Here is a 56,876-nt window from a genome sequence, read left to right as displayed (position 1 = left end):
AGCGCGTGCCACAGCGCCTCCCCGAAGGACTCGCCCGCCGTGAGGAAGCGCGGCAGCAGCACCGCGGTGAGGACGCCGGAGACGGTGACGGACGTGAGGAAGACCGTCCGGACGAGGAGGGCGACGTCGCCGAGCCGCAGCGCCTTGGTCTCGTTCGCCGCGACGAGGCGCTGCGTGAGGCCGAGGTGCCGCGACACGAGCAGGCCCAGGAGGCTCGCGAGGACGAGGACGCCGAACCCGCCGACGAAGATGCCGAGGAGGATGACGGCCTCGCCGAAGTGGGACCAGTACGTCGCCGTGTCGACGACGGTCAGCCCCGTGACGCAGACGGCCGAGACGGCCGTGAAGACGGCGTCGACGAAGGGGGCCCGGGTCCCCGAGGCCGTCGCGAAGGGCAGGCTCAGCAGGGCCGCGAAGACGGCGATGACCGCGACGAAGACGACGACGGCGAGCCGGGCGGGGGAGCGGCGGGCGGCCTCGGCCAGGCGGCCCTTGACCCCGTGCGCGCGTGGGCGCACGACGCCGACGGGAGGCCGCTCGACGTCCACGCGTCCTCCGCTGGCTGCTGGGCCGGACGGGCCCCCGTGGCCCGCACCGCGCCGCCCGCCGCGGCGGGCCGGTCGTCGGCGGGGGTGACGCTAGCGTCGCTCCATGCCCCCGAGCACCCGGGTCGTGTGGGACCCCGTCTTCACGGCCTACGACTTCGGCCCGGACCACCCGATGAGCCCCGTCCGGCTGGAGCTCACGGCCCGCCTGCTCGAGGACCTCGGCGTCCTGCGGTCCCCCGGCGTGCAGGTGCGGGGGGCCGAGGTGGCGCCGGACGCGCTGCTGCACACCGTCCACCTGCCCGAGTACGTCGAGGCCGTGCGCCGGGTCTCGGCCGACCCCCGCCGCTCGGACGAGGCCCGCGGCCTGGGCACCGAGGACGACCCCGCCTTCGCCGGCATGCACGAGGCGAGCGCGCGCATCCTCCAGGCGAGCGTCGACTGCGCCGACGAGCTGTGGCGCGGCGACGTCGCGCACGCCGTCAACTTCACCGGCGGGATGCACCACGCGATGCGCGGCCGCGCCGCCGGCTTCTGCGTCTACAACGACGTCGCGGCGGCGGTGCAGCGGCTGCTCGACGCGGGCGCGCGGCGGGTGGCGTACGTCGACGTCGACGTCCACCACGGCGACGGCGTCCAGGCGGCCTTCTGGGACGACCCCCGCGTCCTCACCGTCTCGGTCCACCAGAGCGGCCGGACCCTGTTCCCCGGCACCGGCTTCCCGGAGGAGACCGGCGGCCCCGGGGCGGAGGGCACGGCCGCCAACGTGGCCCTGCCGCGCGGGACCGGCGACGCCGCCTGGCTGCGGGCCATCCACGCGGTGGCGCACCCCCTCGTGCGTGCCTTCGAGCCGGACGTGCTCGTCACCCAGCACGGCTGTGACAGCCACCAGCTCGACCCGCTGGCCGACCTCGCGACGTCCGTCGACGCCCAGCGCGCGGCGGCCGACTCCCTCCACGACCTCGCCCACGAGGTCTGCGACGGACGGTGGCTCGCCACCGGCGGCGGCGGCTACGCCGTCGTCGACGTCGTCCCGCGCACGTGGGCCCACGTCGTCGGCATCGCCGCGCACGCGCCCGTGCGGCCGACGACGCCGACGCCCGAGCCGTGGCGGGAGCACGTGCGCCGCACCCACCGCCGCGAGGCGCCGCTGCTCATGGGCGACCCCGACCTCTGCGGCGCCGGGCAGGGCGACGCCGCCCCGTGGTTCCGCCCGTGGGAGCAGGGCCACGACCCCGAGGACGCCGTCGACCGCGCCGTCCTCGCCACCCGCAGCGCGGTCTTCCCCTCCCAGGGGCTCGACCCCTGGTTCTGACCCGTCCGCGGCGGCGGCCCGGGCGTCCCGGCCCGCGGGACGGGCGGGACGGCTGTGACGGACGGTGAGGGTGATCGGCCCGCCGTGACGGTGCCGCGGAGGCCCCGCGTCCCCTAGGGTCGTGCCTCCGGCGGTGCCCACGAGGGCCCGCCGCCCACGACAGCGACGAGCAGGGGGCCCCGTGGTGGCGACGGACGGGCGAGCAGCGGACGACGCGCGCGGGCCCGGGGGCCTCACGGACGGCCGTCTCATGACGGTCGCCGAGGTCGCCGAGGTCATGCGCGTGTCCCGGATGACCGTCTACCGCCTCGTGCACGCCGGCGAGCTGCCGGCCGTGCGCGTCGGCCGCTCCTACCGCGTGCCCGAGGGGGCCGCCGCGGCCTTCCTCGAGGCCGCGCGCACCGCCCCCGCCCAGCGCCACGCCTGAAACCCGCCCGGCGTCGGCCGGGCAGGGGTCCGGGCGCCCCCGCCGACCCGGGTAGGCTGCCCGCAGGTCGGGCAGCGCCGTCCTCGTGCGGGCGGCCCCGGCCGCCCCCGCGGGGGCCACGGTCCGGCGTCCGACGTCAGCGAGACCGAGAGAGCAGGTGGTCCCCCGTGGGCTCCGTCATCAAGAAGCGTCGCAAGCGCATGGCGAAGAAGAAGCACCGCAAGCTGCTGCGCCGCACGCGCCACCAGCGCCGCAACAAGAAGTGACCCGCCCGGGAGCCGTCCCGGCCGCCCTGCGCGGCCCCGGCCCGCTCCCGGTGCTGCCGTGACCGACGCCCGTCCCGCCGCCCGCGGGGCGGGCGTCGTGCGTCCGGGGACCCCCGGGACCTCGGGGACGCCGGCGGCCGCCGGCGGGGACGGCCCCCTCGCGCTCACCGGCGCCGCCCACCCGCTCGTCGCCGCGCTGGCCCGCCGGCTCGCCGCCGGGGGCCGGACGGTGCTCGCCCTCGACGAGCGCGACCCCGCCGAGGACGTCGGCGGCGCGCGCCGGGTGCGGGTGGACCTGCGCGGGCCGTCGCTCGGCCGGGTCCTCGACCGCGAGGGGGTGACGTGCCTCCTCGACGCGACCGCGCTGCCCGGCGGCGCCGCCCCCCGCGCCCGCGAGCCGGGACCGCCCGTCGGCGCGGCCGTCCTGGCCGCCGCGCAGCGCACCGCGTCCGTCCGCCGCGTCGTCCTCGTCTCGACGACCGGGGTGTACGGCGCCGGGCCGCGCGCCCCCTCGGTCCGCACCGAGGACGCCGAGCCGCCCGCCCCGCGCTCGGGGCCGGAGCGCGGCGCCGCGGAGGCCGAGGCGGCCCTGCGCGGCCTCGCCCGGCGGCGGCCCGACGTCGCCACCGCGGTCCTGCGCCTCGCCGACCTCGTGGGCCCCGGGCTGCCGACACCGCTCGGCGACTGGCTCGAGCTGCCCGCCGTCCCGGCCGTCGTCGGCCACGACCCGCGCCTGCAGGTGCTGCACGCCGACGACGCCCTGGAGGCGCTCGCGCTGGCCGCCACGGGCACGGTGACGGGCGTCGTCAACGTCGCGGGCGAGGGGGTCGTCACGCTGCAGCAGGCGGCGGCGCTCTGCGGGCGCGTCGTCGTGCCGGTGCCCGGACGCCTCGTCGTCGCCACCGCGCGCGGCCTCGCGGGCGCCCCCGGCGGGCCGGGCGCCGTCACGGCCCCGTGGGGGGACGTCGAGCGCGTCCTGCGCGCGGGCCGGGTCGTCGACACCCGGCGCATGCGGGAGGACCTCGGGCTGCACCCGCGGCGCACGAGCCGGGAGGCCGTCGAGGACCTCGCCCGCGGGCGCGGTCTCGTCGGCCCGTTGTCGCCGGGGGTGCGGACCGCGGCGGTCGCGCCGCTCGCCGCCCTCGCGGGAGCCGCCCGTGGTGCCCTCCGTCGTGCGGCCGCCGCCGGGACGGCCCGGCCGGGTGACGCGCCGTGAGGGGCGCGACGGGCCGCGACGGCGTGCCGCCGGGCAGACTGGGCGGCACGGACGGCCGAGGAGGGCACGTGGGCGCTGCGGCAGCGGCAGGGCGGGCGTCGACGCGCGCCCCCGGCCGCGCGCCCGACGACGACGGCGTCGTCGTCCCCCTGCACCGCGGCCGGCGCCGACCGGCCGGTGCCCCGGACCCGTGGGCCGCCGCGACCGCACCCGCGTCCCCCGGCGGGGACGCCCGCGGTCACGTGCCGCCCCCCGACCCGCCCCGGTCCGACCCGCCCTCGGCTGACCCGCCCCCGGCCGACCCCCCGCCGTCCGACGACCCCGCCGACGACCTCGGCGCGCTCGCCGGTGCCGCGGCGCGGGCGGCGGCCACGGCGGGCCGGGCCGCGGGCGCCGCCGGGGTGCGCGCCGCCCGCGCCGCGGCCTCGGCGGGCGCCCGGGCGGCCACCTCGCCCCGGGCCGTCGCGGCGGGGGAGCGGGCCGCGGCCGCCGCCTCCGTCGTCGGGCGCCGCGTCACCGGCGACTACGAGGTCGACGAGATGGGCTTCGACCGCGAGCTCACCGACGCCGTCCTCCTCGACGTGCTGCGGCCCCTGTACCGCCGGTGGTTCCGCGTCGAGGTGCGCGGGGCCGAGCACGTGCCGGCGACGGGCGGCGCCCTGCTCGTGTCCAACCACTCGGGCACGGTCGGCATCGACGCGCTCATGACGATGGTCGCCGTCCACGACGACGTGCCCGGCGGCCGCCACCTGCGGGTCCTCGCGGCCGACCTGGTCCTCGCGGCGCCGGTGCTCGGCGACCTCGCCCGGCGCTCCGGCGCGACGCTGGCGACCCCCGCCGACGCCGACCGCCTCCTCGCCGCCGGCGAGCTCGTGGGCGTGTGGCCGGAGGGCTACAAGGGCGTGGGCAAGCACTTCCGGGACCGCTACCGCCTCCAGCGCTTCGGCCGCGGCGGGTTCGTCGCGTCCGCGCTGCGCGCCGGCGTCCCCATCGTCCCCGTCTCCGTCGTGGGCGCCGAGGAGGTCTACCCCCGCGTGGGCGACCTGCCCGCCCTCGCCCGGCTGCTCGGCGTCCCCTACGTGCCGGTCACGCCCTTCTTCCCGCTGCTCGGGCCGCTCGGGCTCGTCCCGCTGCCCACGCGCTGGACGATCGAGCTGGGCGAGCCGGTGCGCACGGACCTGGCGCCGCCCGGCACGGCGGACGACCCGGCGGCGGTCCTCGAGATCGCCGACGAGGTGCGCGAGACGATCCAGCGGACGCTGCACGCGATGCTGCTGCGGCGCCGGTCGGTGTTCCGGTGACCGCCCCGCGCGGGGCGGCGGGACGGGCGGCGGGGGACGGCCCCCCGGACCGCGGTGGGCAGGGACGACGGGGAGGTCCGGTGCGGGAGCAGGTCAGCGGCAGGGTCGGCGCGGCGGTCGACGCGGTGCGGCAGCGGCTCGGCGGGGAGGCGCCGTCGACGGGCCCCCGCGTCGTCCTGCTGGGGCGCAAGGGGTGCCACCTGTGCGCCGCCGCGCGGGAGGTCGTCGTCGACGTCGCCGCCCGGACGGGCACGGCGTGGCGCGAGGTCGACGTCGACGCCCCCGACCCGCGCGACGAGCGGCTGGCCGGCGGGGCGGGCGCCCCGGGCGCGCTCGTCGCGCGGTGGGGCGAGCTCGTGCCGGTCGTCCTCGTCGACGGCGTCCAGCACGCCGTGCTGCGGGTCGACGCGGACGCCCTCGAGCGCACGCTGGGCCGCGCGCCCGGGCGCCGCCGCCGGGGCTGACCCCCCGGCGTCGCGCCGGCGGTCGGGCTCCCGGTGGCCGACGACGCGGTCCGGGCGGCCCCGCAGCCGCCCCGCCGGGCACCCCGGTCGCGGAGGTCGGCGGGGCCTCTGCTAGCACGTCGCCGCCGACTTTGTGCAGGGCTTCACAAGTGCCTACAGTGGGTGCAGCCCACCGCGCCCTGCACCAGCGCGAGGCGTCCGGCACGCGCGAAGGAGCAGGCAGCCGCCGTGAGCACCGAGCACCCCGCCGAGGGCCCCTGGGCCGACGACGCCCCGGGCGCCCCCGCCGCGCAGGTCGACGGCGCCGTCGACCGGCCCGGCCGCCGCGCCCCCTCCGCCGCCGGCCGCGGCCCCGAGCGCCTCGCCGCGCGCGGCATCCCCGAGGCCACCGTGGCCCGCCTCCCCGTCTACCTGCGGGCGCTGACGGCCCTCGTCGAGCGGGGCGTCCCCAGCGTCTCCTCCGAGGAGCTCGCCGTGGCCGCGGGCGTCGGCTCCGCCAAGCTGCGCAAGGACCTCAGCCACCTCGGCTCCTACGGCGTCCGCGGCGTGGGCTACGAGGTCAGCCCCCTCGTCGCGCACATCAGCCGCGAGCTCGGCCTCACGCAGGAGTGGCGCGTCGTCATCGTCGGCATCGGCAACCTCGGCCGGGCGCTCGCCAGCCACGGCGGCTTCGCCGAGCGGGGCATGTGCGTCACCGCCCTCTTCGACAACGACCCGGCCGTCGTCGGCCGCGAGGTCGCCGGGCTGACCGTGCTGCCGATGACCGAGCTCGCCGCGGTCGTGCGCCGCGACGGCGTGTCCATCGGCGTCCTCGCGACGCCGGGCCCCGGGGCGCAGCCCGCCTGCGACCACCTCGTCGCCGCCGGCGTCACGGGCGTCCTCACCTTCGCCCCGGCCGTGCTGCAGGTGCCCGAGGGCGTCGACGTCCGCAAGGTCGACCTCGCCAGCGAGCTGCAGATCCTCGCCTTCCACGAGCAGCGCAAGTCCGCCGGCGAGGCCGTGCGCGCGGCCTCCCTCGCCGTCGCCGCGCCCGCCGCCCCGGCGGACGCCGCCGCCGTGCCCGCCGGCGCCGTGGCGGCCGCCCCCGGCCGCCGCGCCGCCCGACCCGTGGGGGTGACCCGGTGACCGCGATGGTCGTGGGCCTGTCCCACCGCACCGCCCCGCTCGAGGTCCTCGAGCGGGCCTCGCTCGACGGTGCCGCCGCCCGGGCGATGGCCCAGTCCGCCTGCGCGGGCGAGGACGTCACCGAGGCCGTCGTCCTGTCGACGTGCAACCGGCTCGAGGTCTACAGCGAGGTGGCCAGCTTCCACGGCGGGCTCGCCGACCTCGGCGCCGCGCTCGTCGCCGCCACGGGCGTGCCGCTCGTCGACCTCACCGACCATCTCTACGTGCACTACGCCGACGGCGCGGTCGAGCACCTCTTCACCGTCGTGTGCGGGCTCGACTCCATGGCCGTGGGGGAGTCGCAGGTCCTCGGCCAGGTGCGCTCGGCCCTGCGTCGCGGCCAGGAGGACGGCAGCGTCGGCAGCCACCTCCACGGGCTGCTCCAGCGCGCCCTGCGCGTCGGCAAGCGGGCCCACTCCGAGACGGGCCTCGACCACGCGGGCCACTCCCTCGTCGAGGCGGGCCTCGCGCACGCCGACGAGGTCGTCGGGGGCCTGCCCAGCGCGCGTGTCCTCGTCGTCGGCGCCGGCGCGATGAGCGCCCTCGCCGTGACGACGGCGCACCGCCTCGGCGCGCGCGACATCACCGTCGTCAACCGGACGCCGGCCCGCGCCCAGCGCCTCGCCGAGGCCGTCGGCGGCCGGTGGCTCGCCCTCGACGACGGCACGAGCCTCGAGCGCGCCCTCGCGTCGGCCGACGTCGTCCTGTCCTGCACGGGCGCCGTCGGGCACGTGGTCGACGCCGCCACGGTCGGCGCCGCCCGGGCGCTCCGCGGGGGCGGCGGCGGGTCCGCCTCCGCCGCACCGCAGCTCGTCGTCGACCTGGCCCTGCCGCGCGACGTGGCGCCCGAGGTCGGCCGGATCCCCGGCGTCGTCGTCCTCGGCCTCGCCGAGCTCGGGGCCCAGCTGGCCGACGAGGCGGCGTCCGCGGCCGCGGGCGGCGTCGCCGACGACCTGCGCGACGCCCGCGCGATCGTCGCCGAGGAGGCCGCCGGCTACCTCGCCGAGCAGCGCGCCGCGGCCGTCGCGCCCACGGTCGTGGCCCTGCGCACCCACGCTCGCGAGGTCGCCGACGCCGAGCTCGCGCGCCTGCGCCAGCGGCTCGGCCCGGCGCTCGACGAGCGGCTCGAGGCGGAGGTGCAGCAGACGCTGCACCGTGTCGTCGCGACGCTGCTGCACACCCCGACGGTCCGGATGAAGTCGCTCGCGGCCGACGCCGCGGTCGGCCCGTCCTACGTCGAGGCGCTGCGGCGCCTGTTCGACCTCGACCCCGCGGGGACGCGCGAGCCCCTCTCGGCCGGCGAGGCCCTGCGCGCCCGCCCCGAGGTCCGCACCGCGGCCGCGGGGCACGCCCCGGCGGCGGTGCCCGTCCACGCCATGCGCGACCTGCTGGCCGGCGTGCCGCGCGGCCGCGGCGCGGCCGGGGACGCCCCGTGACCGCCGCGGAGGTCGGCGGCGCCGGCGCCGCGGGCGGCCCCCTGCGCCTGGGGACCCGCCGGAGCCCGCTCGCCCGCGCGCAGTCGGAGATGGTCGCCGAGCGCCTGCGGGCGACGAGCGGCCGCGCCGTCGTGCTCGTCGAGGTGACGACGCAAGGCGACGTCGACCGGGCGCCGCTGCGCCAGATCGGCGGCACCGGCGTCTTCGTCGCCGCGCTGCGGGAGGCCCTGCTGGAGGGGCGGGTGGACCTCGCCGTCCACTCCTTCAAGGACCTGCCGACCGCGCCGGCGCCCGGGCTCGTGCTCGCGGCCGTGCCGCCGCGGGAGGACCCGCGCGACGTGCTCGTCGGCGCGGGCGGCGCGGGGCTCGGCGACCTGCCCGTCGGCGCGCGCGTCGGCACGGGCTCCCCGCGCCGGGCCGCGCAGCTGCGGGCCCTCGGGCTCGGCCTCGACGTCGTCGACGTCCGCGGCAACGTGGACACCCGCGTCGGCTTCGTCACCTCCGGCCGTCTCGACGCCGTCGTCCTCGCCAGCGCCGGGCTGCGACGCCTCGGCCGCCACGACGAGGTGACCGACGTGCTCGACGTCGACCAGGTCCTCCCGGCGCCGGCCCAGGGCGCCCTCGCGCTCGAGTGCCGTGCGGACGACGACGCCACGGCGCAGGCCTGCGCGGCGCTCGACGACCCCGCGGCGCGCGCCGCCACGACCGCCGAGCGCGCCCTGCTCGCCGCCCTCGAGGCGGGGTGCTCGGCGCCCGTCGGCGCCCTCGCCCGCCCGGCCGCGGGGGAGGGCGGCGGGCTCCTCGAGCTCGTCGCCGTCGTGGCCGCCACCGACGGCTCGCGCGTCCTGCGCCGCTCCGTGCGCGGCGACGAGGCAGAGGCCGCGGAGCTGGGCCGCCGCCTGGCGGCCGAGCTCCTCGCGGACGGCGCCGCCGACCTCGTGGCCGACGGCGCCCCGGCGGGCTCTGCCGCCGCCGGCGCTGGCGGGGGCTCCCTCGGGGGCCTGCCCGCCGGCGGCGCGCTCGACGTGGCCCCGGACGCCGTCGCCGGCCCCGACCACGGCGGCGCGGCCGCCGCGCCCCCGGTGGAGCCCCCGCCGACCCGCCCGCCCGTCGACACCCCCGTCGCGCCCGTCCTCCCCGACGAGGCCGGCACGCCCCCGCTCCCGATCCACCCGTCCTCCCCGGCCCTGCGCCCTGCCGGCACCCCGCCCCCGGGCAGCCAGCCGCCGCCCGGCGGTACCAGCAGCACCCGCAGGACCCCCGGAACCGCACAGACTCCTCCCGCCGACGCGCGGGGGAGCAGCTCCCAGGAGAGTGAAGCGTGACCGCGCGCACCGGCCTCCAGCTCGACCAGCGCCCCGCCACCGGCGGGGCCCCCGCCAGCGCCCCGTCCTCGGGCGTCGTCGCCCCCGTCGACGCCGTGCTCGCCCCGGCCGCCCCCGTGGCGACCGGCGACGCCGCACCGACCGCCCCCGCCGCCGGCTCGTCGGCCACGGGCGGGCGACGGACCGCACCCCTCGGGCAGGTCTCCTTCGTGGGCGCCGGCCCGGGCGACCCGGGCCTGCTCACCGTCCGTGCCGCGGACCTGCTGGCCCGGGCCGAGGTCGTCGTCGTCGACGGGCCCGTCGGCGCGACGCTCGCGTCCCGCTCCGCGCCGGAGGGCGTCGAGGTCCTCGACGCCCGCCAGGTCGCCGACGCCGGCGAGGCCGGCCCGGACGGCACGGTCGTGGCGCCCACCCCGACGGCGCGCGCCCGCGCCGTCACCCGGCTCGTCACCCGCGCGGCGAAGGCCGGGCGTCGGGTCGTGCGGCTGCTGCCGGGCGACGCGGCGACCTTCGAGGGCCTCGCGGAGGAGCTCCTCGCGTGCCACCGCGCGGGCGTGCCCTTCTCCGTCGTCCCGGGCGTCTCGCCCGCCGTGGCCGTCCCCGTCTACGCCGGCGTCCCCGTGACGACGGCGGGCGTGGGCCAGGTGCACGTCGTCGACACCGACCGCGAGGCCGTCGAGGCGGCGGGCCTCACGGCCGCCCGCGAGACGGTCGTGCTCCTCGGCTCCCGCGAGGGCGTCGCCGGCGCGGCGCTCGCCCTCGTCGCGGCGGGCCGCTCGGCGTCGTCGGCCGTCAGCGTGACGACCGGCGGCACGACGACCGCCCAGCACACGACGTCGACGACCCTCGCCGAGCTGCCCTCGGTCCTCGACGCCGGCGACGGCGCCTGGCCCGGCCCGCTCGTGGCCGTCACCGGTCCCGGCGTGGCGCTGCGCGAGCGGGCGTCCTGGTACGAGAACCGGCCGCTGTTCGGGTGGCGGGTCCTCGTGCCGCGCACCCAGGCGCAGGCGGGCCCGCTCACGACGCTGCTCGCGGAGGCGGGCGCCGTCGGCGAGGTCGTCCCGACGATCTCCGTCGAGCCGCCGCGCACGCCGCACCAGATGGAGAAGGCCGTCACCGGCCTCGTCACCGGCCGGTACGAGTGGGTGGGGTTCACGTCGGTCAACGCCGTGCGGGCCATCCGCGAGAAGTTCGGCGAGTACGGGCTGGACGCCCGCGCCTTCGCCGGCCTCAAGGTGGCCGCGGTCGGCGGGACGACGGCGCAGGCGCTGCGCGAGTGGGGCATCGAGCCCGACCTGCTGCCCACGGGCGAGCAGTCGGCCTCGGGCCTCCTCGAGAGCTGGCCCGCGTACGACGAGGACCTCGACCCCATCGACCGGGTCCTCCTGCCGCGCGCCGACATCGCCACGGACACCCTCGTGGCCGGCCTCGCCGAGCTGGGCTGGGAGGTCGACGACGTCACGGCGTACCGCACCGTCCGCGCCGCGCCGCCGGCCGCCCCGGTGCGCGACGCCATCAAGAACGGCGCCTTCGACGCGGTCGTCTTCACGTCGTCCTCGACGGTCCGCAACCTCGTCGGGATCGCCGGGAAGCCGAACCCCAGCACGGTCGTCGCGTGCATCGGCCCGGCGACGGCGCAGACCGCCGTCGAGCACGGCCTGCGCGTCGACGTCATGGCGCCCGAGCCCAGCGCGCCCGCCCTCGTGGCGGCGCTGGCCGACCACGGGGCCGCGCTGGCCGCGGCCGCGGCGGTCGCCGGCGAGCCGCTGCAGCGCCCCAGCGAGCGACGGGTGCCGGCGCGCCGCCGCGCGCGCTGACCCGACCGCCCTGCCCCCGGCGCCGTCCGCCCGCCCCCGCGGGCGGGCGGCGCCGTCCCGGGCGGCCCCGGCCCCGGCGGCCGCCCCTCCGTACCGCCGCGTACCCCGCGCACCCCAGCGAGACCTCCTCGGGAGACCGCCGTGCCCTTCCCCCTCGAACGCCCCCGGCGCCTGCGCGCGACGCCCGCCCTGCGCGGGCTCGTCGCCGAGCGGCACCTCGACCCGCAGCAGCTCGTCCTGCCGGTCTTCGTCAAGGAGGGCCTCGACGCCCCCCGGCCCGTCGCGAGCCTGCCGGGCGTCGTCCAGCACTCGCTCGCCTCCGTCGTCGACGCCGCCTCCGAGGCGGTCGAGGCCGGCGTCGGCGGGATCATGCTCTTCGGCGTCCCCGCGGTCCGCGACGCCCGCGGCAGCGCGGCCGACGACGAGGACGGCGTCCTCAACGTCGCCCTGCGCGCCGTGGCCGACGCCGTCGGCGACCGCACCGTCGTCATGGCGGACCTCTGCCTCGACGAGTTCACCGACCACGGCCACTGCGGCGTCCTCGTCCAGGACGGCCCACGGGCCGGCGAGGTCGACAACGACGCCACCCTCGAGCGGTACACGGCGACGGCGCTGGCGCAGGCCGCGGCGGGCGCCGGCCTCCTGGGCCTCTCCGGGATGATGGACGGCCAGGTCGGCGCGGTGCGACGGGCGCTCGACGACGCCGGCCGCCAGGACGTCGTCCTCCTCGCCTACGCCGCCAAGTACGCGTCCGCCTTCTACGGCCCCTTCCGCGACGCCGTCGAGTCGACGCTCGTCGGCGACCGCCGGACCTACCAGCAGGACCCGGCCAACCGTCGCGAGGCGCTGCGCGAGGTGCGCCTCGACGTCGCGGAGGGCGCCGACGTCGTCATGGTCAAGCCGGCGCTGCCGTACCTCGACGTCCTGTCCGACGTCGCCGCGTCCGTCGACGTGCCGGTGTGGGCCTACCAGGTGTCCGGCGAGCTGGCGATGGTCGAGGCCGCCGCGGCGAACGGCTGGGTCGACCGGGAGCGGACCATCCTCGAGACGCTGACGAGCATCCACCGCGCCGGCGCCGGGGCGGTCCTCACCTACTGGGCGGTCGAGGCCGCCCGCTGGCTCCGCCGGGGCTGACGACCGCGGACCGCCGCGGCGCCGCGCCCGGCGGCGATGTGCGGTGGCCGACGGTGCCCGGCGGCTACGGTGCGCTCATGCCTCCCGCCGCGGCGGTACCGCCCCGAGACGCCCCGGACCCCTCCGTGACGGCCCCCGGGACCCCCGGCGACGGCGCCACCCGCTGGCTCGACCCGCGCGAGCAGGGCGTCTGGCGCAGCTACCTCGAGGGCACCCAGCGGCTCTGGGACCACCTCGGGGCCGTGCACGAGGCGGCCGCGGAGGTCTCCCTCCAGGAGTACGAGGTGCTCGTGCGGCTGTCCGAGGCCGACGACGGCGGCCTCCGGATGTCGCAGCTGGCCTACGTCCTCGTCCACTCCCGCTCGCGCCTCACGCACACCGTGGGCCGGATGGAGATCCGCGGCCTCGTGGAGCGACGCGCGTCGCCCGACGACGGCCGCGGCGTCCTCTGCGTCATCACCGACGAGGGCCGGGCCGCGCTCGAGCGGACGGCGCCGCTGCACGTCACCGGCGTGCGCGAGGTGCTCGTGGACGTCCTGCGGCCCGACGAGCTCGACGCCCTCGGCGCCGCGCTCGAGAAGGTCGCCGCGCGCCTGCGCGGCTGACCCCGCCTCCTCCCTCACCGCGACGTGCGGCACACGTCGCGGGAGGGGAGGGCGAGGGGCGGGGGAGCGGGGCCCGGCGGCAGGATGGGGACCATGCCCTCCCCCGACCGCCCCTACCCCGCGACGGCCCCGACCTCGGAGGCGCTGTTCGACCGCGCCCGGCAGGTGACGCCCGGCGGGGTCAACTCGCCGGTGCGGGCCTTCGGCGCCGTCGGCGGCACGCCCCGCTTCATGGCCTCGGCCCGCGGCCCGTACCTGCGCGACGTCGACGGCCGCGAGTACGTCGACCTCGTCTGCTCGTGGGGGCCGATGATCCTCGGCCACGCGCACCCGGAGGTCGTCGCCGCGGTGCAGGAGGCCGTGGGGCTCGGGACGTCGTTCGGCACGCCGACGCAGCGCGAGGTGGAGCTGGCCGAGGAGATCGTCGGCCGCGTCGCCCCCGTGGAGATGGTCCGCCTCACGAGCTCGGGCACCGAGGCCGTCATGAGCGCCGTCCGGCTCGCCCGCGGCTTCACGGGCCGCTCCGTCGTCGTGAAGTTCGCCGGGCACTACCACGGCCACGTCGACACGCTGCTGGCCGCGGCGGGCTCCGGCGTCGCGACGCTCGGCCTCCCGGACAGCCCCGGCGTCACCGGGGCGACGGCCGCCGACACCGTCGTCGTCCCGTGGAACGACCCCGAGGCGCTCGAGGCGGCCTTCGCCGAGCACGGGCCCCGCGTCGCGGCGCTCGTCACCGAGGCCGCCGCGGGCAACATGGGCGTCGTCCCGCCCCGGCCCGGCTTCACGGCGCTCATGCGCCGGCTCACGCGCGAGCACGGCGCCCTCCTCGTCAGCGACGAGGTGATGACCGGCTTCCGCGTCTCGGCGTCGGGCTGGTACGGCCTCGAGGGCCCGCAGGGCGCGGGCGACGACGGCGAGGCCGGTGCCCCCGACCTCATGACCTTCGGCAAGGTGATGGGCGGCGGGCTGCCCGCCGCGGCCCTCGGCGGGCGGGCCGACGTCATGTCCTCGCTCGCCCCTGCGGGCCCCGTCTACCAGGCGGGCACGCTGTCGGGGAACCCGCTGGCCACCGCCGCGGGCCTCACCACGCTGCGGCTGTGCACGCCCGAGGTGTACGCCCACCTCGACCGGACGGCGGCGACGCTCTCCGCGGCCGCCTCCGCCGCCCTCTCCGACGCCGGTGTGCCGCACACCGTCTCGGCCGCCGGCAACATGTTCACGGTCTTCTTTACGGGCGACGAGGTGCACGACTACGCCGGCGCCCGCCGCCAGGACCTCCAGGCCTACGCCGCCTTCTTCCAGTCGATGCTCGCCGACGGCGTCCACCTGCCGCCCAGCGCCTTCGAGGCGTGGTTCCTCTCGGCGTCGCACGACGACGAGGCCGTCGGCCGCGTCCTCGAGGCGCTCCCGCGGGCGGCGCAGGCCGCCGCCCGCTCGCAGAGCAGCGTCGCGGGCCAGACGGGCACCTGAGCGGGGCACAGCTGCCGGTGACGTCGGCGTCTTCTTCACGTTCCCGGGGCCCCCGAGGGTGAAGTCGGCGTCTACTTCACGCCTGCGAGGGTCCTGAGAGGGAAGTCGGCGTCTACTTCACGGGCGGGGGAGGGGCGGGATGGACGACGACGTCACGATCGACTGGGGCCTGCCCGTCCGTCGGGTCGAGGAGCAGCCGAAGGAGCCGCTGCGCCGCGACACGTGGCCCGGGACGATCGCGGCGGTGCGCCAGGTCGTCGACGAGGGGCTCGACCTCGGGCCGGCCACGGTGCTCGTGGGGGCCAACGGGGCGGGCAAGTCGACGCTCGTCGAGGGGATCGCGACGGCGTTCGGCCTGCCCGGCGGCGGCGGCACGGGCAACACCCGGCACTGGGAGGACCGCTCCGCCGACCTGTCCCCGCTCGCCGGCTCGCTCCGGCTGGTGCGCGGCGCGGGCGCCTCGCGGTGGGGCTACTTCCTGCGCGCCGAGACGATGCACACGCTCTTCGGCGACCTCGTCGAGCGGTCGGCGGCGCGGACCGACCGCCGCCTCATGAGCCACGGCGAGTCCTTCCTCGACGTCCTCGAGGACCACTTCGACGACAGCGGCCTCTTCCTCCTCGACGAGCCGGAGTCGGCGCTCTCCTTCGAGAGCCAGCTGGCGCTCGTCGGCGTGCTGGCGGCGCAGGTGGCCACCGGCCGGGCGCAGGTCGTCGTCGCCACCCACTCGCCGCTCGTCGCGGCCCTGCCGGGCGCCCGGCTGCTCGAGGTCTCGGAGCGGGGTCTCGAGGAGGTCGCCTGGGAGGACCTCGACGTCGTCCGGCACTGGCGCTCGTTCCTCGACGCCCCGGAGCGCTACCTGCGGCACGTCCGGCCCGGCGCCTGAGCGGCGCCCGGGCGGCGCGTGCGGGGCGCCCCGACCCGACGGACCGCGTCCGGCAGGATGCGCCCATGCCTGCCGACGCTCCCGCGCCGCTGCCCGACCCGACGGCGCGCACCGTCGTCCACCTCCTGCGCCACGGCGAGGTCCACAACCCCGAGGGCGTGCTCTACGGGCGCCTCCCCGGCTTCCGGCTCTCCGAGCGCGGCCTCGCGATGGCCGACCGGGTGGCCGAGCACCTCGTGGCGACGGGCGCCGACCTCGCGCTCGTCGTCGCCTCGCCGCTGGAGCGCGCGCAGCAGACCGCGCGGCCGACGGCGGCGGCGCTGGGCCTCGAGGTCGGCACGGACGAGCGGCTCATCGAGGCGGGCAACCAGTTCCAGGGGCTGACGGTCGGCGTCGGCGACGGCGCCCTCGGCAAGCCGCGGCACTGGTGGAAGCTCCGCAACCCGGTGGTGCCGAGCTGGGGCGAGCCCTACGTCGAGCAGGCGGCCCGCATGCACGCGGCCGCGGACGAGGCGCGCGTGCGGGCGGAGGGGCGCGAGGCGCTCCTCGTCAGCCACCAGCTGCCCATCTGGGTGGCCCGGCTCGCGGCCGAGGGGCGGCGCTACGTGCACGACCCGCGCAAGCGGCAGTGCAGCCTCGCCAGCCTCACCTCGCTGCACTACGTCGGGCACCGCCTCGTCGGCGTCACCTACCGCGAGCCGGCCGCCGACCTCCTGCCCGGCGCGAACCCCGTCCCCGGCGCCTGACCCTCACGTCCGGCCCCGCCGCCGGGCGGCCGGCGGCGCCCTGCTCCCAGGGGACTGCCAGGTTCCGTGTGGGACCCTCGAGGTCGTGGGCACCCGAGCAGCGCAGCGCACCGTCGGCCGTCCCCTCGTCGTCGCCGCCGCCCTCGGGGCCGCCCTCGTCGCGGGCGGCTGCTCGACGAGCGAGGCGGGCGCGGACGGCGCCGTCGACCAGGGGTACGTCTCCGGCGACGGCAGCCTCGTCCAGCTGGCTCCCGACGACCGCGGCGACCCGGTCGAGCTCGTCGGCACCACGCTGAAGGGCGAGACCGTCGACGTGACGGAGTGGCGCGGGGCGCCCGTCGTCCTCAACACGTGGTTCGCCGCCTGCGGCCCCTGCCGGGTCGAGGCGCCCGACCTCGTCGCCGTCGCCGAGGAGACCGCGGCCGACGGCGTGCAGTTCCTCGGCATCAACACGCGGGACGGGGCCGCCCAGGCCGAGGCCTTCGAGGAGGAGTTCGGCGTGGGCTACCCCTCGCTGCTCGACCGCGACGGCGAGGGCGTGCTGGCGCTGCGGGGCGAGCTCCCGCCGTCGGCGACCCCCACGACCCTCGTGCTCGACGCCGAGGGCCGCGTGGCCGCCCGCTTCCTCGGCATCGCCGACCCCGCCACCCTGCGCACCGTCATCGGCGACGCCGTCGCGGAGGCCAGGTGACGGCGGTGCTCGCCACCGCCGGGGCCCCGGACGCCCTCGGCGCGGTCGCCTTCTCGGGGCCCGTCCTCCTCGCGCTGCCCGTCGCGGCGCTCGCGGGCCTCGTCTCCTTCGTGTCGCCCTGCGTGCTGCCGCTCGTCCCGGGGTACCTCGGCTACGTCACCGGCCTCACGGGCGTCGACCTCGAGCGGCAGCGTCGCGGCCGGCTCGTCCTCGGGGCGCTCCTCTTCGTCCTCGGCTTCAGCGTCGTCTTCGTCGTCCTCGGCTTCACCGCGGGGGCGCTCGGCGGTCTCCTCCAGGAGTGGGGCACCGAGATCGCCCGCGTGCTGGGTGTGGTCGTCGTGCTCCTCGGGCTGTCCTTCGCGGGCGTCCTGCCGGCGCTGCCCGTGCTCGGCCGGGAGGTCGCGGTGCGCCGCCGGCCGCGGCCGGGCCTCGCCGGGGCACCGCTGCTCGGCGTCGTCTTCGGCCTCGGCTGGACGCCGTGCATGGGCCCGACGCTCGCGGCCATCACGTCGCTGTCCTTCGTCTCCGGCTCCGGCTCCCGCAGCGTCCTGCTCGCCGTCGCCTACTGCGTCGGCCTCGGGGTGCCCTTCCTCCTCGTCGCGCTCGCCGCGAGCCGCGGCGCCCGGGGCGTCGAGGTGCTGCGCCGCCACCGCCTCGCCCTGACGCGCCTCGGCGGCGCCGTCCTCGTCGTCGTCGGGGTCCTGCTCGTCACGGGCGTGTGGGCGAGCTGGACGAGCGCCCTCGGCACCCGCTTCTACGACTGGGCGCTGCTGTGAGCGCGGACCAGGGCGCGGACCAGGGCGCGGACCGGTCCACGGACCGGGACGGGCGCGGCAGCGACGTCGGCGCGGCGGCCGCCCGCGGCGACCGCACCTCCGACGGCTCGGGCCCGCCCGTCCAGCCGCGCCTCGGCGTCGTCGGCACCCTCCGCTTCGTCTGGCGGCAGCTGACGAGCATGCGCGTCGCCCTCCTGCTGCTCCTCCTGCTCGCCGTGGCGGCGGTGCCCGGCTCGGTCGTCCCGCAGACGCCCATCGACCCGGCGGCCGTCGTCGCCTACACCGAGGAGCACCCCGTCCTCGCGCCGTGGCTCGAGCGGGTGGGCGCCTTCGACGTCTACAGCTCGCCGTGGTTCTCGGCCATCTACCTCCTGCTCTTCGTCTCGCTCGTGGGGTGCGTCCTGCCCCGCAGCCGCCGGCAGTGGACGGCGTGGCGCTCGCGCCCGCCGCGGACGCCGTCCCGGCTCGAGCGCCTGCCCGAGCACCGCGTCGTCGTGCCGGCGGCCGGCACGACGGCGGAGGCCACGCTCGAGGCGGCCGCCGCCGAGCTGCGCCGGCGCCGCTACCGGGTCGACGTCCGCACGCCCCGGGAGGGCGCCGCGGCCCGCGGCGGCTCGGTGTCCGCCGAGAAGGGGCACCTGCGCGAGACCGGCAACCTCGTCTTCCACCTGTCGCTCGTAGGGCTGCTCCTCGCCCTCGCGGCGTCCAGCCTCCTCAGCTACCGCGCGCAGGTCGTCGTGCCCGTGGGGCAGGGCTTCTCCAACACGGTCGCCCGCTACGACACCTTCACGCCCGGCGTCTGGGTGCAGCCGGACGACCTCGCGCCCTTCACGGTCGCCCTCGACGGCCTGACGGTCGACTTCGAGGAGGCGCTCGGTGGTCAGTACGGCGCTCCCCGTGATTTCGAGGCCCAGGTCGAGGTCGACCGCGGCGACGGCGACGTCGAGAGCGACGTCATCCGCGTCAACGAGCCGCTCCACGCGGGCGGCGCGGAGATCTACCTCGCCGGCAACGGGTACGCGCCCGTCATCACCGTCACGGACTCCGAGGACCGCGTCGTCTACTCGGAGCCGACGCCCTTCCTCGCCCAGGACGACTTCTACAGCTCCGTCGGCGTCGTGAAGGTGCTCGGCTCCCGCCCCGAGCAGATGGGCTTCACCGGGGCATTCCTGCCGACCGCCGTCGTCGACGACCTCGGCCCGCGGTCGATCTACCCCGACGCCCGCGACCCCCTCCTGGTGCTCACCGGCTTCGTCGGCGACCTCGGCGCGGTCAACGACGGGCGGCCGGTCAACGTCTACGAGCTCGACACCCAGGGCATGGAGCAGATGACGCGCGACGACGGCACTCCGTGGTCGGTGGCGATGACCCCCGGCCGGTCCGTGGAGCTGCCGGGCGGCCGCGGCACCCTCACGTTCGGCTACCCCGACGCCACGGAGGCCGAGTCCGTCGCCGGGGGCACGCTCGACGCGCTGCCGCGCTTCGCGGGACTGACCGTCCGCGCCGACCCGGGCCGCCTGCCGGCCCTCGGCTTCTCCGTCCTCGCCATCGCCGGCCTCACCGCCTCGCTGTTCACCCCCCGCCGCCGGGTCTTCGTCCGGGTCCGGGGCGACCGCGTCGAGGTCGCGGGTCTGGCCCGCGGCGAGGACGCGGGCCTCGCGGCGGAGGTCGGCACGCTCGCCCGTACCCTGGGGACGTCCCCGCGGTCGGACGCCCCCGCCCCCGGCGGTCCCGCGGGCACCACCCCGACCGGACGCGAGTCCGGCCCCACCGGCACCACCTCCGGGAGCTGACATGGACGCGTCCCTCGCCGCGACGAGCAACCTCCTCGTCTACTCGGCCATGAGCGTCTACGTGCTGGCGTTCGTCGCCTTCGCGCTGGACCTCTCCGGCCGCGGCCGCACCCGCGAGGTCGTCGCGGGCGCCACGGCGCGCAGCCGCACGCTCGTCGGCGCCGGCGGCGCGGGCGAGGACACCGCCACGGCGACGGAGGGCGGCGACGTCGTCCGCGTCCGCCGCGGCGCCGCCGCGGTCGGCGTGACGACGACGTGGCTCGCCCTCCTGCTCCACGGCGCCGCCGTCGTCACCCGCGGGCTCTCGGCGCACCGGGTGCCGTGGGGCAACATGTACGAGTTCTCGCTGACGGGCTCGGCCGTCGTCACGGCGGTCTTCTGCGTCGTGCTCCTGCGCCGCGACCTGCGCTACCTCGGCGTCTTCGTCGTCGGGCCCGTGCTGCTCAGCCTCGGCGTGGCGCTGGCCGTCCTCTACACGGAGTCGGCGCAGCTCGTCCCCGCCCTCCAGAGCTACTGGCTCGTCATCCACGTGTCGGTGGCGGCGGTGAGCTCGGCGCTCTTCGTCATCGCCTTCTCGGCCAACGTCCTGCAGCTCGTCCAGGACCGCCGCGAGCGGATGGCCGCCGCCGGCCGCCCCGCGCGCCGCGGCGCCTTCATGGAGCGCCTGCCGGGCTCGGTCGAGCTCGAGCGGGCCGCCTACCGCCTCATCGCGGTGTCCTTCCCGCTGTGGTCCTTCACCCTCGTCGCCGGTGCCATCTGGGCCGAGCGGGCGTGGGGCCGGTACTGGGGCTGGGACCCCAAGGAGGTGTGGACCTTCGTCATCTGGGTCGTCTACGCCGCCTACCTCCACGCCCGCGCCACGCGGGGGTGGGACGGCCGCCGCTCGGCCTACCTGGCCATCGCCGGCTTCGCCTGCATCCTCGTCAACTACGGCGTCGTCAACGTCTTCTTCCCGGGCGAGCACAGCTACGCCGGGATCGGCTGACCCACCCGCCGCCCGGGCCCCGGGCGGCGGACGACGAGAGGGCCCCCGCCACGTGGCGGGGGCCCTCTCGTCGTCGGGGCTGCGGACCGGGCGGGGTCAGGTGCGCGTGCCGTCCCCGGGCCGGCCGTCGAGGTCGCGCAGGTCGCGCAGGAACGTGGGGTCGTCGTCCGGGCCGAGCGGGCCACGGGGCGGACGGCCGCCCCCGCCCCCGCCGCCGCCCTCGGCGCGCTGGCGGCCGACGGTCAGCCACAGCACCGGGCCGAGCACGGGCAGGACGATGCAGAGGACCACCCAGGCGGTGCGGGGGAGGACGGCGATCTCCTCGTCCCGGCTCCGCAGGACGTCGAGCACGGTGTAGACCGCCAGCCCGAGGGCGACGAGGACGAGCACGGCGCGCAGCATCACCCGATGGTACGGACGGCCCCGCGGCGCCGCCCGTCCCGGGGCGCCCGTCCGGGTGCGACGTCGACCACGTCGCCGGGGCGCCGCGGCCCCGGAGGGCGTGCGACCGCCGCGGGCCCGGCGCCTACCCTGGGACGGTGCTGCTGCGCTACTCGCTCCTCCGGCTGACCGTCCTCGCCGCCGTCGGCGCGGCCGCGTGGGCGGCGGGGCTGCGGGACGTGTGGTGGCTGCTGGCCACGGCGGTCGGCTCGCTGCTCGTGTCGCTGGTCGTCCTGCGCGGGCCGCGCGACCAGGTGGTCCGCCACCTCGAGGAGCGCCAGGAGCGCCGGGCGGCCGACCTGCCGCGGCGGCCCCGGCGGCGCGGCCTCGACGACACCGAGGCCGAGGACGCGGCGGACGACGCCGCCCGCGGCCGCGACGCCTGAGGCGTCAGCCCGCCAGGAGCGCCTGCACGCGGGCCCGCACGTCGGGCCGCTCGGCGAGCACGTCGCCCACGGCGACCTCGGCCGGGAGCCGTCGCCACGAGCCGTCCTCCGCGAGCACGTCGGCCAGGGTCCGCACGAGCTGGGGGGCGTCCTCGTCGAGCAGGTCGAGCCCCACGAGCACGTCCTCGGTGACGACGAGCCGCACGCGCGCGTCGCCGGCCCCCTCCTCGCCCGGCTCGGCGAGCGCGTCGACCTCGCCGGCGCCTGCCGCCACCACCACGAGGTAGGCGTCCGCCCCGTCCGCCCGCACGTCCACCGCTGCCACGCGGGGATCGTCGCAGCCCCCGGCCCCGACGGCGTGCGCGCCAGGTCCCCGGCGTGTCAGCGCGCCGGCGCTCAGGCGGCGAGGGCCAGCCCGAGCGCGAGCAGCGCGGCGTGGACGAGCTCGAGCCGTCCCGTGGCGGCCAGCACCGGGACCAGCGCCCGCCCCTGCGCCCCGCCCAGCACGGTGCGGGCCGGCGGCACGGCGGGTACGAGGGCGAGGAGCGCGAGCAGCGGCCAGGCGGAGCCGAGGACCGCGGCGGCCGGCAGGGCCAGCAGCGGCGGCACGAGCACCAGCGCGGCGAAGAGGGTCCGGGTGCGCGGCGCGCCCAGCCGCACGGCGAGGGTGCGCTTGCCGGCGACGGCGTCGGTCGGCACGTCGCGGAGGTTGTTGGCGACGAGGATCGCGCAGGCGTGCAGCCCGACGCCGACGGCCGCGAGGACGGCGACGACGCCGACCCGGTCGACCTGGACGTACGTCGTCCCGAGCACCGCCACGAGGCCGAAGAAGACGAAGACGAAGACCTCGCCGAGGCCCAGGTACCCGTACGGGCGGCGTCCGCCGGTGTACGTCCACGCGGCGGCGACGCAGGCGGCGCCGACGAGGAGGAACCACCAGTGGCCCGTCAGCACGACGAGGAGGAGCCCCGCGAGGGCGGCGACGCCGAAGGCGGCGAAGGCCGCGCGCCGGACGGCGCCCGGGGCGGCGACGCCCGAGCCGACGAGCCGCAGCGGGCCGACGCGGTCGCGGTCGGTGCCGCGGACGCCGTCGGAGTAGTCGTTGGCGTAGTTGACGGCGACCTGGAGGGCGAGGGCCACGACGAGGGCGAGCAGCGCCCGTCCGAGGTGGGCGTCGCCCAGGGCCGCCGCGGCGCCCGTGCCCGCGAGGACGGGGGAGACCGCCGCCGGGAGGGTCCTCGGCCGCGCGCCCTGCACCCACTGACCCGCCGTCGCCACGGCGGGAGAACCTACCCGCCGCCCGGGGGCGGGCCGTCCGCCGCCGCCGCGAGCGCCGCGGCCGCCCGGCGGTCCGGCTTGCCCAGAGCCCGGCGCGGCAGGTCGTCGACGAGGACGAGCCGCCGCGGCGCGGCGGCCCGCCCCAGCGCGGCGGCCGCGGCGGCCCGCAGCGCCGCGAGGTCCGGCGCGGGCCCCCCGGGGGCGGGGACGACGACGGCGACGACCGCCTGCCCCCAGCGCTCGTCGGGGACGCCGACGACGAGGACCTCGCGCACGCCGGGGGCTCCCGCGAGGACCGCCTCCACGGCGGCGGGCGCGACCTTCTCCCCGCCGGTGACGAGCACGTCGTCGAGCCGGCCGAGCACCTCGAGCCGGCGGCCGCCCCGTGCGGCGGGGTCGTCGACCCAGCGGCCGGCGTCGGCGGTCCGGGTCCAGCGCGTCCCGGCGCGCACGGGCTGGTCGAGGGCCAGGACGTCGCCGCCGAGCAGCACCCGCCCGTCGTCCTCGAGCGCGACCTCGACGCCGGGCAGGGGGACGCCGTCGTAGACGCAGCCGCCGCACGTCTCGGTGGCGCCGTAGGTGCGCACGACGCGGGCGCCGGCGTCCGCGGCGGCGGCGAGCAGGGAGGGCGGGGCGGCCGCGCCGCCGAGGAGCACCGCGTCGAGCGCGGCGAGCACCCGCCGGCCCCCGGGGTCCTCGAGCAGGCGCACGAGCTGGGTGGGGACGAGCGACGTCCGCACCGGCCCCGGGGCGCGCGCGAGCAGGCGCTCCGCCGCCGCGACGAAGGCGTCGGCGGTGAAGGGCGTGCCCGGGGGCAGGGCGGCGGGCACGGTCCCGGCGACGGCGCCCCGCGCGAGGACGTTCCACCCCGCGACGTGCGCCAAGGGCAGGCACAGCAGCCACGACGCCGGACCGCCGAGGACGGCCTCGCCGCCCCGCGCACCCGCCCGGACCGCGTCCGCGCCGAGCGGCACGAGCCGGGGCGCCCCCGTGCTGCCCGAGGTCGGCAGGAGGAGCACCGCGCCCGCCGCGGCGGGGCCGGCGTCGCGGGCGGCGGCGCGCAGGGCGTCGTCGCCCGGGCCGCCGGGCAGCGGCAGCAGGGACGGTGCGACGGGCGCGCCCGCGCGCAGGCGGCGGGCGAGGAGCTCCTGCGCCCCGGCCGCCCAGCCGTCGGGGTCGTCGGCGCCCGCGGCGGCGGCGTCGACCGGGACCTCGAGGACGCCGGGGGCCTGCGGGCTCATCCCGGCAGGGTAGGCAGCGGGCGGCCGCGCGGGCCGTCGGCCGCGGTGCCGGCGGGGCCGCGCGCGGCTCGTCCCGCCCGCCCGGGCCGGGTTACCGTGGGGGCGACGGGTCCGGCGGACGGGCTCCAGGGACTGCGCGAGGCCTGTGGTGGGGAGGCTCGCCCGCTGGAGCGCACCTGCATGAGCACGACCCCTCCGTCCCGCACCGCCGACGGCGCCCCCTCGGGCCCCGCCGACGCCGACGTCCCCCGCACGACCCTCACCCCGGCCGACGCCGCGGACGCCCCCGCCGCGCACACGCCGGCGCCCGCCCCCTCGGCCGGCCCGGCCGCGGCGGCGCCCCCGGGCCGCGGCCGCTGGCAGGCCTTCGTCGGCTCCTTCGCGCAGTACCGCGAGCTGCCGCCGGTCGCGGGCCGCTCCTACCTCGTCATGGCCTTCCTCGCCCGGCTGCCCATCACGATGGTCCCCGTCGGCGTCCTCACGCTCGCGACGGCGGCCACGGGCTCCGCCGCCGCCGCCGGGCTCGCCGCCGCGGCCGCGGCGGTCGGCGAGGCCGTGGGGGCCCCGGTGAGCGGCGCCGTCGCCGACCGGCGCGGCCAGCGCCCGGTCCTGCTCGTCGTCGCGGGCCTGCACGCCCTCGCGCTCGTGGCGCTGCTCACCGCCGCCGCCTCGGGCGACCCGACGGCGCTCGCCGCCGGCGCCGCGCTCGTCGGCCTCACCGTCCCCCAGGTCGGGCCCATGTCCCGCGCCCGCTGGCTCGTCATGTCGCCCAGGAACGTCCGGACGGCGTTCGCCTTCGAGGGGACGGCCGACGAGGTCGGCTTCGCCCTCGGCCCGGCCCTCGTCGGCCTCTCGGCGGTCCTCCTCGGCGCGACGGCGCCGGTCGTGCTCGCGGCGGTGCTCGTCGTCGGCCTCGTCACCGCCTTCGCCCTGCACCCCAGCGCGGCCGCGGTGCCGGCCCGCTCGGCCGCCGACCGCGCCGCGCTGAAGGAGCGCCGGCGGGCCGAGGCGGCCGGACGCGGGTTCGAGCCCCTCGTCCTCGTGCCGCTCGTCGGCATGCTCGCCATCGGCGTCTTCTTCGGCGCGAGCAACGTCTCGCTCGTCGCGTCGGCGGACGACGCCGGCGTCCCCGAGGTCGGCGGCCTCCTCGCCGCCGCCATGGCCGTCGGCTCCGCCGTGACGGCGCTCGCCGTCGTCGCCCTGCCCGCCTCGCTCGGCCCGTGGCGCCGGTGGGCCGGGTCGGCGGTGCTCCTCGTCGTCGGCGCCGCCGTCATGCACCTCGCGTCGCCGTCGCTGCTGCCGCTCGTCCTGGCCACGGTGCTCGCGGGCCTCGCCGTCGGCCCGCTGCTCGTCACCATCACCGACGTCGCCGGCCGCCTCGCGCCCGAGGGCGGCGCGGGCCTCGCCTTCACGCTCCTGACGAGCGGCATCGTCCTCGGCGTCGCCGGCGGCTCGGCCCTCGCCGGCCTCGTGGGGGAGCGGGTCGGCACGACGGCGGCCTTCTGGGTCGGCGTCGGCGCCGCGGTCGTCCTCGTCCTGCTCGTTCTCGTCGCGGCGGCCACGCGCCGCCCGCTGCCGCCCCACGCGGGCTGACGTCGAGGTCGGTGCGTCGATCCGACGGACCGCCGTCACATCGACGCACCGCCCTCCAGCCCGTGCGCTCCGGACGCGGTGCACCGCGTCCTGAGCGCACCGGCTTGGTCGCCCGGACGGTGCGCCGCGCTGTTGACGAGGTTCACGACGAGCACGCCGGCGTCTCGGCGAGGGAGGAGCGGCCTGATCGTCGGGCCCGCCAGCGCTCGCTCCTGAGGGTTGCCGAGATTTCTCTCGAGAGGCTGCTGGCAATGCCGGCCGATGTCGGCCCTCCGCCACCCGCTCCTGCGTGAGCCCTTGGGTTCGCGCAGCTCCGGATCGGGGCGCCAGTCGCTCCGCCGGCGTTTGCTCGGGCGGAGAGGCGTGTGGCACACCGACGGCCGTGCCGCCCGGCTCGTCTAGTGTCAGCCGCCTGTAGACGGCTTCCGGCACTGCTGGCGGTCGGGAGGTCGAGACGCGGGGGCGTGAGATGTCGGCGACGGACAACCCCATCCTGGGGAGCCCCTACGACATCCCGTCGAGGCACTGGCGCCTCGACGACCGCGGTGGCATCCAGGACGACGTCGTCCAGGGCCGGCGGCGCAGCGAGTCGTGGGTGCCCGTCCCGCGCCCGCGCAAGCGCAAGGTGTCGGGGCAGACCGAGCTCGAGCTGCACCGCACCGACGAGCGTCGCGAGCGCAACGACCAGGTCGACCGGATCCGGCAGGTCGTCGACCTCTGGCGTCGCCGCGACTACCCGCACGTCACCGAGACGACGGGGCGGCTCCTGCGGTACTGGGCCGACCCCGAGCGCAGCAACCGCGTCCTTTTCGCCCAGCGGGAGGCCGCGGAGACGGCGATCTACATCGCCGAGGCGGCAGCCCGTGACGGCAACGACTGGGTGCGCCAGGAGCTGCAGCGCCTCAACGGCGAGTTCAACCGGGGCCTGCCCCGCGTCGCGCTGAAGATGGCGACGGGCTCGGGCAAGACGGTCGTCATGGCCATGCTCATCGCCTGGCAGACCCTCAACAAGGTGGCCCGTCCCAAGGACCCGCGCTTCTCGACGCGCTTCCTCGTGGTCGCCCCGGGCATCACCATCCGGGACCGCCTGCGGGTCCTCGTGCCCACCGACAAGGGCAGCTACTACGCCGAGCGCGACCTCGTGCCCGCGGACCTCTGGCCGCACATGCGCCGTGCCTCCCTGACGGTCACCAACTTCCACAGCTTCCTGCTGCGCTCGACGCAGGAGGGCCGCGGCATCAGCGCCGACACTCGGCGCCTCGTCACCGCGCGGGTCGACGGGGACCCGTTCACCGAGACGCCGCCGATGATGGTCGCCCGGGTCCTGCGGGGGATGGCTTCGCGGCGTCCCGGCGACGGCGGCCCGCTGGTCGTCCTCAACGACGAGGCGCACCACTGCTACGCGACGGCGGCCGCTGCGGTCCTGGGCGCGAGCCGGGCGGAGGACCTCAAGGGCGCCGACAAGAAGGAGGCGCTCGCCCGCAACGACGAGGCCGGGGTGTGGTTCTCCGGGATCCGGGCGGTGGCGGAGCGCTTCGACGTCAAGGCGGTCTACGACCTCTCGGCGACGCCGTTCTTCCTCAGCGGCTCGGGCTACCCGGAGGGCTACATCTTCCCGTGGGTGGTCAGCGACTTCTCGCTGCTCGACGCCATCGAATCGGGGATCGTCAAGATCCCCCGCGTCCCGGTCGCCGACGACTCCGAGGGCGACACCGTCGCCTACCTCAACCTCTGGGACCACGTCGGTGACGTGCTGCCGAAGCGGGTGGCGAAGGACGTGCGCCTCGTCGAGACGCGCGAGCTGCCGCCCACGCTGGACGGCGCGCTGAAGAGCCTCTACGCCTCCTACGAGCGGGCGTTCGAGCGGTGGGAGGCGCAGCGCCGCGAGGACTCGCTACGGGCGGGGTCGACGCCGCCGGTGATCATCGTCGTCTGCCCCAACACGCTGGTGTCCCGGTGGGTGTACGACACGATCGCCGGCTGGACGAAGCCGGTCGAGGCCGGGGGAGAGGACGGTCCACCGGTCCACGTCCCCGGCCAGCTGCCGCTGCTCAGCAACGTCGTCGACGGCCGGCACCTCTCCCGCCCGCGGACGATCCTCGTCGACTCGGCGCAGCTCGAGTCCGGAGAGGCGCTCACCCCCGACTTCCGCACGGCGGCCGGCGAGGAGATCGCCGCCTTCCGCGCGGAGCACGTCGCGCGCACCGGCCGTACGGCCGACGACCTCGACGACGCCGACCTGCTGCGGGAGGTCCTCAACACGGTTGGCAAGCCGGGGCGCCTGGGCGCGGGCGTCCGGTGCGTGGTGAGCGTCTCGATGCTCTCGGAGGGCTGGGACGCCAACACGGTGACCCACGTCCTCGGGGTCCGGGCCTTCGGCTCCCAGCTGCTCTGCGAGCAGGTGGTCGGTCGGGGGCTGCGCCGCCGCTCGTACGTGGTCGGCGAGGACGGCCGCTTCGCGCCGGAGTACGCCGAGGTCTACGGCGTCCCCTTCAGCTTCATCCCCAGCGACCGGCCCGCCGCCGACCCGGTGCCCGGGCGACAGCCGCAGGCCGTCAAGGCGCAGGAGAACCGGAGCGCCGCCCGGATCACCTTCCCGCGCCTGGACGGGTACCGCGTGGAGCTCCCTGACCACCGGGTCTCCGCGGACCTCAGCGAGGTTCCCGTGCACCGGGTCCGCACCGAGGAGGTCGCCACCCTCACCGAGGTGGCCGGCCTCATCGGCAGCGAAGAGGTCCACGACCTCGGTCGCTTCCAGCGGGCGCGGGAGCGGACGGTCGCCTTCGAGCTGGCCAAGGCGCTGATGCGCCGCTTCGCCGTCGACAACGACCCCGGCGGCACCCGTCCGTGGCTCTTCCCCCAGCTCGTCCGCATCGCGGAGGAGTGGCTCAGGACGCGGGTGGAGTACGAGCAGTCGACCTTCCCGGGGCTCTTCCTCATCGGGACGCGGCGGTCCGAGGCGGCCGAGCAGATCTACCAGGCGATCAACCAGCCGAAGGGTGGTCGCGAGCCGCTCGTGCTCCCGGTCTTCAGCGCTCTTGGCCGGACGGGGTGCACCGACGTCGTCGACTTCTCGACGACCAAACGCGTCATCGAGACGGACCCCGAGAAGTGCCACGTGGACGGCGTCGTCCTCGACGGCCCGGACGGCAACACGTGGGAGCAGATCGCGGCCGGGGCGTTGGAGGCGTCGAAGGACGTCGCGGCCTACGTCAAGAACGACCACCTCGAGCTGGCTGTCCCGTACCTGCACAAGGGTGCTGCCCGTCGATACCTGCCGGACTTCGTCGTCCGACTCACGCCCGACGGCTCCGGCGTCGAGCGGCACCTGTTGCTCGAGGTGTCGGGCGGGCGGAAGTCGCAGACGGAGCGCGCCGAGAAGGCGGCGACCGCGCGGAACCAGTGGTGCGCCGCGGTCAACAACCACCAGGGCTTCGGCCGCTGGGGGTACGTCGAGGTCGACGACCCCGTCAGCACGAAGAGCGTCCTGGCGCACGCCGTCGAGCGCCTGCGCGCCGACGAGCCGATCACCGGCCTGCCGACGGTCCTGTCCGGCGGGCTCTTCGACCACGACATCAACGACGAGGAGCTGGCCGATGCCGCCGCGCCGAACCACTGACACGCCGGCCGGGCCCGTGCCCATCGAGTCTTTCGACCACGCCGCCAAGCGGTCGAACATCCCCACCGCGGACGGTCGCGACTTCGTCGACGAGTCCGTGCAGGCACCGCGCGTCCTCGGCGTCGAGCGCGACGTCGCGCTGGATCCTCAGCTCGTGTGGCGCGGCAAGGACGCGCAGGACGACCGCCTCGAGGTGCAGGCTCCACCGCTCTACATCCAGGAGAAGGTCGACCCCCGGGCCCTCGTGGAAGACCTGCGGCGCGCCTCGACGGCACCGGCGGCCGAGGAAGCGGCCTCGCTTTTCGACGACTTCGACGACTTCGACGGGCTTGAGGGCTTCGAGGCCGTCGAGTACTACCGGCATGAGGCCAACTGGTCGAACCGCATGATCCTCGGGGACGCACTTGAGGTCATGGCCTCCCTCGCCGAGCGCGAAGACCTGCGCGGACAAGTCCAGTGCGTCTACATGGACCCGCCGTAGGGCATCGAATTTTCGTCCAATTGGCAGACTCGTGCGGGCAGTCGGGAGGTGCGGGACCGTCTCTCGGATGTGAGTAGGCAAGTCGAACAGATCAAGGCCTTCCGCGACACGTGGGAGCACGGTATCCACTCCTACCTGAACTACCTGCGTGATCGCTTCGCTGTCGCGAGGGAACTGCTTACGGATAGTGGCACGCTGGTGGTGCAGATCGGTGAGCGCAATGCGCACACGGTCCGTCTGGTGGCGGAAGAAGTCTTCGGTGCCGATGGGTACCTGGGTAGCATCGTTTTCAATAAGACAAGTAGCCAGAACGCCACTGGAATGCCCTCTGTTGTAGACTACTTGCTCATATTCGCCAAGTCGCCATCGGTTCATAAGATGCGGCGCTTGTTGGCTGCGAAGCGACCGGGTGAGAGGGGCGCGAAGAACTACACGCAGATTTTCTCACCTGATCTCTCTCACCATCGACGTATGACTCCTGATGAGATGACAGGTCGCGACCCTCTCCCTACGGGCTGGCAAATCGGTCGGCTCGGGCCCCTGCTCTCACAGGATCTCCAAACGGCGCGCAGTAGCCCCTACGAGTTCGCCGGTCGGTCGTTCTCGGTGCCTGGTAACAATCACTGGAAGTATGACCCGTCGCCCGGCGGCGCCATGGACGTGTTGGCAAGGGTGGGGCGAATCAAAGTGTCCGGAAAGTCACTGGCGAGCGTCCTTTTGGCATCAGACAACCCAACCACCCCTTTGGATAATGTCTGGCTTGACACGGGGACTGGTAGTTTCACGGAACCTCAGGTTTACGTGGTTCAGACAGGGCAGAAGGTGGTCCAGCGCTGCTTGCTTATGTTCACCGATCCTGGTGATCTAGTGCTTGACCCCACGTGTGGTTCTGGAACGACGGCGGTGGTAGCCGAGCACTGGGGTCGCAGGTGGATCACTATCGACACCTCGCGTGTCGCGCTGGCACTTGCCCGGCAGCGGATCATGAGCGCTCAGTACCCGTACTACCTCCTCGCCGACTCGCCCGCGGGTCGGGCCAAGGAGGCCGAGCTCACCGGCGAGCGGGTGCCCGCGACGCCGTCCACCGGTGACCTGCGTCAGGGCTTCGTCTACGAGCGCGTCCCGCACGTCACGCTGAAGTCGATCGCCAACAACCCGGACATCCGCGAGGGCATGTCGCGGGCGGAGATCGACGCGGCCATCGCCCGGCACGCCGAGAGCGAGACGCTCTACGACCGGCCGTACACCGACCTGAAGCGGGTCCGGGTGGCCGGGCGCTTCACCGTCGAGTCGCTCTCCCCGCACCGGTCGGTCTCCTTCGACACCGAGATGGACGAGAAGCCGGCGTCGGAGGAGTCGCCCGACGCGGGGGCCGACGTCGTCGACGACCGGCCGACGTACGAGCGGACGGTCCTCGACAACCTGCGGACCGCCGGTGTCCAGAACGGACGCCGGGACGAGCGGCTGGTCTTCGACAGCCTCGAGCCGCACCCCGGCGTGGCCGTCCAGGCCGTGGGCACGCGCCGGGACGCCGAGGACGAGACGCCGCAGCGCATCGCCGTCGCCCTCGGGCCCGAGTACGGCACCGTGAGCCCCGACCTCGTCAAGCAGGCGGCGCGCGAGGCGCTGCAGGGGGCCGGGCACGACCTCCTGCTCGTCCTCGGCTTCTCCTTCGACGCCGGCACGCTGGGGACGGTCGACGAGTTCCGGCCCAGCGAGGGCAGCGACTTCGCCACCGTCGCGGCCGAGCGGCGCCTCGGCCGGCTGCCCATCCTCCTGGTGCGGATGAACACCGACCTCGCGATGGGCGACGAGCTGCTCAAGAAGACGGGGGCAGGCAACCTCTTCACGGTCTTCGGGGAGCCCGACATCGTCGTCGAGCGGGACGCCGACCAGGTCGTCGTCGAGATCCGCGGCGTCGACGTCTACAACCCGACCACGGGGGAGGTGCGGTCCGACGAGCCGGACTCCATCGCGCTGTGGATGGTCGACACCGACTACGACGGTGAGTCGTTCTTCGTCCGGCACGCCTACTTCTGCGGCGCGGGCGACCCGTACGCACGGCTCAAGCGAGCGCTGAAGGCCGACGTCGACGAGGCCGCGTGGGAGTCGTTGCACAGCACCCGTTCGCGGCCCTTCGCGGTGCCCTCTACGGGGCGTATCGCCGTCAAGGCGATCAACGACTACGGCGACGAGGTGCTCACCGTCCTCCCGGTGGTCTGAGAGTCCTCGGGCACCCCCGGCCCGCGGGCTGCAGGTCTACCGTCGGGTCATGACCGCAACGTCCGTGCGCGAGGTGGCGCTCGTCACCGCCGACGACCTCCTGGCGAGATCGGTCGACGGGCAGCGCGTCGAGCGCGTCGAGGGGGTCCTGACCGCGATGACACCAGCGGGCGCGCGCAACGGGCGGACGGCGGCTCGACTGCTCCTGCGCATCGGCGCCCACGCCGAGGCGACCAGCGCCGGCGAGGTGCTGGCGGCCGAGACGGGGTTCCTCCTCGCCGAGCGGCCGGACACGGTGCGGGCGCCCGACGTCGCCTTCGTCGCCGCGGAGCGGGTGGCCGGGCTGGACGTCGCCGGCTTCTCGCCCGTCGTCCCGGACCTCGTCGCCGAGGTCGTCAGCCCCGGCGACCGGTCCAGCGAGGTCACCCAGAAGGCGCTCGCGTGGGTGGATGCCGGCGTCCGGCTCGTGTGGGTCGTCGACCCGCAGGCGCGCACCGTCGTCGTCCACGACGGCGCCGTCGTTCGGGTGCTGCGCGGCGACGACGTCCTCGACGGCGGCGAAGTCCTCCCGGGCCTGTCCCTCCCCCTGGGCGACGTCTGGCCGGTGCCGCCGCCGTGAGGTGGTGCGGCGCGTCCTCTGCCGACCGTCGTCACACACCTGAGCGAGCGAGGAGAACGGCATGGCGCGCGTCGTCCGCCTGGTCCCACCCCCTATGGCTGACGAGCCCGAGCCGGAGGTCTTGCCCGGCGCCGCCGACTGGCTCGCGACCTGGATGCACGTCCGCGCGTGGGCGGGCTCTCGGGACGACGCGATGCGGGTGATGGCGGGCTTCCGTGCGAGCGTGGAGGGTCCCTTCGGCGGGGAGCACCCGACACTGCCGGACGCCATCGAGGCGTACCTCACCGCGGCGGACGCCGGGGCGCTGGTCCCCTGCTTCGGCAACGACTGACAGCAGCCTGACGCCGAGGTCGGTGCGCCGACCCGACGGTCCACCGTCAGATCGACGCACCGACCTCGAGGTCGTGCCCCGGGACGTGGTGCACCGCGGTCCGTGGCGCACAGCCCGCGCGGCTCAGTAGTGCCAGGGGTAGGGCGACCAGTCCGGGTCCCGCTTCTCGAGGAAGGCGTCGCGCCCCTCGACGGCCTCGTCGGTGCCGTAGGCCAGGCGCGTGGCCTCGCCGGCGAAGAGCTGCTGCCCGACGAGCCCGTCGTCGGGCAGGTTCATCGCGTACTTGAGCATGCGCTGCGCCGTCGGGGACTTGCCGTTGACCTCGGCGGCGACGACCAGCGCCTCCTCCTCGAGGTGGGCGTGGTCGGCGACGACGTTGACGGCGCCCATCCGCTGCATCGTCTCGGCGTCGTACGTGCGGCCGAGGAAGAAGATCTCCCGGGCGTTCTTCTGCCCCACCATCTGCGCCAGGTACGCAGAGCCGTAGCCGGCGTCGAAGCTGCCGACGTCGGCGTCGGTCTGCTTGAAGCGGGCGTGCTCGCGGCTCGCGACGGTGAGGTCGCAGACGACGTGGAGGCTGTGGCCCCCGCCGGCAGCCCAGCCGGGGACGACGGCGACGACGACCTTGGGCATCGCCCGCACGAGCCGCTGCACCTCGAGGACGTGGAGGCGGCCGCGCTCGGCGAGGCCCGCGGCGGTCGAGGGGTCCGCGCCGTCGGCGTACTGGTAGCCCGACCGGCCCCGCACCCGCTGGTCGCCGCCGGAGCAGAAGGCCCAGCCGCCGTCGCGGGGGCTGGGGCCGTTGCCGGTGAGCAGGACGCAGCCGACGTCGGCGGAGCGGCGGGCGTGGTCGAGGACGCGGAGCAGCTCGTCGACGGTCCCCGGGCGGAAGGCGTTGCGGACCTCGGGGCGGTCGAACGCGACGCGCACGGTGCCGCGCTCGGGGCCGGGGCGCACGCACCGGTGGTACGTCACGTCGACGAGGTCGGAGAAGCCCGGCACCTCCGCCCAGGCCGTCGGGTCGAAGGTCTCGGAGACGTCCGCGCGCGCTGCCACGGGCCGACCCTGCCACGCCGTCCTCGCCCCTCCGCTGGGTGCGCCACCGCCCCCTCGTGGCCCCTCCGGGGGGCGCCGGTGCGCGGAGCGCCCGCGCGCCCAGGATCATGGTGACCATGTCGCTCGGCTGGGAGATCGTGCTCGTCCTCGTCTTCGTGCTCGTGGGCGGTGTCTTCGCGATGTCCGAGCTCGCCCTCGTGTCCCTCCGGGACGGCCAGGTCAAGGCGATGGTCGGCCAGAACCTGCGCGGCGCCCTGGCGGTGGAGCGGCTCCGCGGCTCGACCAACCGCTTCCTGTCCGCCGTCCAGATCGGCGTCACGGCGGCGGGCTTCTTCGCCTCCGCGTACGGCGGCGCGACCATCGCGGCACGGCTGACGCCGGTCCTCGTCGGCTGGGGCGTCCCGGAGGGCGTCGCGACGACCGTCTCCCTCGTCGTCATCACGGCGCTCGTCTCGTACGTGTCGCTCGTCCTCGGCGAGCTCGTGCCCAAGCGCATCGCGCTGCAGAGGCCCGACGCCGTCTCGCGCCTCGTCGCCCCGGCGCTGGAGAAGATCGCCGTGCTCGCGACGCCGGTCATCTGGTTGCTCGGGAAGTCCACCAACCTCGTCGTCCGTCTCCTCGGCATGAACCCCGACGACGAGCGCGACGAGGTCAGCGAGGAGGAGCTGCGGGAGATGGTCTCCTCGCACGAGGACCTCGACGACGACGAGCGCCGCCTGCTCGACGACGTCTTCGCCGCCGCGGACCGCCGGGTCGCCGAGGTGATGGTGCCGCGCACCGAGGTCGAGTTCCTCGACGGCGCCAAGACCCTCGAGGAGGCGGCGCAGGAGATCGAGCACCGCCCGCACTCCCGCTACCCGGTGACGGGGGAGGGCGTCGACGACGTCATCGGCTTCGTCCACGTCCGCGACGTCCTCACCGCGCTGCGCCACCCCGAGAGGTCGACCGGCCGCCTCCAGGACGTCATGCGCCCGGTGAGCCTGGTCACCGGGAACCAGGCGGTCCTGCCGGCGCTGTCGGAGATGCGCCGCACCCGCCGCCACATCGCCGTCGTCGTCGACGAGTACGGCGGCACCGACGGCATCGTCACGCTCGAGGACCTCGTGGAGGAGCTCGTCGGCGACATCGAGGACGAGCACGACCGCCGCGACGTCGAGGCCCCCGAGGTCGTGGGCCACGTCGAGCTGTCCGGCCTCCTGCACCGCGACGAGGTGCTCGACCAGACCGGCGTCCAGCTCCCCGAGGGCTCGTTCGAGACCCTCGCCGGCTTCGTCATGGACCGGCTCGGCCGGCTGCCGGGCGAGGGCGACGTCGTCGAGGACCTCGGCCACCGCTTCACCGTCCTGCGCCTCGACGGCCGCCGGGCCGACCGCATCGGCGTCGAGGCCGTCGAGGAGGAGCCGGAGGGGCCCGGCGGCGACCCGGCCGGCCGCGCCGGCAGCGGCGACCTGCGCTCGGGCGTCACCCGCGGCGCGGCCGCCGACGGCGACGGCGGGCCCGGCCGCGGCTGAGCCGTCGTGACCTCCCCGACGGCCCCGACGGGCGCCTCGGCGTGGACCGCCTGGACGGGCGGCCGCGCGTCCGCCGTGTGGCCCCCGCCCGGTACCGACGTGCCGCTGCCCGCGCAGGACGACGTCCTGGGGGAGGCGCGCGTCGTCGTCGTCCCGCTGCGGACCCGCTTCCGCGGCCTGCTGGCCCGGGAGGCCGTCCTCCTGCGGGGGCCGGCCGGCTGGGCGGAGTGGGCGCCCTTCGCCGAGTACGACGACGACGAGGCGGCCTGGTGGCTCCTCGCCGCGCTCGAGGCGGCGTGGGTCGGGCCGCCGGCCCCCGTGCGGGCCGCCGTCCCGGTCAACGCGACCGTGCCGGCGCTCGCGCCCGGGGAGGTGGCGGACGTCGTCGCCCGCGTGCCCGGGGCGCGCACCGCGAAGGTCAAGGTGGCCGAGCCCGGCGTCGAGCCGGCCCGCGCGGACGCCGAGGACGTCGACAGGGTGGCCGCCGTGCGGTCGGCCCTCGGCCCGGGCGGCCGGGTCCGCGTCGACGCGAACGGCGGCTGGTCGCCGGAGCGGGCCGCCCGCGTCCTCGCGGCCCTCGCCGCGCAGGGGCCGCTGGAGTACGCCGAGCAGCCGTGCGCCGACGTCGCCGGTCTCGTCGACCTGCGGGCGCGGCTGGCCGCGGCCGGCCTCGACGTGCCCGTCGCCGCGGACGAGAGCATCCGCCGGGCGGCCGACCCGCTCGCCGTCGTGCGTGCCGGGGCGGCGGACGTCGCCGTCCTCAAGGTCCCGCCGCTGGGCGGGGCCCGGGGGCTGCTGGCGCTCGCCGAGGTGCTGCGCCGCGACCACGGCGTCCCCGTGGTCGTCTCCAGCGCCCTCGACACGTCCGTCGGCCTCGCCGCCGGGGTCCGCGCCGCCGCGGCCCTGCCGGACCTGGCCCACGCGTGCGGCCTGGCGACCGGCAGCCTCCTGGCGGCGGACGTGGCCGGGCCGCTCGTCGTCGTCGACGGGGCCCTCGACGTCGCGGCCGCCACGGCCGCGACGGCCGACCTCAGCCCGGCGCGCCTCGACGCCGTCGCCGCCCGCGCGGACGTCGCCGCGGCCTGGCGGGAGCGGCTGGGCCGGGCGTGGCGCCGGCTGGCGACCGCGTCGCGTACCGGCGGAGGAGCCGGCTCAGCAGGGGCGCGGTGAGCAGGACGACGAGGAGCCGCATGACCTGCACGGCGAGGACGAAGGTGACGTCGGAGCCGACGGACAGCGACGCGGCCAGCACGGCCCACAGGCCTCCCGGCGTCGTCGCGAGGTAGCCGTCCAGCAGCGAGACGCCGGTCGCGGCCGACAGGGCGACGCCGAGCCCCGCGCACGCGACGAGGACGGCGACGGTGAGCAGCAGGGCCGCCGGCAGGGCTCGCCGGAGGACGCGCAGCGACTCCCGCGTCGCGGACAGCCCGGCCTGGAGGCCGATGACGGCGTACGCGACGTCGACGAGCGCCACGGGCACCTCGGCGCCGCGCGACAGGCCGGCGGCCCCCACGACCGCGGCCAGCACGAGCGGCCCGAGCAGCGCTCCGGCGGGCAGCCGCGCCAGCCGGCCCAGCACCGAGCCGGCGGTCCCCACGACGACGACGAGGAGCAGCCCCACCCACCACGGCGCCGGGTCGTCGAGCGGGGCGGCCGCACGGGCGGCGCCGTCGCCGCCCGCCCCCGTGACGAGGAGGACGACGGGCAGGGTCGCCGTGACGAGGAGGACGCGGAGGTACTGGACGACGGCGACGAGCCGCTGGTCGGCGCCCAGCTCGCCGGCCATCGACACGAGCCCCGACGCGCCGCCCGCCGTGAGGGCCAGCGAGCCCGTGACGGGCCCGACGTCGCGGCGGCGGCCCAGGGCGACGCCCGCGGCCACGCTGACGCCCAGCGTCGCGGCGACGACGAGGAGCACGGGCAGCCACGAGGCGGCCACCTCGGTGAGCGTCCGCGGCTGGACGAGGCTGCCGATGACGACGCCGAGGGTCGCCTGCGCGGCGAGGTCGAGCGGCCGCGGCACGCGGTGCGGGCCCCGCGGCGAGGGCCCCGGCAGCCCGGACAGCGCCACGCCGATGCCGACGAGCAGCCCGGCGAAGAGCACGCCCGCGGGGACGCCGAGCAGCTCGAGCGCGGTGCCGCCCGCCGCGGCGAGCAGGGCCACGACCAGCCACCGCCACCAGGGCACCGACCGCACGACCCGGACGGCGCGGCGCAGCCGTCCCTGCCCGCCGCCCGCTCGTCGCACGGCCGCGATGCTGCCACCGCCGGGCCGACGGCCCCGCAGGCGTCCGGCGCGGCCCGCGGCGGGCCGCTGGCGGAGGATGGGCGTCGTGCCCGCCCCGCCCGCCCCCGCGACGCCCGCCCTCCCGCCGGCGCGCGCCTGCGCGCTCGCCCTCGTCGCGGGGCTCGTGGCCCGCGGCGTCCGCCACGTCGTCGTCTGCCCCGGCTCGCGCTCGGCGCCGCTGGCCTACGCGCTCGCCGACGCGGAGCGGGCCGGCTCCCTCGCCGTCCACGTGCGCACCGACGAGCGCGCCGCGGCCTTCACGGCGCTGGGGGCCGGGCGCGCCACCGGCGTCCCCGCGGCCGTCGTGACGACGTCGGGGACGGCCGTTGCCAACCTCGTGCCGGCCGTCCTCGAGGCGTCGACGGCGGGGGTCCCGCTGCTCCTGCTGACGGCCGACCGCCCGCACGCGATGCGGGGCACGTGGGCCAACCAGACGACGGCCCTGCAGGCGGGGCTCCTCGGTGCCGCGGTGCGCCGCGCCGTCGACCTGCCGGTGCCGCCGGCCGGCGAGGAGGACGCGGCCGCGGCGCGCTGGGCCGCCGAGGCCGCCGACGCCGTCGACGTCGCGCGCGGCCTCCTCCCGCTCCGCGCCGCCCCCGGGGAGGCGGCGCAGCGGCCCGGGCCCGTGCACCTCGACCTCGCCCTCGGCGACCCCCTCGTGCCCGACGCCGACGAGGACCCCGCCGCCGTCCGCGCCGTCCCGGGCCCGGTGCCCCGCCGGCTCGCGCCGCCCCCGCGCGGCGGGGAGGTGCACGCGCTGCCGCTCGGCCCCCGCACCGTCGTCGTCGCGGGCGACGCGCCCGCCCGCACGGGGTGGACGGCGCGCTGGCTCGCCGAGGCCGGGGGGTGGCCGCTGCTCGCCGAGCCGTCCTCCGGCGCCCGTTCCGGGCCCTGCGCCGTCGGGCCCTACCGCCTGCTCCTCGACCGCCCCGAGCTGGGCGGGCGGGTGGAACGGGCCGTCGTCGTCGGCCGCCCGACGCTGTCGCGCCCCGTCGCGCGGCTCCTCGCCGACCCGGCGGTCGAGGTGGTCCAGCTCGTCGACCACCCCGACGAGCCCGGTCCCGCACCCCGCCCCGGTCTGCGCCGGGTCGTCGGCACCGCGGTGCCCGAGGACGTCCTCGCGACCGGGACGGCGGGGCGCTGGCACGCCGACCGGGCCCTCGCGCCCGACGCCTGGCTCGCCGCCTGGCGCCGGGCCGGGGCACTCGCGGCGGGGGCCCTGGCGGAGGTGCTGGCCGCCGAGGAGGCCGCCGACGGCCCCGGGGCCGTCGGTCCGTCGACGGCGCGCGAGGTCGTGGCGGCCACCGCGCCGGGCGACCTCCTCGTGCTCGCCGCCTCCACGGCCGTCCGCGACGCCGACCTCGCCGGCGACCCGGTCGAGGAGCCGGCCCTCGACGCCCAGCGCACGCCGTCCCCGCCGCCGCTGCGGGTGCCCGACGACGTCCGGCTCGTCCTGTCCGGCCGCGGGCTCGCGGGCATCGACGGCACCCTCTCGGGGGCCGTGGGCGCCGTCCTCGCGACGGGGCGGCCCGGCCGGGTGCTCGTCGGCGACCTCGCCGCCCTCCACGACCTCGCGGGGCTCGCCGTCCCGCCCGGCGAGCGCGGCCGCACGACGGCGTGGTCGGTCCCGCCGCAGCTGCAGGTCGTCGTCCTCGACGACGACGGCGGCGGCATCTTCGACCTCCTCGAGCACGGCGGCCTCGCCCGGGCGGTGCCCGGCCGCGCCGGGGACGTCGAGCGCCTCTTCGGGACGCCGACGGGCGTGGACCTCGTGGCGCTCGCGCGCGGCCTCGGGCTGCCCGCGACCCGCGTGCACGGGACCGCCGAGCTGCGGGCCGTGCTGCGGGCGCCGGAGCCGGGGCTGTCGGTCGTCGTCGTGCCCGCGGACCGCTCGCGGCTGCGCGAGCTGCACGCCCGCGGGCGGGAGGCCGTCGGCGCGGTCCTCGACGCCGACGCGGCCGCGGTCGCCGCGGGCGGGACGGCGGGCGGCTGGCAGGATCCGCCCCCGTGACCCGCGCCGACCTCCACAAGCAGCCCTCGCAGGTGGCGGCGATGTTCGACGCCGTCGCCCGCCGCTACGACGTCACCAACGACGTGCTGTCCCTCGGCCAGGACCGCCGCTGGCGCCGCGCCGTGGTGCGCGCCGTCGACGCGCGGCCGGGGGAGCGGGTGCTCGACCTCGCCGCGGGCACGGGCACGAGCAGCGAGCCCTTCGCCGACGCCGGCGCGGGCGTCGTCGCCTGCGACTTCTCGCTGGGGATGCTGCGCGCCGGGGCCCGGCGCCGGGACCTGCCCTTCGTGGCGGGCGACGCCCTGCGGCTGCCCTTCGCCGACGGCGCGTTCGACGCCGCGACGATCTCCTTCGGCCTGCGCAACGTCGTCGACCCCGACGCGGGCCTGCGCGAGCTGCTGCGGGTGGTGCGCCCCGGCGGGCGGCTCGTCGTCTGCGAGTTCTCGACGCCGACGTGGCGCCCGTTCCGCACCGTCTACGGCGAGTACCTCCTGCGGGCGCTGCCCGCGGTGGCCCGCCGCACGAGCTCCTCCCCGGACGCCTACGTCTACCTCGCCGAGTCCATCGCCGCGTGGCCCGACCAGGCGGCGCTCGCGGCCCGCGTCCGGGCCGCCGGGTGGGGCGAGGTCGCGTGGCGCGACCTCACGGGCGGCGTCGTCGCCCTGCACCGGGCCGTCCGCCCCGCCTGAGAGGTCGCCGGGAGCTACCGCCCGGAGCCGCTCCCGACGTGCGGGGGCGCACGACCGGTGCTTGGCTCGTCGCCGTCAGAGCCGCAGACCAGGAGGTTCACCGTGAGCGCCACCGACAAGATCAAGAACGCCGCCCAGGACATCGCCGGCAAGGCCAAGGAGGCCCTGGGCGACGCGAAGGACGACGACAGCCTCCGCGCCGAGGGCCAGAAGGACCAGGTCGCCGCGGACGCCAAGCAGCGTGGCGAGCACGTGAAGGACGCCTTCAAGGGCTGACCGGCCCCGGGCCCCAGGGCTCCCCGAGGACCCCACCACCCGTCCGGGTGGTGGGGTCCTCGTGCGTCCGGGGGACGCCCGCCGGCGGGCCGGACCCGCGCGGCGCGGCCGGGGCGCCGCTCGTAGGCTTGACCCCCGTGAGCACCCCCAGCCCGACGCCCCCGGCGGAGGCCGACGTCCTCGTCGTCGGCGCGGGCCCGGCGGGGGCGACGGCGGCCCGCCACCTCGCCGCCGCCGGCGTCGCCGTGACGGTGCTCGAGAAGACGTCCTTCCCCCGCGAGAAGGTCTGCGGCGACGGCCTCACCCCCCGCGCGGTGCGCGAGCTGCTGGCCCTCGGCCTCGACCTGTCCCCCGAGGAGGGGTGGGTCCGCAACAAGGGCCTGCGCATCATCGGCGGCGGCATGCGCGTCGAGGTGCCGTGGCCGGACCTCGCCGCCTTCCCCGGCTACGGCCTCGTGCGCCCCCGCCTCGGCATGGACCAGGTGCTCGTCGACCACGCCCGCGCCGCCGGCGCCGTCGTGCACGAGCGGACGTCCGTCGTCGGCGCCGTCGTCGACGAGGCGACCGGCCGGGTCGTCGGCGTGCGGGCCCACCCCGTCGACGAGCGCGGCCGTCGCGCCGGCGGGGACGTCGAGCACCGCGCCCGCGTCGTCGTCGCGGCCGACGGCGTGAGCGCCCGCCTGGCGCTGTCCGTCGGCCTGCAGCGGCGCGAGGACCGCCCCATGGGCGTCGCGGTCCGCACGTACTTCCGCTCGCCGCGGCACGACGACGACTGGATGGAGAGCTGGCTCGAGCTCTGGGACGGCGAGCCCGGCCGCTCGCGGCTGCTGCCGGGCTACGGCTGGGTGTTCGGCGTCGGCGACGGCACGAGCAACGTCGGCCTCGGCGTCCTGTCGTCCTCCGCGGCCTACGGGAAGGTGGACTACCGCGACCTGCTCAAGCGGTGGACGTCGACGCTGCCGCCCGAGTGGCAGTTCGACGACGAGCACCGCGAGGGGCCGGTCCGCGGGGCGGCGCTGCCCATGGGCTTCAACCGGACGCCGCACCACCACCACGGGATGCTCCTGCTCGGCGACGCCGGCGGCATGGTCAACCCCTTCAACGGCGAGGGCATCGCCTACGCCATGGAGTCGGCGCGCCTGGCCGCCGAGGTCGTGGTGCAGGCGTTGGGGCGCCCCGACGTCGCCGGCCGCCTGCGCGCCCTCGACGCCTACCCCGGCCTCGTCCGGGACGCCTGGGGCGGCTACTTCCGCCTCGGCGGGATCTTCGTCAGGCTCATCGGCCACCCGGCCGTCATGGAGGCCGCGACCCGGCACGGGCTGCCGCGCCCGCTCGTCATGCGCTTCGTCGTCAAGCTGCTCGCCAACCTCACCGAGCCGCGCGGCGGCGACGTGCTCGACCGCGTCGTCAACGGGATGAGCCGGCTCGCGCCGGCCGTCTGAGGGGCTCGTCGTGGCGGTCGGGGGCACTGCGGTGGGTGGTCGGCGGGAGCCGGTCGCGTCCGGGACACTGGACGGCGTGACCCCGCCCCTGCGCCCGCCCGGCTCGCGCACCCCCCTCGGTGCCGGCACGCCCGGGGGGCTGCTCGTCGGCGTGGGCCCCCTGGCGGAACGGGTCACCGCGCACATGGTGGCCGTCGAGGCGCAGCTCCGCAGCGCGGTCTCGCAGTCGGACCGGCTCGCCGACAGCACCTCCCGTCACCTCGTCGAGGCCGGCGGCAAGCGGGTCCGGCCGCAGCTCGCCCTGCTGGCCGCCGAGCTCGGCCACGGCGCCGTGCCGGAGGTCGTCCAGGCCGCCGTCGTCGTCGAGCTGACGCACCTGGCCACGCTCTACCACGACGACGTCATGGACTCGGCGCCCCTGCGGCGCGGAGCGCCTGCGGCGCAGCAGGTCTGGGGCAACAACGTCGCCATCCTCACGGGCGACCTGCTCTTCGCCCGGGCGTCCCGCCTCGTCGCGGCCCTCGGTCCCCGGGCCGTGGAGATCCAGGCCCAGACCTTCGAGCGGCTCTGCCTCGGGCAGCTCCACGAGACGGTGGGCCCGGAGGACGGCGAGGAGCCGGTCGGCCACTACCTCCAGGTGCTGGCGGACAAGACCGGCTCGCTCATCGCCACCGCCGCCCGCTTCGGCGCCATGTTCGGCGGCTGCGACGACGAGGTCGTCGACCTGGTGGTCCGGTACGGCGAGCGCGTCGGCGTCGCCTTCCAGCTCGCCGACGACGTCATCGACCTCGACGACGACGACAGCGGCAAGCGTGCCGGCACGGACCTGCGCGAGCGCGTGCCCACCCTCCCGGTGCTGCTGGCGCGCCGGGCGGCCGCGGCGGGCGACGCCGACGCGGCCGCCGCGCTGGCGCTCGTCGACGGTCCCCTCGACGGCGACGACGAGCTGGCCCGGGCCGTCGCCGCACTGCGGGCGCTCCCGTCCACGGACGAGGCCCGCCGGCACGCGCGGGCGTGCGCCGAGGAGGCCGTCGAGGCCCTGGGCGCGCTGCCCGACGGCGAGGTGAGGGACGCGCTGGCGGCCTTCGCCGCCGCCATCGCCGACCGCACGCGCTGACGGCGGGCCGCCCGGACGGGTGCTCCTCGCCGGGTCGTCGTGACCGTGCCGAGACCGGTTGGCCCAGGGGTGGTCTCGGCACGGTGACGCGGAGGTCTCATGTCGTGCTCCCAGGTGACGATCAGGCGACGACGTCTCCTCCGGGCCTCCGGGACCCGCTCCGCCCCCCTAGTTTTCGTCGTGCCGGGACGCCGCTGGGGCGGCCCGGACGAGAGGGGACCAGGACAGATGTCGAGGGGTACGGGGGCTGCGCGGCACGGGGCGCGCGTCGGGGTGGCGCTGGCGACGGCCGGGCTGGTGGCGCTGCCGCTGACGGCCGCGCAGGCGGCGGGGACGGACGAGGAGCGGCCGACGTACGTCGACCTCGCCGAGGTGGAGGTCGACGGGTCCTTCCTCGTGCCGGTGGAGACGCTGCCGGACTTCGACCCGTCGAAGAGCTCGGCGACGGACTTCTTCAACGCGGTGCCGGTCGCCCCGGGCGGTGAGGTCACCATCTCGCTGCCGCCGGGGGTCGAGGTGCCGGACGCCGGCGCGACGACGCTCGAGGGCGGGACCGAGGACCAGGAGCCCGTCGGCGAGCAGTACGCGTTCGAGGCCTCGGACGGCGGGCCGCTGACGGCCGCCGTCGAGGACGGCTCGCTCGTCGTGACGCTCCCCGCCGCGGAGGACCTCCCGGCGGAGCTCGTGGGCGACGCGATCCTCTCCGTGCCCGTGGAGGGCGGCGGCCTCGAGCAGGACCTCTTCTACTACCTCGACCTCGGGTCGTCGGCGGGCGGGGACGCCCTCGAGCTCGCGCCGGTCCTCGTGACGACGGCGTCCGCCTTCGTCGGCTACCGGGTCGAGACGGGCAGCAGCATCGAGCTCGACGTCACGGACGCCGACGTGCTCGCCGGGCTCGGCGTCACGTCGCTCGACCCGTTGCTCGTCAGCGTCACGGGCCTCGGCGAGCTCGTCGCGCCGGCGCCCGCGGTCGCCGTGGACGCGGACGGGCTGCGCGCCACCGTCACCCTGTCGCCGGAGACCGTCCCCGAGGACTACGTGGCGCTCCTCACGCTGCAGCCGCGCGACGGGGACGGCGTGGTCGAGCCGCAGCTGCTCGTGCAGGTGGACCTGCCGCTCGGCGTCGTCGAGGCGGCCGCCGAGCCCGCCCCGGCGCCGTCCGCGGAGCCGACGACCGCCCCGGCGCCGGCGCCCGCGCCGCCGGCCGAGAAGCCCCGCCAGAACGAGGGCCTGCGCTCCAACACGGGCGTGGAGGACACGGGGACGTCCACCACCGCGCTCGTCGCGGGCGGCGGTGTCCTGCTCCTGGGCCTCGCGGCCGGGGCGGCGCTCCTGCGCCGGCGCACGCAGCGCTGACCCGCACGGCGGACGAGGCCGGCACCGCACCCGCGGTGCCGGCCTCGTGCCGTCCGAGCAGCCCGGAGGCCGCCGGGCTCAGCCCTTGGCGGACGCCTCGGCGGCGCGGACGAGCGCCTGCCGGCGGGCGCTGCGCAGCGTGTCGACGGTGAGCAGGACGAGCGCCAGCCAGATGAGGCCGAAGCCGACCCAGCGGGTCGGCGCGACGGTCTCGCCCAGCACGAGGACGCCCAGCAGCAGCTGCAGCACTGGCGTGAGGTACTGCAGGAGACCGATGGTCGAGAGCGGGACGCGGCGGGCGGCGGCGCCGAAGAGGAGCAGCGGGGCCATCGTCACGAGCCCGGCGCTGACGAGCAGCGCGGTGTGGACGGGACCGTCGGTCGTGAAGGTGCCCCGACCGGCCGCCTCGAGGACGACGAGCGCCGCCAGGGCGGGCAGCGCGAGGACGAGCGTCTCGCCCGTGAGGGAGACGAGCGCCGTCGTGCCGCGCCCCACGCGGTTCTTCGCGAGCCCGTAGAGGCCGAAGCTCACGGCGAGGGTGAGGGCGATCCACGGCAGCCGGCCCTCGTCGACGCTGACGACGAGCACCGCCAGGGCCCCGAGGCCGACGGCGGCCCACTGCGCCGGGCGCAGCCGCTCCCCGAGGAGCAGGACGCCGAGCAGCACCGTGACGACGGGGTTGGCGAAGTAGCCCAGCGACGCCTCGACGACCATGCCCTGCTGGACGCCGTAGATGTAGACGCCCCAGTTGACGGCGATGGTCACCGACGCGAGCGCGAGCCACCCCAGGCGGGAGCGGTCGGAGAGCAGCCGCCGCAGGTCGCCGAGCCCGCGCAGGGCCACGAGGACGACGAGGCAGAGCAGCAGCGCCCACAGCACGCGGTGCACGAGCACCTCGAGAGCCCCGGCGGGCGCGAGGGCCGAGAAGTAGAGCGGGAACGACCCCCACAGCGTGTACGCCGCGACACCCATGAGGGTGCCGCGGCGCACGTCGCGGTCGTCGTCCCCGGCCGCGACCGCCGGGGCGGTCGGGCCGGGCGCGCTCAGCGGACGACCCAGGTGTCGCCGCCCGCGATGAGGGCGTCGAGGTCGGCGTCCGTCGCGGGGCCGCCGGCGGCCTCGCGGGCGCTGGTGACCTGCTCGCGGACGAGGTCGTCGTACGTGGGCCGCTGCACGGCGCGGAAGACGCCCACGGGCACGTGCGCCATCGACGGGCCGTCGAGCCGGCTCAGCGCGAAGGCCTGCGTCGGGTCCTCGGCCCCGGCGTCGTGGACGACGACGTCTCGGCCCGCGGCCTCGGCCTCGGGGACCGCCTCGACGCCCCCGCCGGCGGTGCGGACGACGACGCGGCGGTCGTCCTCGCGCCCGTAGCGGACCTGCTCGCCGTCGACGAGGTGCACGAGCCGGGCGCGGGACTCCTCGGCGTCCTTGAGGACGTCGAAGGCGCCGTCGTTGAAGATCGGGCAGTTCTGGTAGATCTCGACGAGCGAGGTCCCGCGGTGCTCGGCGGCCGCGCGGAGCACCGACGTGAGGTGCTTGCGGTCGGAGTCGAGCGTGCGGGCCACGAAGGTCGCCTCGGCGCCCAGGGCGAGCGACACCGGGTTGAAGGGCGCGTCCACCGAGCCGGACGGCGTCGACTTCGTCACCTTGCCGACCTCGGACGTCGGCGAGTACTGGCCCTTCGTCAGGCCGTAGATGCGGTTGTTGAAGAGCAGGATCGTCATGTTGACGTTCCGCCGCATCGCGTGGATCAGGTGGTTGCCGCCGATGGACAGCGCGTCGCCGTCGCCCGTGACGACCCACACCGACAGGTCGGGGCGCGACGTCGCGAGGCCCGTGGCGATCGCCGGCGCGCGGCCGTGGATCGAGTGCAGGCCGTAGGTGTCGAGGTAGTACGGGAAGCGGGAGGAGCACCCGATCCCCGAGATGCAGACGATGTTCTCCTTGCGGAGGCCGAGCTCGGGCAGGAAGCCCTGCACCGCGGCGAGGACGGCGTAGTCGCCGCAGCCGGGGCACCAGCGCACCTCGTTGGCCGCCGTGAAGTCCTTCTTCTTCAGCGTGACGCCCTCGGGCAGGCGGGGGACGTCCTCCGTGCCGCTGCGGACGGCGGGCAGGCCGAGGGAGACGGGGGTGGGGGGAGCGGTGGTCATCGCCGGGCCTCCTGGGGGCTCTCGAAGCCGGTGTCGGTGGCGGGCGCCGCGACCTGCGTCGCGGGCTCGGTGAGGTCGCGCACGGCGTCGCGGACGACGTCGAGCAGCTCGCCGGCCGTGAACGGGCGCCCGCGGACGCGCGCGTGGCTCTGGACGTCGACGAGGTAGCGGCCGCGCAGCAGCAGGGCCAGCTGGCCGCCGTTCATCTCCGGCAGGACGACGCGGTCGTAGGACCGCAGCAGGTCGCCGAGGCCGGGCGGGAAGGGGTTGAGGTGGCGCAGGTGCGTGCGGGCCACCTGGAGGCCCTCGGCGCGGGCGTCGCGCACGGCGGCCGCGATCGGCCCGAAGGTCGAGCCCCACCCGAGGACGAGCACCCGCGCGCGGCTGCCGTCGGGGGCGACGGGGTCGTCGACCTCGAGCGGCGGGACCGCGACGCCGTCGACCTTGGCCTGGCGCAGGCCGGTCATGCGCTCGTGGTTCTCCGGCTCGTAGGAGATCTCGCCGGTGACGTCGGCCTTCTCGAGACCGCCGATCCGGTGCTCGAGGCCCGGGGTGCCCGGGACGGCCCAGGGGCGGGCGAGCGTCTCGGGGTCCCGCAGGTACGGGCGGAAGGCGGGCGTGCCGTCGTCGCCCGCGCCGTTGGGGCCGGTGGCGAAGGCGGGGTCGATGCCCGGGAGGTCCGCCACCGAGGGCAGCGCCCAAGGCTCGGAGCCGTTGGCGAGGTAGCCGTCGGACAGGAGGATCACGGGCGTCCGGTAGGTGACGGCGATCCGCACGGCCTCGACCGCGGCGGTGAAGCAGTCGGTCGGCGAGCTGGCCGCGACGACGGGCAGCGGCGACTCGCCGTTGCGGCCGTACATCGCCTGGAGCAGGTCGGCCTGCTCCGTCTTCGTCGGCAGGCCCGTGGAGGGGCCGCCGCGCTGGACGTCGACGACGACGAGCGGCAGCTCGAGCATGACGGCCAGGCCGATGGTCTCGGCCTTGAGCGCCAGGCCCGGGCCGGACGTCGTCGTGACGCCGAGCGAGCCGCCGAAGGACGCGCCGAGGGCGATGCCGACGCCGGCGATCTCGTCCTCCGCCTGGAGCGTCGTCACGCCGAGGTGCTTCATGGCCGAGAGCGCGTGGAGGATGTCGCTGGCCGGGGTGATCGGGTACGAGCCGAGCACGAGCGGCAGGCCCGCCTTGTGCGCACCGGCGGCGAGGCCGTAGGCCAGCGCCGTGCTGCCGGTGATGTTGCGGTACGTGCCGGCGGGGTGCTCCGCGGGCGCCACCTCGTAGCGGACGGCGAAGCCCTCGGTCGTCTCGCCGAAGGCCCACCCGGCGCGGAAGGCCGTGAGGTTGGCGTCGCGCACGGCGGGCTTCTTGGCGAACTTCGTCTGGATGAACTTCTCGGTCGCCTGGGTCGGGCGGTCGTAGAGCCACGACAGCATCCCGAGGGCGAACATGTTCTTCGCGCGCTCGGCGTCCTTTCGGGACAGGCCGGAGTCCTTGAGCGCCTCGACGGTCATCGAGGTCAGGGGCAGGGAGTGCACCTGGTAGCTCTCGAGGCTGCCGTCCTCGAGCGGGCTGGCCGTGTAGCCGACCTTCTGCAGGCTGCGGCGGGTGAACTCGTCGGCGTCGGCGATGATCACGCCGCCGCGCGGAAGGTCCGCGATGTTGGCGCGCAGGGCGGCCGGGTTCATCGCCACGAGCACGTCGGGGGCGTCGCCCGGGGTGAGGACGACGTGGTCGGCGAAGTGGAGCTGGAAGCTCGAGACGCCGGGGAGCGTGCCCTGGGGGGCGCGGATCTCCGCGGGGAAGTTGGGCAGCGTCGCGAGCGCGTTGCCCAGGGTCGCCGTCTCCGCCGTGAAGCGGTCGCCGGTCAGCTGCATGCCGTCGCCGGAGTCCCCCGCGAAGCGGATGACGACCTGGTGGACGCGCTCGACGGGCTTGCCGTCGCCGGTGCGGGCGGGGGCCTCCGGCGGGGCGTCCGCCTCGGGGGCGTCGGGCGTGGGGGACTCGAGACGCATGGGAGCGGCAACACCTCGGGGCTCGGGGACCATCCCGGCTACTCGACCGTCCCGCTCGGGCTCGTGCCGCGCGGCCCGGGAGCCGGGTCCCTCCATGGTAGGCGGGGAACGCGGCCGCCCCGGACGGCGTTCATCCCGTGACACGGACGCCCGTGGCGTCCCCGTCGTCCGGCACCCGCCGGGCGGCCGCTCCTACCCCGGAAGGGTGCCCGCTCCGCATGGGCCACCAGCACTTCAACGGCGTCAAGACCGCCGTCCTCTTCGGCGCCTTCGGCGGCCTCATCCTCTTCGCGTCGTGGCTCGTCTTCGGGCAGAGCCTCGGCGCGCTGACGATCGGCCTCGTCATCGCGCTCGCGGTCAACGGCTTCTCGTACTGGAAGAGCGACTCGATCGCCCTGCGCGCCATGCGCGCCCGTCCGGTCACCGAGGCCGAGCAGCCGGCGATGCACCGCATCGTCCGCGAGCTGTCGGTCGCCGCCGGCCAGCCGATGCCCCGTCTCTACGTCTCGCCGACGCGCGCGCCCAACGCCTTCGCCACGGGCCGCAACCCGCAGAACTCGGCCGTCTGCTGCACGCAGGGCATCCTCGAGATCCTCGACGAGCGCGAGCTCCGCGGCGTCCTCGGCCACGAGCTCATGCACGTCTACAACCGCGACATCCTCACGTCGTCCCTGGCGGCCGCCATGGCGAGCGTCATCACCTTCCTCGGCTACGCGGCCCTGATCTTCGGCGGCGGGAACCGCGAGAACGGCGGCGGCAACCCCCTCGCCGGGATGCTCCTGCTCTTCCTCGGCCCGCTCGCCGCCGGCCTCATCCAGATGGGCATCAGCCGCACCCGCGAGTACGACGCCGACGAGGACGGCGCCCGCCTCACCGGCGACCCCCTCGCCCTCGCGAGCGCGCTCCGCAAGCTCGAGCGCGGCACCGCCGCGGCCCCCCTGGCCCCCGAGCGAGACGTCGTCAGCTCGAGCCACATGATGATCGCGAACCCGTTCCGGGCCCGCGACGTCAAGTCGCTCTTCTCGACCCACCCGCCCATGGACCAGCGCGTCGCCCGCCTCGAGCGCATGGCCGGCTACGGCGGCTGACGCCCCACCACCGCCCTACCCGCGAACAGGCGCCTGTTCGTCCCCGAGACGCGCCCCCTTCTCGACTCCGCTGCCGAAGTCGGCGGAGGGGGCGCTCTCACGACGACTTCGCTGCCGAAGTCGGGAATGGGGCGCACCCCCGCCCGACTTCGCTGCCGATGTCGGGAATGGGGCGCACCCCCGCCCGACTTCGCTGCCGATGTCGGTGCGAGGGGCGCCGCGCCGCCACGCCGACCTCGCTGCTGACGGAACGGGCGAAGAGGAACCTCCGCGACTGCCGCAACAGCGTCGTGGGCCGCTGCCGCCGCGGTCCGCTGTCACGACGCCTGTGGACAGCGCTCCCGTACGCCTGCGCCCCCCCGGCACGCTCGGAGGGTGGCCAGGAGAGCGGAGGACCTCCCGCGCGTCTTCCTCGGCGCGACGGCGGTGGCCGAGGGGTGGTTGGCCAAGGACGACCTCCGAGGGCCGTCCGTCGTGCGCCTCCTCCAGGGCGTGTACGCGCCGTCGTGGGTGACGCGGGACCACGCCCTGGTCTGCGAGGGCGCCGGCCTGGTGCTGCCATCCGGCGTCCAGCTGACGGGCGCCTCGGCGGCGACCGTCCTCGGTCTCGCCTGGCTACGACCCGACGACCCGGTGGAGGCCGTGACCGAGGAGCGCGACCGACGCTCGGTCCGACGAGGTGTCCGGGTCCGACGCTCCCGCCGCGACCTCGAGCCGGGGCGGGCGTGGCGGACGGCGGTGCTGGCCTGCCCCGAGCGGGTGGCCTTCGACGCCGCCTCCCGCGTGCCGCTCCCGACGGCCGTCGCCCGGCTGGACGCCCTGGCCGCTGCGGGTCATCTCGACCTCGGCGCGATGGCCGGCTGGCTGCAGGGCCGCCGCGACGGCGGTGTGGCTCGCGTCCGGGCGGCCCTCGAGCTCACCGACCCGCGCGCCGAGTCCTTGCCCGAGTCACGGCTCCGGGTCCTGCTCGTGCAGGCCGGCGTGGACGTCACCGTGCAGCACGTCGTGCGCGACCGTAGCGGCGGCTTCGTCGCCCGCGTCGACCTCGCTGTCGTCGGTGCCCGCGTCGCCGTCGAGTACGACGGCCGGTGGCACGGCCAGCCGGACCAGCTCGAGAAGGACCGCCGTCGGCTCAACAAGCTGCAGTCGGCCGGGTGGACCGTCGTCCACGTCACGGCGGCGGACATGGCCGACCCGGGTCGCGTCGTGGCGATGGTCGTCGCCGCCGTCGCCAGGGCCGCTGCGTGAGCGGGCCGGCGTCGACGACGTCGCGCGCTCGTCCTCGACGACGGCGGCGACGTCGGTGGGAGAGCCGGGTCAACTCGACTTCGGCAGCGAAGAGGGTCGGGAGGGTGCCGGGGGCACGACTTCGGCAGCGAAGTGGGTCGGTGAGGTGCCGGGGGCACGACTTCGGCAGCGAAGTCGGAGGGGGCGGCCGGGTCAGGTGAGGCGGGCGAGCACCTCGTCGCGGGCGAGGGCCCACGAGCGGGTCGTCGGGTCGAGGTGGGCGCGGTGGTCCTCGCCCTCGACGACGACGAGGCGGACGTCGCCGCCCGCGGCCGTCGCAGCGGCGGCGTAGCGGTCCGCCTGGTCGGGCGGGACGACGTCGTCCCCGGTGCCGGCGAGGCACAGGACCGGGCACGACGCCGGGACGAGGGCGGCGGGGGAGGAGAGGGCGTACCGGTCGGGGACGTCGGCGGGCGACCCGCCGAGCAGCGCGGCGGCGGCTCCGCGGCCGAGGTCGGCGTCCGCGGCGGCCACGAGGTCGAGGACGCCGGCCTGGCTCACGACGGCGAGCGGCGCCAGCCGCGGGCCCGCCCCGGGCGCGCCGCTAGGGAGGCGGTGCCGCGACGCCGCCCACGTGGCGAGGTGACCGCCGGCGGAGTGGCCGACGAGGACGCACTGCGCGGGGTCGAGCCCCGCCGGGGGCAGGACGTCGACGAGGAGGTCGAGGGCCGCGGCCGCGTCCACGGCGGTCCACGGCCACCCGCCGCCGTCGCCGACCGCGCGGTAGTCCGGCAGCACGACGGCGACACCGCGGCCCAGCAGGTCGGCCGCGACGGCGTCGCCGAGCCGCCGGTCGTAGGTCTCCGAGCCGTCCTCGGCGCCCGGCCGCCAGAAGCCGCCGTGGACGAGCACGGCGACGCCGTCCGTGGCGGGCACCGCGGGCCGGTGCAGCTCGAGGAGCTGCCGCTCGTGGGTGCCGGTCCGGTGGACGGCGCCGGGGCCGGCCGCCCCCGGCAGCGTCGGGGCCGCCGCGCTCGTCACCACGACGTCAGCGGTAGTTGACGAACTGGAGCGCCACGTCGAGGTCGGCGCCCTTGAGGAGGGCGATGACGCCCTGGAGGTCGTCGCGGCTCTTGGCGCTGACGCGGAGCTCGTCGCCGGTGATCTGCGTCTTGACGCCCTTGGGGCCCTCGTCGCGGACGATCTTGGCGATCTTCTTGGCGTCCTCGGTGGACAGGCCCTCCTTGAGGCCCGCCTCCTGCCGGTACTCCTTGCCGGACTGCCGCACGTCGCCGAGGTCGAGCACCTTGAGCGACACCCCCCGGCGGATCAGCTTGGTCTGGAGGACGTCGAGCACCGCGCCCACCCGCTCCTCGCTGTTCGCGGCGATGGCGATGCGCTCGCCGCTCCAGCGGAGCTCCGCGTCGGTGCCCTTGAAGTCGTAGCGCTGCGCGACCTCCTTGGCGGCCTGGTTGAGCGCGTTGTCGACCTCCTGGCGGTCGACCTTGCTGACGACGTCGAACGACGAGTCCGCGGCCACGTCACTCCCTCGGTTGCTGGTGGGTGGTCCCTGCTTCCTACCGCGCCGGGGGGCACCGACGCCCGCCCGGGCCGCCCGGGTCGTGGGTGCGGCCTCCGGGCCCGGGGCTTGCTACTCTCGTCCCCGCGCCGACGGCGTCGTCCCCCGGGGCGGCGCGGCGGCGCAGCGCGGCAGGTTGCCCGAGCGGCCAATGGGAGCTGACTGTAAATCAGCCGGCACAGCCTTCGCAGGTTCGAATCCTGCACCTGCCACGTCCCGCGGAGGGCGCCCCGGACGGGGCGCCCTCCGCTGCGTCCGGGGGCCTGGCGACGGCCGGGCCCCGGCCGTCCGGGGGAGCGTTCGGCCGGACGCCCGCGTCCGTGTACGCTTCCTCGTCGTGCCCGCCTGGCGGGTGCTGCCCCAGTAGCTCAGTCGGCAGAGCGTCTCCATGGTAAGGAGAAGGTCTAGGGTTCGATTCCCTACTGGGGCCCTGCTGCCCTCCCGGCGCCGGTGCACCGATCGGTGCCGGGAGGGCGCACGGCGAGGTAGCTCAGTGGTAGAGCAAACGGCTCATAATCGTTGTGTCGCGGGTTCGATCCCCGCCCTCGCTACGCCGGGTGCACGCCCTGGGCCTCGCCCCGGGTCTGCGTCCACCACCGGGGCCGTCACCGGCCCCCCGGCCCGCACCGGCTGGAACATCCGCCGTCGTGCGGGTGCTGCACCCGACACGACACGACCGACGAGGAGCACCAGCCGTGGCCAGCAAGTCCGCTGACGTCCGCCCCAAGATCACGATGGCCTGCACCGTGTGCAAGGAGCGGAACTACATCACCAAGAAGAACCGGCGGAACGACCCGGACCGCATCGAGCTGGCGAAGTTCTGCCCGCGCTGCGGCAACCACACCGCCCACCGCGAGACCCGCTGAGCCCCGGCCGGGAGCCGTCGACGACGTCGCCCCCGGCCGCGCCCGGCGCTCGCCGCACCACCCCAGCAGTCCTTCGACGGCGGGGCCGCCCACCCGGGCGGCCCCGCCGTCGTCGTCTGCGGCATCATCCGGGCGGCGTCGCCCACGGGCGGCGCCGTCCCCGTCCCCGACCCCCAGGAGAGCCCGTGGCCGTCGACCAGTCCTTCGTGGGGCGGGTCTACCCGCCCGACGGCGTCTACGAGGTGAGCGCCGAGAAGGTGCGCGACTTCGCCGCGGCCGTCGCCGGGGCCGGCGCCGCGACGACGACGGGCGGCCCGCTGGCCGCCGTCGACGTCCCCGCCGTGCACGTGGACGCCGCCGCCGCCCGGGCCCTCGGGCACCCCGCGCCGGCCGCGCCCCCGACCTTCGCCGTCGTCCTCGCCCAGCGCAGCGACGCCCGCTTCCTCGCCGACCCCGCCGCGGGCGTCGACTTCACCCGCGTCGTCCACGGCGAGCAGTCCTTCGTCCACCACCGGCCCGTCCGCGTCGGCGACCGCCTCCTCACGACGCTGCACGTCGACGGCGTCCGCGTCGCGGCGGGCAACGCGATGGTGACGACGCGCAGCGAGATCGCCGACGAGGCGGGGGAGCCGGTGTGCACCGCCACCTCGCTCCTCGTCGTCCGCGCCCCCGAGCCGACGCCCGCGCCGACCACGGAGGGGCAGGCATGAGCGCCGACCCGCAGGAGCAACTCGCCGTCGGCCAGGAGGTCGCCCGGCGCACCTACCCGGTGCACCGCGCGGACCTCGTCCGCTACGCCGGGGCGAGCGGGGACTTCAACCCCATCCACTGGAGCGAGAGCACCGCCGTGGGCGTGGGGCTGCCGGGCGTCATCGCCCACGGCATGTTCACCATGGCCCTCGCCGGCCGCCTCGTGCAGGAGTGGGCCGGCGGCGACCCGGGGCGCATCGCCTCCTACGGCGTCCGCTTCACCAAGCCGGTCGTCGTGCCCGAGGAGGGCACGGAGGTCGAGGTCGTGGCCGTCGTCGGCGCGCTGACCGAGGCCGGCGACGACGGCCCGGCGACGGTCCGCCTCGACCTCACCGCCACCTGCGCGGGCGTCGGCGTCCTCACCAAGGCGCGGGCGGTCGTCACCCGCTGACCCGTCCACCACCGACGACGACGCCCGGCCCCGCGACCAGCGGGACCGGGCGTCGTCGTCCGCACCGACGTCCGGGCGGGCGTCAGGCCGCGGCCGCGAGCCCCGGCAGCCGGTCGGCGCCCACGCGGCGACGGCGCGCCACGGCCAGCGTCGCGACGACGACCCCCGCCACGCCCCACGCCACGAGGAGGGCGAGCGCGCCGCCCGTGCCCCCGGCGTCGGTCGTCACGCCGCGCAGGGCGTCGAGCGCCGGGGTGAAGGGGCTCACCGCGCCGAGGGTCACGAGGGCGGGCGCCGTCGTCGAGAGGACGGACGTGGCGGCCCCGACGGCGACGAGGGCGACGGCCACGAGCCGCCCGACGCCGCCGAGCGCCGCGACGAGGCCCTGCACCACCGCCGCCAGCGCGGCCCCCGCGACGAGGAGCACGCCGCCCGTGGCGAGCGTCGCGCCGACGCCGAGGTCGAGCATCACCCCGAGCGCCAGCCCGATGACGACGGCCTGGACGGCCGCGACGACGAGCACGGGCCGCAGCGTGCGCAGGACGAGGACGAGCGAGGCGCGCGACGACCCGAGCGCCCGGGCCGGGACGGCCCGCAGGACGAGGAAGGTCGCGACGGCGCCGATGGCCAGGGCCAGCGCCCCGATGAAGGCGGCGAGCGCCCCCTGCAGGTCGCCGGTCCCGCCGGTCGACGCCACGACGGGGTCGGTCGTGACCTCGACGACGCGCTCGCGCTCGGCGTCGGTGTAGTCCGGGACGCCGGCGGCGCCCTCGGCGAGGCCGTCACCGAGCTCGGTGGCGCCGTCGCCGAGCGCGACGGCCCCGTCGCCGAGGTCGCGGGTGCCGTCCGCGATCTGCCCGACGCCGTCCGCCGCCTGCCGGGCGCCCGGGCCGAGCTCGCCGGCGCCGTCGGCCAGCTGCTCGGTGCCGTCGGCCAGCTCGGCGGCGCCGTCGGCGGAGGCGCGGGCGCCCTCGGCGAGCGGCGCGACGCCGTCGGCCAGCTGCCGGGTGCCGTCGGCGAGCTGCTGGGCGCCGCCCGCGCTCTCCCGCGCCCCCGTGCCGAGCTGAGCGGCGCCGCCGGCGAGGTCGTCGGCGCCCGAGGCGATCTCCTCGGCGCCGCCGGCGAGGTCGCGGACGCCCGTGCCCAGCTGGGAGACGGCGGTGAGGCCGCCCTCGGCCGCGGTCAACGCGCCGTCGAAGCCGGCGGCCAGCGGGGGGACGCCGAGCGCGAGCCCCTGCGCTGCCGTGTCGGCTCGCGTCGCGGCGGTGACGAGCTGGGGGGCGCCGGGTACCTCGTCGCTCCCCTCGGCGAGGAGGGTCGTGGACGCCGCGAGGTCCCCCACGAGGCCGGTGAGCTCCTCGTCGGTCGGGCAGTCCCCGTCCTCGTCGGTGCCGCACGTCGCCAGGGCCGCCTGGAGGGACGTGACGAGCGTGTCGAGGGCGGTCGCCTGCTGCTGCACCGCTCCCGCCAGGGTGAGGGTCGCCGCGGACGCCTGACCGCCCCCGGTAGCGGCGGCCGCGAGGTCGGCCGTCTCCTCGCCCAACGGCTGCAGCTGCTCGATGCCGGGGCCGAGTGCGGCGGTCGTGTCGTCGGCGCCGTCGGCGATCTGCCCCGCCCCCGCCGCGAGCTCCCGGATGCCGCCCGCGAGCTGCGTCGCGCCGTCGGAGAGGCCGTCCGCCCCGCCCGCGAGCTGCCCGAGGCCGCCCGCCAGCTGCCCGGCGCCGGTGGAGAGCGCGGGGACGCCCCCGGCGAGCTGCTCGGTCCCGTCGGCCAGCCGGTCGAGGCCGCCCGCCAGCTCCTGCGTGCCGTCGCTGAGGTCGCGCGTCCCCCCGGCGAGCTGGTCGGCGCCGTCGGCGAGCTCGCCGAGGCCGACCGCAGCCTGGTCCCCGCCGTCGGCCAGCTGCTCCGCGCCGTCGCCGAGGTCGCCCGCGCCGTCGCCGACCTGCCGGGCGCCGTCGGCACCCTGCTGGAGCCCGTCGCCGAGCTGGGAGAAGCCGACGTAGAGCCCGTCGACGACCTGGCGGGACAGCTGCTCGCGGAGGACGTCGGCGGCCGTCGACGCGACGAGCTGCCCGATGAAGGGGTCGGCCACCGCGCCGTCCGCGGTCGTGCGGACGTCGAGCGTCGCCTGCTGCGGCGTCCCGCCCGGGTCCTGCAGCGACGTCGCGGCGGCGGAGAAGGTCTCCGGGATGGTGACGACGACGGCGTACGTGCCGTCGGCGAGCCCGTCCTCGGCCCCCTCCTCGTCGGCGATGCTCCACGAGAGGTTGCCCTCGGAGTCGTCGCCGACGAGCTCGGAGACGACGAGGCGCCCCACGGGCACGGGCTGCCCGTCGATCTCCACGGGCTCGTCGAGGTTCACGACGGCCGCCTGCACGCGCTGCAGGTGCTCGGTCGGCTGCCACAGCGCGGTGACGAAGGCGACGGCGACGAGCACCGGCACGAGCGCCAGGCCCAGGAGGCCGAGCGGGCCGACGGCGGGGCTGCCGTCCCGGCT

Annotated in this window: 50 protein-coding genes, 3 tRNA genes and 3 pseudogenes (2 of these 56 running past the window's edge); 43 read left to right on the top strand and 13 right to left on the bottom strand. The window is 77.1% G+C overall.

From position 1 onward, the window contains the following. On the bottom strand, positions 1 to 518 hold the 5' end (the start) of the coding sequence (locus EDC03_RS09485) for a TrkH family potassium uptake protein (protein ID WP_199720099.1). Its footprint begins 862 nt before the window's first position; 518 of the gene's 1,380 nt are visible here — the first part of the coding sequence; the start codon lies at positions 516 to 518; its stop codon lies beyond the left edge, outside the window. A 133-nt stretch (positions 519 to 651) separates the two neighbouring features. Between EDC03_RS09485 and EDC03_RS09480 the strand changes: the two genes are divergently transcribed. From EDC03_RS09480 to ccsB, 19 genes and pseudogenes are all read left to right on the top strand, one after another. Then, the gene (locus EDC03_RS09480; protein WP_123379963.1) at positions 652 to 1,860 is read left to right on the top strand and encodes an acetoin utilization protein AcuC; all 1,209 of its coding nucleotides are present in this window, start codon (positions 652 to 654) and stop codon (positions 1,858 to 1,860) included. Between the two features lie 250 nt (positions 1,861 to 2,110). Continuing rightward, positions 2,111 to 2,287, top strand: coding sequence for a helix-turn-helix domain-containing protein (locus EDC03_RS09475; protein ID WP_123380110.1), 177 nt, complete (start codon positions 2,111 to 2,113; stop codon positions 2,285 to 2,287). Between the two features lie 167 nt (positions 2,288 to 2,454). After that, positions 2,455 to 2,553, top strand: a complete 99-nt coding sequence (locus tag EDC03_RS09470) for a 30S ribosomal protein bS22 (protein ID WP_012085056.1) — start codon at positions 2,455 to 2,457, stop codon at positions 2,551 to 2,553. 58 nt (positions 2,554 to 2,611) lie between these two features. Beyond that, positions 2,612 to 3,769, top strand: a complete 1,158-nt coding sequence (locus tag EDC03_RS09465; RefSeq protein WP_123379962.1) for an NAD-dependent epimerase/dehydratase family protein — start codon at positions 2,612 to 2,614, stop codon at positions 3,767 to 3,769. 68 nt (positions 3,770 to 3,837) lie between these two features. Next, on the top strand, positions 3,838 to 5,070 hold the full coding sequence (locus tag EDC03_RS09460; protein ID WP_241967123.1) for a lysophospholipid acyltransferase family protein: 1,233 nt from the start codon (positions 3,838 to 3,840) through the stop codon (positions 5,068 to 5,070). An 80-nt stretch (positions 5,071 to 5,150) separates the two neighbouring features. Next, a complete protein-coding gene (locus EDC03_RS09455) occupies positions 5,151 to 5,534 on the top strand; it encodes a glutaredoxin family protein (protein ID WP_241967122.1) in 384 nt (127 codons plus the stop codon). A 228-nt stretch (positions 5,535 to 5,762) separates the two neighbouring features. Further along, positions 5,763 to 6,659: a redox-sensing transcriptional repressor Rex gene (locus EDC03_RS09450; protein ID WP_199720098.1), complete on the top strand. Its 897-nt coding sequence runs from the start codon at positions 5,763 to 5,765 to the stop codon at positions 6,657 to 6,659. Between the two features lie 5 nt (positions 6,660 to 6,664). Then, positions 6,665 to 8,134 (top strand): glutamyl-tRNA reductase, encoded by a 1,470-nt coding sequence (locus tag EDC03_RS09445; RefSeq protein ID WP_241967136.1) that lies wholly within the window; start codon positions 6,665 to 6,667, stop codon positions 8,132 to 8,134. Further along, positions 8,131 to 9,087, top strand: a pseudogene (gene hemC, locus EDC03_RS09440) (hydroxymethylbilane synthase); the annotation flags it as partial. The gene EDC03_RS09445 and the pseudogene hemC, both read left to right, overlap by 4 nt. Positions 9,088 to 9,455: 368 nt before the next feature. Then, positions 9,456 to 11,276 (top strand): bifunctional uroporphyrinogen-III C-methyltransferase/uroporphyrinogen-III synthase, encoded by a 1,821-nt coding sequence (locus tag EDC03_RS09435; protein ID WP_241967121.1) that lies wholly within the window; start codon positions 9,456 to 9,458, stop codon positions 11,274 to 11,276. 141 nt (positions 11,277 to 11,417) lie between these two features. Next, the gene (gene hemB / locus EDC03_RS09430; RefSeq protein WP_123379959.1) at positions 11,418 to 12,410 is read left to right on the top strand and encodes a porphobilinogen synthase; all 993 of its coding nucleotides are present in this window, start codon (positions 11,418 to 11,420) and stop codon (positions 12,408 to 12,410) included. A 77-nt stretch (positions 12,411 to 12,487) separates the two neighbouring features. Continuing rightward, a complete protein-coding gene (locus tag EDC03_RS09425) occupies positions 12,488 to 13,015 on the top strand; it encodes a MarR family winged helix-turn-helix transcriptional regulator (protein ID WP_123380105.1) in 528 nt (175 codons plus the stop codon). Positions 13,016 to 13,108: 93 nt separating this feature from the next. Next, positions 13,109 to 14,485, top strand: coding sequence for a glutamate-1-semialdehyde 2,1-aminomutase (gene hemL, locus EDC03_RS09420; RefSeq protein ID WP_123379958.1), 1,377 nt, complete (start codon positions 13,109 to 13,111; stop codon positions 14,483 to 14,485). A gap of 139 nt (positions 14,486 to 14,624) precedes the next feature. Continuing rightward, positions 14,625 to 15,371 (top strand): AAA family ATPase, encoded by a 747-nt coding sequence (locus EDC03_RS09415; RefSeq protein WP_123379957.1) that lies wholly within the window; start codon positions 14,625 to 14,627, stop codon positions 15,369 to 15,371. 65 nt (positions 15,372 to 15,436) lie between these two features. Beyond that, the gene (locus EDC03_RS09410; protein ID WP_123379956.1) at positions 15,437 to 16,117 is read left to right on the top strand and encodes a histidine phosphatase family protein; all 681 of its coding nucleotides are present in this window, start codon (positions 15,437 to 15,439) and stop codon (positions 16,115 to 16,117) included. A gap of 85 nt (positions 16,118 to 16,202) precedes the next feature. After that, the gene (locus tag EDC03_RS09405) at positions 16,203 to 16,808 is read left to right on the top strand and encodes a TlpA family protein disulfide reductase (RefSeq protein ID WP_123379955.1); all 606 of its coding nucleotides are present in this window, start codon (positions 16,203 to 16,205) and stop codon (positions 16,806 to 16,808) included. After that, positions 16,805 to 17,584 (top strand): cytochrome c biogenesis CcdA family protein, encoded by a 780-nt coding sequence (locus tag EDC03_RS09400; protein ID WP_241967120.1) that lies wholly within the window; start codon positions 16,805 to 16,807, stop codon positions 17,582 to 17,584. The genes EDC03_RS09405 and EDC03_RS09400 overlap by 4 nt, the downstream gene beginning before the upstream one ends. Next, positions 17,581 to 19,377: a cytochrome c biogenesis protein ResB gene (resB, locus tag EDC03_RS09395; RefSeq protein ID WP_199720096.1), complete on the top strand. Its 1,797-nt coding sequence runs from the start codon at positions 17,581 to 17,583 to the stop codon at positions 19,375 to 19,377. Before EDC03_RS09400 ends, resB begins: the two co-directional genes overlap by 4 nt. Position 19,378: 1 nt before the next feature. After that, the gene (gene ccsB, locus EDC03_RS09390) at positions 19,379 to 20,362 is read left to right on the top strand and encodes a c-type cytochrome biogenesis protein CcsB (protein ID WP_123379954.1); all 984 of its coding nucleotides are present in this window, start codon (positions 19,379 to 19,381) and stop codon (positions 20,360 to 20,362) included. A gap of 96 nt (positions 20,363 to 20,458) precedes the next feature. On the opposite strand, the gene EDC03_RS09385 is transcribed toward ccsB, so the two are convergent. Beyond that, on the bottom strand, positions 20,459 to 20,764 hold the full coding sequence (locus tag EDC03_RS09385; protein ID WP_148058049.1) for a PLD nuclease N-terminal domain-containing protein: 306 nt from the start codon (positions 20,762 to 20,764) through the stop codon (positions 20,459 to 20,461). Between the two features lie 137 nt (positions 20,765 to 20,901). On the opposite strand from EDC03_RS09385, the gene EDC03_RS09380 reads away from it, so the two are divergent. Further along, positions 20,902 to 21,189, top strand: coding sequence for a DUF4229 domain-containing protein (locus tag EDC03_RS09380; protein WP_123379952.1), 288 nt, complete (start codon positions 20,902 to 20,904; stop codon positions 21,187 to 21,189). 4 nt (positions 21,190 to 21,193) lie between these two features. On the opposite strand, the gene EDC03_RS09375 is transcribed toward EDC03_RS09380, so the two are convergent. From EDC03_RS09375 to EDC03_RS09365, 3 genes are all read right to left on the bottom strand, one after another. Continuing rightward, positions 21,194 to 21,514, bottom strand: coding sequence for a hypothetical protein (locus EDC03_RS09375; protein ID WP_148058048.1), 321 nt, complete (start codon positions 21,512 to 21,514; stop codon positions 21,194 to 21,196). 71 nt (positions 21,515 to 21,585) lie between these two features. Further along, positions 21,586 to 22,467 (bottom strand): 1,4-dihydroxy-2-naphthoate polyprenyltransferase, encoded by an 882-nt coding sequence (locus tag EDC03_RS09370; RefSeq protein ID WP_123379950.1) that lies wholly within the window; start codon positions 22,465 to 22,467, stop codon positions 21,586 to 21,588. A gap of 11 nt (positions 22,468 to 22,478) precedes the next feature. Further along, positions 22,479 to 23,708, bottom strand: a complete 1,230-nt coding sequence (locus tag EDC03_RS09365; RefSeq protein WP_158674256.1) for an AMP-binding protein — start codon at positions 23,706 to 23,708, stop codon at positions 22,479 to 22,481. Positions 23,709 to 23,888: 180 nt separating this feature from the next. Here EDC03_RS09365 and EDC03_RS09355 point away from each other — a divergent pair, with 180 nt between their 5' ends. The 7 genes and pseudogenes from EDC03_RS09355 (at position 23,889) to EDC03_RS09335 (ending at position 32,574) form a co-directional block, all read left to right on the top strand. Further along, positions 23,889 to 25,301, top strand: coding sequence for an MFS transporter (locus EDC03_RS09355; protein ID WP_123379948.1), 1,413 nt, complete (start codon positions 23,889 to 23,891; stop codon positions 25,299 to 25,301). A 469-nt stretch (positions 25,302 to 25,770) separates the two neighbouring features. Next, entirely contained in the window at positions 25,771 to 28,920 is a 3,150-nt protein-coding gene (locus tag EDC03_RS09350) for a BPTD_3080 family restriction endonuclease (RefSeq protein ID WP_123379947.1), read from the top strand. 16 nt (positions 28,921 to 28,936) lie between these two features. Then, positions 28,937 to 29,401, top strand: a complete 465-nt coding sequence (locus EDC03_RS17865; RefSeq protein ID WP_199720095.1) for a hypothetical protein — start codon at positions 28,937 to 28,939, stop codon at positions 29,399 to 29,401. A 48-nt stretch (positions 29,402 to 29,449) separates the two neighbouring features. Continuing rightward, positions 29,450 to 30,361: pseudogene (locus EDC03_RS18565) on the top strand (DNA methyltransferase); the annotation flags it as partial. Between the two features lie 24 nt (positions 30,362 to 30,385). Beyond that, positions 30,386 to 31,624 (top strand): hypothetical protein, encoded by a 1,239-nt coding sequence (locus tag EDC03_RS18185; protein ID WP_241967119.1) that lies wholly within the window; start codon positions 30,386 to 30,388, stop codon positions 31,622 to 31,624. A 49-nt stretch (positions 31,625 to 31,673) separates the two neighbouring features. Continuing rightward, positions 31,674 to 32,243, top strand: a complete 570-nt coding sequence (locus tag EDC03_RS09340) for a Uma2 family endonuclease (RefSeq protein ID WP_123379946.1) — start codon at positions 31,674 to 31,676, stop codon at positions 32,241 to 32,243. Positions 32,244 to 32,337: 94 nt separating this feature from the next. Beyond that, positions 32,338 to 32,574 (top strand): hypothetical protein, encoded by a 237-nt coding sequence (locus tag EDC03_RS09335; protein WP_148058046.1) that lies wholly within the window; start codon positions 32,338 to 32,340, stop codon positions 32,572 to 32,574. A gap of 123 nt (positions 32,575 to 32,697) precedes the next feature. Here EDC03_RS09335 and EDC03_RS09330 read toward each other — a convergent pair whose 3' ends face one another. After that, a complete protein-coding gene (locus EDC03_RS09330) occupies positions 32,698 to 33,630 on the bottom strand; it encodes a 1,4-dihydroxy-2-naphthoyl-CoA synthase (protein WP_123379944.1) in 933 nt (310 codons plus the stop codon). A gap of 116 nt (positions 33,631 to 33,746) precedes the next feature. Here EDC03_RS09330 and EDC03_RS09325 point away from each other — a divergent pair, with 116 nt between their 5' ends. Then, the gene (locus EDC03_RS09325; protein ID WP_123380101.1) at positions 33,747 to 35,141 is read left to right on the top strand and encodes a hemolysin family protein; all 1,395 of its coding nucleotides are present in this window, start codon (positions 33,747 to 33,749) and stop codon (positions 35,139 to 35,141) included. A gap of 99 nt (positions 35,142 to 35,240) precedes the next feature. Further along, a complete protein-coding gene (locus EDC03_RS09320; RefSeq protein ID WP_123380100.1) occupies positions 35,241 to 36,311 on the top strand; it encodes an o-succinylbenzoate synthase in 1,071 nt (356 codons plus the stop codon). A gap of 31 nt (positions 36,312 to 36,342) precedes the next feature. On the opposite strand, the pseudogene EDC03_RS18180 reads toward EDC03_RS09320, so the two are convergent. Continuing rightward, positions 36,343 to 37,305, bottom strand: a pseudogene (locus EDC03_RS18180) (AbrB family transcriptional regulator); the annotation flags it as partial. A 169-nt stretch (positions 37,306 to 37,474) separates the two neighbouring features. Between EDC03_RS18180 and menD the strand changes: the two are divergent. From menD to EDC03_RS09285, 6 genes are all read left to right on the top strand, one after another. After that, positions 37,475 to 39,439, top strand: coding sequence for a 2-succinyl-5-enolpyruvyl-6-hydroxy-3-cyclohexene-1-carboxylic-acid synthase (menD, locus tag EDC03_RS09310; protein WP_199720092.1), 1,965 nt, complete (start codon positions 37,475 to 37,477; stop codon positions 39,437 to 39,439). After that, complete coding sequence (locus EDC03_RS09305; RefSeq protein ID WP_123379943.1) at positions 39,436 to 40,128, top strand: demethylmenaquinone methyltransferase; 693 nt, start codon at positions 39,436 to 39,438, stop codon at positions 40,126 to 40,128. The genes menD and EDC03_RS09305 overlap by 4 nt, the downstream gene beginning before the upstream one ends. Positions 40,129 to 40,230: 102 nt before the next feature. Next, positions 40,231 to 40,404, top strand: coding sequence for a CsbD family protein (locus EDC03_RS09300; protein ID WP_123379942.1), 174 nt, complete (start codon positions 40,231 to 40,233; stop codon positions 40,402 to 40,404). Between the two features lie 137 nt (positions 40,405 to 40,541). Next, positions 40,542 to 41,846, top strand: coding sequence for a geranylgeranyl reductase family protein (locus tag EDC03_RS09295; protein ID WP_199720091.1), 1,305 nt, complete (start codon positions 40,542 to 40,544; stop codon positions 41,844 to 41,846). 184 nt (positions 41,847 to 42,030) lie between these two features. Further along, positions 42,031 to 42,963, top strand: coding sequence for a polyprenyl synthetase family protein (locus EDC03_RS09290; RefSeq protein ID WP_123380097.1), 933 nt, complete (start codon positions 42,031 to 42,033; stop codon positions 42,961 to 42,963). Positions 42,964 to 43,191: 228 nt separating this feature from the next. Then, complete coding sequence (locus EDC03_RS09285; protein ID WP_148058045.1) at positions 43,192 to 44,319, top strand: hypothetical protein; 1,128 nt, start codon at positions 43,192 to 43,194, stop codon at positions 44,317 to 44,319. Positions 44,320 to 44,397: 78 nt separating this feature from the next. Here EDC03_RS09285 and rarD read toward each other — a convergent pair whose 3' ends face one another. From rarD to EDC03_RS09270, 3 genes are read right to left on the bottom strand one after another with little or no spacing between them, the layout of a single operon-like run. Beyond that, positions 44,398 to 45,309 (bottom strand): EamA family transporter RarD, encoded by a 912-nt coding sequence (gene rarD, locus EDC03_RS09280; RefSeq protein WP_199720090.1) that lies wholly within the window; start codon positions 45,307 to 45,309, stop codon positions 44,398 to 44,400. A gap of 53 nt (positions 45,310 to 45,362) precedes the next feature. Then, complete coding sequence (locus EDC03_RS09275; protein ID WP_123379940.1) at positions 45,363 to 46,469, bottom strand: 2-oxoacid:ferredoxin oxidoreductase subunit beta; 1,107 nt, start codon at positions 46,467 to 46,469, stop codon at positions 45,363 to 45,365. After that, the gene (locus EDC03_RS09270) at positions 46,466 to 48,478 is read right to left on the bottom strand and encodes a 2-oxoacid:acceptor oxidoreductase subunit alpha (protein ID WP_199720089.1); all 2,013 of its coding nucleotides are present in this window, start codon (positions 48,476 to 48,478) and stop codon (positions 46,466 to 46,468) included. Before EDC03_RS09270 ends, EDC03_RS09275 begins: the two co-directional genes overlap by 4 nt. 218 nt (positions 48,479 to 48,696) lie before the next feature. Here EDC03_RS09270 and htpX point away from each other — a divergent pair, with 218 nt between their 5' ends. Together htpX and EDC03_RS09260 are read left to right on the top strand one after the other, a co-directional pair. Continuing rightward, on the top strand, positions 48,697 to 49,566 hold the full coding sequence (gene htpX, locus EDC03_RS09265; protein ID WP_123379938.1) for a zinc metalloprotease HtpX: 870 nt from the start codon (positions 48,697 to 48,699) through the stop codon (positions 49,564 to 49,566). Positions 49,567 to 49,941: 375 nt separating this feature from the next. Next, positions 49,942 to 50,814, top strand: a complete 873-nt coding sequence (locus EDC03_RS09260; RefSeq protein ID WP_148058044.1) for an endonuclease domain-containing protein — start codon at positions 49,942 to 49,944, stop codon at positions 50,812 to 50,814. A 192-nt stretch (positions 50,815 to 51,006) separates the two neighbouring features. Here the strand turns inward: EDC03_RS09260 and EDC03_RS09255 are convergent, their stop codons facing one another. Further along, positions 51,007 to 51,837, bottom strand: a complete 831-nt coding sequence (locus EDC03_RS09255; RefSeq protein ID WP_123379936.1) for an alpha/beta hydrolase family protein — start codon at positions 51,835 to 51,837, stop codon at positions 51,007 to 51,009. 4 nt (positions 51,838 to 51,841) lie between these two features. Next, a complete protein-coding gene (locus EDC03_RS09250; RefSeq protein ID WP_123379935.1) occupies positions 51,842 to 52,333 on the bottom strand; it encodes a YajQ family cyclic di-GMP-binding protein in 492 nt (163 codons plus the stop codon). Positions 52,334 to 52,502: 169 nt separating this feature from the next. Here EDC03_RS09250 and EDC03_RS09245 point away from each other — a divergent pair. From EDC03_RS09245 to EDC03_RS09220, 6 genes are all read left to right on the top strand, one after another. Further along, a tRNA-Tyr gene (locus EDC03_RS09245) sits at positions 52,503 to 52,584 on the top strand. A gap of 145 nt (positions 52,585 to 52,729) precedes the next feature. Then, positions 52,730 to 52,802, top strand: a tRNA-Thr gene (locus EDC03_RS09240). Positions 52,803 to 52,851: 49 nt separating this feature from the next. Next, positions 52,852 to 52,923, top strand: a tRNA-Met gene (locus EDC03_RS09235). Positions 52,924 to 53,106: 183 nt separating this feature from the next. Then, complete coding sequence (gene rpmG, locus EDC03_RS09230) at positions 53,107 to 53,238, top strand: 50S ribosomal protein L33 (RefSeq protein WP_241967135.1); 132 nt, start codon at positions 53,107 to 53,109, stop codon at positions 53,236 to 53,238. Between the two features lie 185 nt (positions 53,239 to 53,423). After that, positions 53,424 to 53,948, top strand: coding sequence for an FAS1-like dehydratase domain-containing protein (locus tag EDC03_RS09225; protein WP_123379933.1), 525 nt, complete (start codon positions 53,424 to 53,426; stop codon positions 53,946 to 53,948). After that, entirely contained in the window at positions 53,945 to 54,379 is a 435-nt protein-coding gene (locus EDC03_RS09220; protein WP_123379932.1) for a MaoC/PaaZ C-terminal domain-containing protein, read from the top strand. The genes EDC03_RS09225 and EDC03_RS09220 overlap by 4 nt, the downstream gene beginning before the upstream one ends. 82 nt (positions 54,380 to 54,461) lie before the next feature. On the opposite strand, the gene EDC03_RS09215 is transcribed toward EDC03_RS09220, so the two are convergent. Next, positions 54,462 to 56,876 carry the 3' portion of a YhgE/Pip domain-containing protein gene (locus tag EDC03_RS09215; RefSeq protein ID WP_123379931.1) on the bottom strand. Its footprint extends 72 nt past the window's final position, so 2,415 of the gene's 2,487 nt are visible here — the last part of the coding sequence; its start codon lies beyond the right edge, outside the window; the stop codon is at positions 54,462 to 54,464.

It is taken from the genome of Pseudokineococcus lusitanus (assembly GCF_003751265.1).
GTDB lineage: Bacteria > Actinomycetota > Actinomycetes > Actinomycetales > Quadrisphaeraceae > Pseudokineococcus > Pseudokineococcus lusitanus.
Note: the sequence above shows the minus strand (reverse complement) of the source record. Positions and strands in the feature narration are given on the sequence as shown.

Coding starts and splice junctions, on each gene's coding strand:
- EDC03_RS09480 (WP_123379963.1), top strand. CDS start 652: ATGCCCCCGAGCACCCGGGTCGTGTGGGACCCCGTCTTCACGGCCTAC.
- EDC03_RS09475 (WP_123380110.1), top strand. CDS start 2,111: ATGACGGTCGCCGAGGTCGCCGAGGTCATGCGCGTGTCCCGGATGACC.
- EDC03_RS09445 (WP_241967136.1), top strand. CDS start 6,665: ATGGTCGTGGGCCTGTCCCACCGCACCGCCCCGCTCGAGGTCCTCGAG.
- EDC03_RS09425 (WP_123380105.1), top strand. CDS start 12,488: ATGCCTCCCGCCGCGGCGGTACCGCCCCGAGACGCCCCGGACCCCTCC.
- hemL (WP_123379958.1), top strand. CDS start 13,109: ATGCCCTCCCCCGACCGCCCCTACCCCGCGACGGCCCCGACCTCGGAG.
- EDC03_RS09415 (WP_123379957.1), top strand. CDS start 14,625: ATGGACGACGACGTCACGATCGACTGGGGCCTGCCCGTCCGTCGGGTC.
- EDC03_RS09410 (WP_123379956.1), top strand. CDS start 15,437: ATGCCTGCCGACGCTCCCGCGCCGCTGCCCGACCCGACGGCGCGCACC.
- ccsB (WP_123379954.1), top strand. CDS start 19,379: ATGGACGCGTCCCTCGCCGCGACGAGCAACCTCCTCGTCTACTCGGCC.
- EDC03_RS09385 (WP_148058049.1), bottom strand. CDS start 20,764: ATGCTGCGCGCCGTGCTCGTCCTCGTCGCCCTCGGGCTGGCGGTCTAC.
- EDC03_RS09365 (WP_158674256.1), bottom strand. CDS start 23,708: ATGAGCCCGCAGGCCCCCGGCGTCCTCGAGGTCCCGGTCGACGCCGCC.
- EDC03_RS09355 (WP_123379948.1), top strand. CDS start 23,889: ATGAGCACGACCCCTCCGTCCCGCACCGCCGACGGCGCCCCCTCGGGC.
- EDC03_RS09350 (WP_123379947.1), top strand. CDS start 25,771: ATGTCGGCGACGGACAACCCCATCCTGGGGAGCCCCTACGACATCCCG.
- EDC03_RS18185 (WP_241967119.1), top strand. CDS start 30,386: ATGAGCGCTCAGTACCCGTACTACCTCCTCGCCGACTCGCCCGCGGGT.
- EDC03_RS09340 (WP_123379946.1), top strand. CDS start 31,674: ATGACCGCAACGTCCGTGCGCGAGGTGGCGCTCGTCACCGCCGACGAC.
- EDC03_RS09335 (WP_148058046.1), top strand. CDS start 32,338: ATGGCTGACGAGCCCGAGCCGGAGGTCTTGCCCGGCGCCGCCGACTGG.
- EDC03_RS09325 (WP_123380101.1), top strand. CDS start 33,747: ATGTCGCTCGGCTGGGAGATCGTGCTCGTCCTCGTCTTCGTGCTCGTG.
- EDC03_RS09290 (WP_123380097.1), top strand. CDS start 42,031: ATGGTGGCCGTCGAGGCGCAGCTCCGCAGCGCGGTCTCGCAGTCGGAC.
- EDC03_RS09285 (WP_148058045.1), top strand. CDS start 43,192: ATGTCGAGGGGTACGGGGGCTGCGCGGCACGGGGCGCGCGTCGGGGTG.
- EDC03_RS09275 (WP_123379940.1), bottom strand. CDS start 46,469: ATGACCACCGCTCCCCCCACCCCCGTCTCCCTCGGCCTGCCCGCCGTC.
- EDC03_RS09270 (WP_199720089.1), bottom strand. CDS start 48,478: ATGCGTCTCGAGTCCCCCACGCCCGACGCCCCCGAGGCGGACGCCCCG.
- htpX (WP_123379938.1), top strand. CDS start 48,697: ATGGGCCACCAGCACTTCAACGGCGTCAAGACCGCCGTCCTCTTCGGC.
- rpmG (WP_241967135.1), top strand. CDS start 53,107: ATGGCCTGCACCGTGTGCAAGGAGCGGAACTACATCACCAAGAAGAAC.
- EDC03_RS09220 (WP_123379932.1), top strand. CDS start 53,945: ATGAGCGCCGACCCGCAGGAGCAACTCGCCGTCGGCCAGGAGGTCGCC.